The organism is Arthrobacter sp. Y3221114 (assembly GCF_059092625.1).
In genome coordinates this window covers 112630-166337 of record NZ_JBNHHW010000005.1, presented here as the reverse complement: position 1 = coordinate 166337, position 53708 = coordinate 112630, and the positions used below count along the sequence as shown (strand labels likewise).

Below are 53708 nucleotides of genomic sequence, written 5' to 3'. Positions count from 1 at the left end.
TAGTTACCCGAATCCCCCGAGCTTGTCCTTCATGCCGCCCAGCTTCTCGCCCAATCCTCCGGGGAGCTTGCCGAGCAGCGCGTCGACGTCGATGCCCAGCCTGGACAACAGCCCCGAGTCGCGCTCGGTGTCCACCTTCTCCGGCAGTTCTGCATCTGCCGCAACTGCCTGGTCCTCTTTGCCCTGCTGCTTGAGGAAATCGATGATCTGCTGCTTGTCGATCTGCATGGGTTTTTCCCTTCGCTAGCGTGTCAGCGTACTGTCCACTTTCCTCGCGGCGGGCACCTGTGGCAAGGGCTCAAGACGGCGGCAAAGGCCGGATGCCATACTGTTTGGACTCCACAGCGCCGTGGAAACCTCGTGGACAGGAACGCATGACATGGCTGGGCATTTCGAAGTGATCAAGGCGCCCGACGGCGGCTACCGGGTCAGGATGCTGGACGGTAAGGGAAATCTCATGGCCGAGTCGGTGACGTATCCGTCCCTCCAGGAGGCCAAGGACGGCATCGAACTCGCACGTGAAATCGCCGGTACCGGCCGCGTTATCGACCGGACGGACGACACAGCAAATACCTAGCCGGGGCAGCTGACTGCTTCGTTGCTCACCGTGCCACCGCCCTGCCTGCCGCGTAAACGTCCGCCGGCATCGGCCTCTGCAGCTTCCAAGTGATCGCGATCGGCTTCTCCCCCGAGTGCTGCACGTAATCGACCTGGCCCAGACATGTGTAGGGCATGGTCATTCCGACATCATCTTTTGCATGCTCTCGTGTAAACAGAACAATCTGTGACCCGTGCGCTTTGCGGTCGAGGTACCGCCGCCCGACCGGGCTCGTGGTGGACGCCGAGTTCTGTGATTCCCAGTGGAACAAGTCCTCACTCAGCGCATAGTCCTTGTACATGGTGGTGGCCGAGTGATTCTTTTCGTCCTTGTTCAAGGTGACAAAAAGGCGTCGGTAGCTATTTCCGGGCTCCAGGCAACACCCTCCCTGTGCTGCGCGTTCCGCCCGCCGAGCTTGGCGATGCCGAGGGCTGCCAGCACTTCTTCACGGCGGTATGTGGCGTGGGAGTACATGGGTAGGTGTTGTAGGCCTAGTCCGAGCCCCTTAGGCATGTGGCGGGCAGCCTTTACGCCGAGCTTCATCAATTGGCTAATCTCCGAGCAAGCGTAACGATAGGCCCGCAACTGCTCGAAGCCGTCGTCGTACTTTTCGAAGTCTCCACCATCAGGCCAGAGGGTAAAGAAAAGCATCCGGGCCAGGGTCTTCTCTCGCTCCCCCAGGTCTTCGTAAGGCACGCCGGCTGGGGAAACGAGCGCAGTGTATGTCTCAGCCCGTTCAGGATCATCGACATGCATCAGCGCGGTCATCTTTTTGAGTACAAGTTGCTCCTCGAAAAGTGACCGGCCCTCGCGGTGAACGGGCGGCTGCACGCCGGCTTCGATCAGCCCGGCCTCACGGATCAGCGACGTCCAGGAGTCACCGGTTTTCCGGTATACCTCCGACGCGTCCCTGCCGGACTCGCGCAGGTAGTCCTCCAGCAGGACCTCGGCATGTGACCGTACGTCGGCGACCAGCTGGTTGCGGTTGAACCTCAGCTGGGATCTGATGTTGTCCAGCACGCTCCGCTGCGCCACCCGATCCAAGATGATCTGGCAGCCCGAAGGCAAGAGCGGAAACTCCTCCTCGATCTGTTTCACGAGGCCTGCCCGACTGGTTCCGGTCAGCGCCCGGAACTTGGGGGCAAATCGGAATTCGCGGCGCTGCTGGCCGATGAAGTCCAGAACTGTCAGGACGGCCTTATCCTCGGCTCGCCGGAGGCCGCGGCCGAGCTGCTGGAGGAAGATGGTCGAGCTTTGCGTCGGACGCAGCAGCAGGATCGTGTCAACTTCCGGCACGTCCAGGCCTTCGTTAAAGAGGTCGACGGCGAAAATGCAGTTGATCTCCTTGCTCCGAAGATTGGAAAGGGCTGCGGCCCTGTCCTCGCTGGTCGTGTCGCCTGAGACGGCCACAGAAGTGATGCCGGCGCCGTTAAAAACCTTGGACATGTAACGTGCGTGCTGGACGGAGACGCAGAATCCTATGGCTCGCATCTCCGTGGTGCTGAGCACTTTATCGCGCAGTTCCTTAATGACCTTGGCCGCACGGGCGTCGTTGCCCGTGTACAGGACGCTCAGTGCCTGGAGATCGTAGTTGCCCCGCTTCCATTCCACCTGGCTCAGGTCGACGTCGTCCGCCAGTCCGAAATAATGGAATGGAACCAACAGGTCGGCATCCAATGCGTCCCACAGGCGAAGTTCGCTTGCTGTGCGGCCGCCAAAGAACGCCTCCGCGACGTTGACGCCGTCGCCGCGCTCCGGGGTGGCGGTCAGCCCAAGCAGTTCCTGCGGGCGAAGGTGGTCAATGATCCGCCTGTACGTCGGTGCCTCTGCGTGGTGAAACTCGTCGATGACAACGACGTCAAAATGCTGGGGGGAGATCTGTTCGACACCTTTGGATCCAAGAGACTGAACGCTGGCAAAGACGTGTTTCCATTGGGTCGGCTTATCATCCCCGACGTAGAGTTCGCCAAATGAGCCGCTCTGCGTAACGGCTCGGTACGTGCGCAGGGCTTGCTCCAAGATTTCCTTCCGATGGGCGACGAACAGCAGAGTAAGCTGGCGGCCGGCTTGGTTGCAAAGCTGCTGGTAGTCCAGGGCAGCGACAACCGTCTTGCCGGTGCCCGTAGCTGCCACTACCAGGTTTCGATGGTGGCCGTGGATTCCGCGGGACGTTTCAAGCTCCTCCAACATCTCAACCTGATGCAGATGTGGCTGGACCTCCAGCCCAGTGGCTCCCATGGGCTGCATCGCGGTGGTGCCGCCGTTCCGCAGCAGGGCGGCGTCGAGCCTTTCGGCGTCGGCATCCGGGTCATAGGGGACGAAAGCCCGCTGCTCCCAATAGCTGTCAAACGTGACTTCGAACTTGTTCAGCAGCGCAGGCGTTGTGACAGACGACAAACGGACGTTCCATTCCAGTCCGTCCAGGAGGGCCGGTCTGCTCAGATTGGAACTGCCCACGTAGGCCGTATCGAATCCAGTGTTGCGGCGGAAAAGCCATGCCTTGGCGTGGAGCCTAGTGGCTTGGGTTTCGTAGCTGATCCGCACTTCTGCCCCGTGTCTGCGGACCAGCTCATCAACCGCACGGCGTTCGGTGGCACCCATATAGGTGGTGGTGATAACGCGGAGGGGGACACCGCGTTCTACGAGCTCATCGAGTGCCGCCTCCAGAAGACGCAGCCCACTCCACTTGATGAAGGCGCTGAGCAGGTAGACGGCATTGGCCGAGGCCATTTCGGCACGGAGTTCTGCTGCCAGGTTCGGATCGTCCTTGCCATTCGTTAGAAGTGCAGAATCCGATAATGCGGTAAGTGGACGACGAAGGTTTCGACGTCGCAGTTTCTCCGGTGCATGAAGCGAAAGAAGTTGCTGCGGGCCGTCCTTGATCGAGTCTTCTGCCTGGATAACTTCTAACATCCTGTTGGCAAGTGCCAGCCGGTCCTCCGGCTTCGCCGCCGCTAATGCATTCCTGGCGGCCTCACCAATATGTCTTGAAAGGATCTCTGTGGCGTCAGCAGCGTCTACTAACTCGAAGTTCGTCTGGTAGTCCGGCAAGTGCTCTAAACGGCGGGACAGCGATTCGGTGTGGAGGACCTCATATAGACCTTCTTGTAGTGCGTCGGCTTCTCGTCCCCCAATGAATGCGTTCACCAAGCCAGGGTAGATGAGCGTAGGGACATTTTCTTGTGCGACGCCCGGCATCATTGTGTTTATTCAACAATGGCTCACGATTCTGACGGAGAAGAAGGCTTAGCAATACACGGCGACTGACCGTCGAGGGCAAGATTGCCTGTCGCGATTGACGGGACGACGTTGCCGGTTTTGCGTCCGGTGTCGGCGAAGTGGTGGGCTTGGACGATGTCGTCGAGGTCGTAAGTTCTGTCGATGACTGGGCGGTACTGACCGGATTCTGCAAGGTAAACCAAATGTTTGAGGTCGTCGGCCGAGTACTTGCTGCTGACGACGACCTGCTTGCCGCTTTTCCGCGTGCGGCTGGATGCCAGGAGCATCGCTTTGAGGTCGGCGATGACCAGCAACAGGGAGCCGCCTCGGTTTAGGGACGGTTCGACTCGCTCGAAGGGTGCGTTGCCGAGGCAGTCCATGATCACGTCGTAGGTCTTGCCCTCCTTGGTGAAGTCGGTCCGGGCGTAGTCGATGACCCGGTCGGCGCCAAGCGAGGCGACGAGCTTGGCGTTGGCGGCACTGCAGACGCCGGTGACGTGCGCGCCGAGCTGTTTCGCCAGCTGTACGGCGGCCGTTCCGACCGCTCCGGAAGCGCCATTGATCAGGACGGTATCGCCCGGCTGGAGGTCGGCTCGGTTCAGAAAGTTGCGTGCGGTGAGTCCGCCAAAGACAAGGGTCACGGCTTCGTCGAAGCCCATGTTTCGCGGCTTGGCCGTGATTGCGCCGTCCTCGGCCAGGCACACGTACTCGGCATGGCCGCCAACCTTGGCGCCGAGCATTCCCACGACTTCATCGCCGGGATGGAATTTGGTGACCTCGGTGCCCACGGACGCCACCTCACCGGAAAAGTCCATGCCGAGGACCTGGTTGCGTGGCCGGAAGAGGCCGAGGCCCTTGGCGGCCAACAACCCCAGTCCTTTAGGAACGTCGCGGCCCCTGGAACGGTAGTCGGCGGCGCTCACCGTGCTCGCGTGGACTTTGACCAGCACATCGCGTGGACCGGGCGAGGGCTGCGGCACCTCGGCCACGCTAACAACCTCCGGCGGACCAAACTTCCGGTATACCGCAGCCCTCATCGGGAAGCTCTGGCTTCGAGGGGCATTGGACTTGCCGGAAATCCGCCGTGTGTGTGCAGAGCGGTGGGCGCGGCGGCGGATGAAGTACTCGGCCACCGCAAGGTTGAGCAGCCAGGCCGCCCCCATAAGCACTGCACGGCTCAGTTCGTTGGTCGGGCCCACTAGGAGAATCCACGGGATGGTCACCAGGGCTTGCGTTCCGGCGGCGATTCCGATCGCATAGCCGCGGGCCATCCAGGCACCGTGGGCGGCGAAGTTGCGCCGCTTGATCGCAAGGATGCCCAGGATGATGCTCGCCGTCATGGCCGTGCCGAACACCAGGCGAAGGACGAGCAGGATGACGCCGTCGTCGGGCGGGAGGTCGTAGAAGACGGACATCCAGAGGCCGGAGAGGGCAGCGAACAGGCCGGACGGGATGAGGACCACCCCGGCGATGCGGTGCCAGCTGCGCCGGCCTCGCTTGCCGCGACGGAGCGAGGGCACGAACTGGAATGCCCCGACCAGGCTGTAGACGCTGGCCGCAGGGATGTGGATCAGCACGGGAACGGGCGAGTCGAAGAATCGCTCGTTGGCAGGCGTCACCGGCGCTCCCCCGGTCAGCTCGGCCACGCGTATGGATCCGAAGATGACCGGGATAAGGCTGACAAAGATCAAGCCGGCAGGTATGAGCCAGCGGCCGCGGGGCCGGCGCCCGGAGGCCTCGGTGACGGCGATGGTTTCTGCAGCCATTGTTGATTCCCCCAAGTCTTGGGTGTACGGTGTACACCTCGTGATCTAAAGCTAGGTGTACGTTGTACACTTGTCAAGAGATATCTGCCGTCAGAAAGGGTGGTCCTGATGGCTCAGCAGGTGGAGTCCGCACGCCGCACCCCGCTGAACAGGGAGCGGGTGTTGAGCGCCGCCGTCGTTCTTGCCGACGAAGCCGGCGTCGACGCCCTCAGCATGCGCAAGCTGGCCCAGGAACTGGGCGTGGTGCCGATGGCCCTCTACAAGCACGTCGCCAACAAGGAAGAACTGCTCGACGGCATGGTCGACGTCATCGTCGGCGAGATCGAGACGCGGCCCAGCGGGACGGACTGGCGGAACGGCGCCCGTGAGCGGGTGTTGTCGGCCCGGGAGGTCCTGCTGCGCCACCCGTGGGCGCGTCAGGTGCTCGAGTCGCGCACGAACAAGACGCCGGTTGTCCTTGAATACATGGACTCGGTGATCGGCATGTTCCGCGCCGGCGGATTCTCGGTCGACCTCACCCACCACGTGATGCATGCCCTGGGCAGCCGCATGTGGGGGTTCACCCAGGAGCTGTTCGACGACTCGCAAAGCGCGCCCGCAGACGTTCCGCCGGAGATGCTGCGCGCGATGGCCGAGCGGTATCCGCATATCGCCGAAATCGCCATGGCGGGCGCCCACGACGAGGGGTCCGTGGTGGGCCAGGGCTGCGACGACCAGTTCGAGTTCGAGTTCGCGCTGGACCTCCTCCTCGACGGATTCGAGAGGCTCCACCAGCAGGGATGGACGTCGGCCCGGCGGTCCTGAGTCCCGGGGTCTGAGCGCGTGACTCCTCAAGCCCGGCCTAGTGCGAGCCGCGGAGTCTTGTCGGTCCATTGTGCTCGACATGCGCCAGCCTCTACGGTGAATGAACCGCAATCCGAACCGCAGGAGCGGGCATGGGCAACACCCGCGAACGGATGGGGCGGACGCCGTTGCAGTTTCGGACCGCCTTCACACTCGCCTGCGCGGCCGCTTGCCTCCTCGGCGTCGGAACCTGCTCGGCGGCCTTAGGAACCTGGCCTGCGGCGTCTGCGGACGGCGGCGCGACAGCCACCGCGACAGCGGCACCGGCGCCCCGGCTTCCGGGCCGCGGTGCGCCCGACCCGGCCTATGCGGCAGTTGACGCCTACTTGCAAGACCAGATTGACGCCCTCGGGATTCCAGGAGTCTCCCTCGCCATCATCAGAGACGGCGGACTGGTGCACCAGGCGGCGTTCGGCAGCGCCGATGACTCGGGGCGCCCCATGACCGCCCAGACGCCGGTTCTTCTGGCGTCGACCAGCAAATCCCTGACCGCCATTGCCGTGATGCAGCAGGTGGAGGCCGGCCTGCTGGAGCTGGACGAACCCGTGCGGACCTACCTGCCGTGGTTCAGCATGCGTGACCACCGCGCGGCGGCCATCACGGTCCGCCACCTGCTCCATCAGACCAGCGGGCTGTCCACGACAGACGGCTCGGCTTACGCAGCATCGGATACCCAGGATCCTGCAGCGCTGGAACAGGGCGTGCGGGATCTGTCCGACGCCAGCCTGGCCAACCCGCCGGGGGCAACGTTCGCCTACTCCGATGCGAACTACAACGTCCTCGGCCTCTTGGTGCAGACCGTTTCCGGCCAGCCCTTCGGGGACTACATGCAGGACCACGTGTTCACGCCGCTCGAGATGGCCAACACCCACACCACGCGGGCAGCTGCGCGCGCGGATAACCTGGCGTCGGGCTACTCGCTGTGGTTCGGCACCTGGTGGCGACAGACGGACGTGCCGGCCGCGGTAACAGGGATGCCCTCGACCGTGATGTACTCTTCGGCCCAGGATCTCGGCCACGAGTTGATCGCCCTGCTGCACGGCGGCGCCTACCTGGACCGCCGCATCCTCCGGCCGGAAAGCGTGGAGACGCTGCTGACGCCCCGGGTCCGTGTGGACGAGTCCAAAAGGTATGCCATGGCATGGTTTGCGCGCCCCCTGCTGGAATCCACCCACCCGGACGCCTCGCCCGCAGCGGACGGCGACCTGCCGTTGCTGCTGGAGCATCAAGGCGAATGGGGCAACACGCACACCTATCAGGCCATGGTTCCGTCCTCCGGGCTGGGCCTTGCCCTGCTGATCAACGGGAACGACACGTCCGCGCCGTCCCGGCTGCAGGCGCTGGACAGCAATGTCCTGCGGATTCTCCACGGACAGCCTCCCGAACCCCTAGCCGCGGACGAGGACTGGCTGCAGCAGTACGGCTGGGCCGTCGCCCTGGCGCTGCTGCTCGCCGAGCTGGCGAGCCTGGCGCTGGCGCTCCACGTCCTGGCGCGGAAACGCATCGGCCCGCGCCGCGGCGGCCCTGCCACCACGGCCGGAGCCAGCTCCGCAGGCACGCGCGGAAACGACCCGGTCGGCAGGGCCCGGTACCGTGGAGTGATTGTGCTCTGGGCCGCCGGGGCCCTGGCCCTCGACGCGTTCCTCGTCTGGTTGGGATTCGTTTACGCACCCGCCCGGTTCGAAACCTACCTGGCCGTCATCATCCGCCAGATTCCCGACGTCGGTGCCGCCCTTGTACCGGCACTGACGCTGGCCATCGTCTGCTCCCTCCCCCGGACGGTTTGGCTGCTGTCCCGGCTCCGGACGCCCCGGCACGCCTCTTGACTAAGCCAAGACGCCCGGGCGACACCGGGCTGCGGCCCGGCGCAGTGTTTAGCACGTAGGGTGTGTGGGACAAGCGCCGGAAACGACCCTAGGAGGAGAATGCGCGCCTACTTCCTCCTCCTACTGGTGGTCATCTTCTATGCCGGCAATATCCTGACCGGCAAAGCGCTCAGCGACCTGCCGCCTTTGACCATCGCGTTCTTCCGGGTCTTCATTGCCTTCCTGGTGCTGCTCCCGCTGGGATACCGCAGCGCCTGGCAGTCCCGTCGACTGTTCCTCCAGCATCGCAAACCGCTGCTGCTGCTGACGCTCACGGGAGTCGCCCTCTTTAATACGCTGATCTACAGCGCCCTCCAATTCACCTCGGCCACCAACGTTTCCGTGCTGGAGGCATCGGTTCCGGCGGCAACGGTGGCCCTGAGCTTCTGGCTGCTGCGCGAACGGCTCAGGGCGATCCAGTGGTTCGGCGTCGTGCTCTCCATGTGCGGGGCCCTGTGGGTGGTGACCAACGGGCAGCTGATGAGCCTCGCGGACCTGTCCTGGAACATCGGCGATGCCATCATGGCAGCGGCCGCGGTGTCCTGGGCGGTGTATTCGATCGCGGTGAAGAAGTATCTGCATCTGTTCCCGTCCTACGGGGCGGTCCTGGTCATGACCGGACTGTCGGTCATGATCCTGCTGCCCGTCATGGCGGCGGAGTGGCTGATCGTGGGAGTCCCGCAGATCGGCGGAGGCCACTGGTCCGGCCTTGTGTACCTCGGCGTCTTCCCGTCGGTGATTGCCCTGATGCTGTACAACCGGGCCGTTGCATCCCTCGGGGCGTCCCAGACGTCCGTGTTCCTGAACTTTGTGCCGGTCTTCACCATGCTCGGTGCGTATCTGCTACTGGACGAGAGCATCAGCGGCATGCAGCTGCTCGGCGCGGCCCTGGTGATGTGCGGCGTGTTCTTCACCACCCGGGACAAGACAACCGCCGGGCGCAAAGACTCGCGGCCCACCCTCGAACCTCGCAGAAACTCCGCCGCTGAGGAGATTCCCTGAGCCCACATTCCGGCGGAAACGCTCGACGCCCATCGGCGTAGGGTGGTTTTAGGCGGCATGATGCGCTGTAAGGCGGCGCGTGTGCGCATGAGCCTTCACGGTTAACCGAGGGAAGGATGGATATGGAACCCGAGGATTTCGACCTGCTGGTGATCGGCGGCGGGAAGGCCGGCAAGTCGCTGGCGATGGACTTGGCCAAGTCCGGCCAGAAGGTGGCGATGGTGGAGCGGGCGATGGTCGGCGGCACCTGCATCAACGTGGCGTGCATTCCCACCAAGACCCTCATCCAGTCCGGCCGGGTGCTGGACACCGTGCGCCGGGCGGCCGAGTTCGGCGTGGCAGGCGCGGAGCAGCCGCGGATGGACCTTGAACTGCTGCGCCGCCGCAAGGAGGACGTGGTGGACACCATGGTCGCCGGGCAGCGGAAGCTGTTCACGGGGTCGGGCATGGACTTTATCCTGGGCGAGGCCAAATTCGTGGCGGAGAAAACCGTGGAAGTCGCGCTGAACGACGGCGGCACCCGCCTCCTGCGCGGCGCCGACGTCGTTCTCAATCTGGGCACCGAACCGGCCCTGCCCAACATCGACGGCCTGGCTGAATCCAGGGTGCAGACCAGCAACACCCTGTTGCACCTGAAGCAGCTGCCGGCGAGCATGGTGATCCTGGGCGGCGGCTACATCGGCTGCGAGTTCGCCGACCTGCTGAACACCATCGGCGTGCAGGTCACGGTCATCCAGCGCGCCGGGCAGCTGCTGCCGCGGGAGGACGCCGACGTGGCCGAGCTGGTGGCCCGGAAGTTCACCGCCGCCGGGATCACGCTGAAGCTCGAGGCGTCCGCGGAGAAGATCGAGCGCGCCGCCGACGGGAGCGTGACCGTGACACTGTCCACCGGGGAGACCGTCACCGCGGACGACGTGCTGGTGGCGCTGGGACGCCGGCCGATGACGGACGGGATGGGGCTGGAGAAGGTTGGGGTGGAGCTGACGGACAAGGGCTTCGTCCAGGTGGACGAGCAGCTGCGCACCACGTCCGACGGCGTCTGGGCCGCCGGCGACGCGGCCGGCTCGGCGCAGTTCACCCACGCTTCCTATGACGACTATCGGATCCTGAAAACCAACCTCGCTGCCGCGCGGGGCGAGGGCGAGCCGCGGTCTACTCAGGGACGACTGATCCCCTACACCGTCTTTACGACGCCGGAGCTCGCCAGGGTGGGGATGACGGAGGCACAGGCCCGGGATGCCGGCCACGAGGTGCGGATCGCCAGGATGCCGGTGAACGCGATCCCCCGCGCCCGGACCCTCGGTCAGCTGGACGGCGAATGGAAGGCCGTGCTGGACCGGAAGACCGGCAAGATCCTGGGTGCCGCGTTGCTGGGGACAGGGGCCAGCGAGGCGATCGCGGTGCTGCAGATGGCGATGATCGGCGGGATGGATTTCACCGCGGTGCGCGATGCCATCATCACGCACCCCACCGTCTCCGAGGGGTTGAACCTGCTGTTCACGCCTGCGTGGCTGGAGAACTAGGCGCCGGAGCACCCGACGTAAGACGCCAAACGCCCGTCCCCCTAAAGGGAGATCCGGCGTTTGGCTTAGTCAACGGAGTAGTTATCGAACTGCCCAGTAGACGCGCGAGTCATTGTTGAATGACATTGTCGGTTCCACGAACAACTTGGCATCCGCGATTGCTGCGGCCGGCACGTCGAGGCAAATCTGATAATCGCCTTGGCCCCCGTTCTCAAGGGTGGGCACGTCCATAGCACCCTTTTCGACGACAGCGGTGCAGGTGGACGAATCGTACTGGCGGGCGTCGCTACCAACCAGTTTGACCGTTAGATCGATCCAAGGATCGCCTTCCTCAGAGCCGACGTACTCAGCGGTCAGGTCGACGAGGACATATTGACCGGACGGCTTCCCGTTGAATTCATTCATCGCCATGACGTCTTTAGTCGCGTCTAAGTTCACTCCGTTTACAGTCACGGTGTATTCGTCACCGACAGCAGAGCCTTCGCCGAGTGCCAAAGTAGTGGCCTCAGCATTCTCCGCCTGATCTTCTTCTTCGACGGCGACGACGCCGTCAGCACTGTCTTCGACGGCTGTGGCAACATCGTTCAGAACCGAGACGTAGAACATCTGCGAAACAATCACGCCGATGATAGAAACTACTGAAATTATCAGTGCCGCGATCGACATGCCCTTGGACTTCGACTTCTGCTTGACCGTGATGATCGTTGCCGCAATGGCGAAGCCCAGCGCAACGACTCCCAGTACGAAGACGAGGTTGTTGACGATCGGAACCCAGCAGAGCAGCAGCGACACACTCGCCAGCACCAGTGCTGTGATTGCAAGGCCCTTACCCGCGTTGCGGTTTTCCTGCGGCGCCGGCGCTCCCGACATGGGCGGCATTGTGGACGTGTTTGGATCCATCGTCATGGTTCTCCCCAAAGGTGATAGCTGTCATTCGAATCAGCCCGGCTGTGCGACCTTGTCCGGGCGTACGACCCAAACTATCGGCCGGCTCGGACAATTTGTTCGAAACGCAAACAACCGAATTGTTGGAATCTCGCCATCACGCACCCCACCGTCTCCGAGGGGCTGAACCTGCTGTTCACATCTGCGTGGCTGGAGGACTAAGCGCCAAGGCGGCTTCGCTTGTCACCGTCGTCCACGGCCGCGTCCCGGACTTCAAGTTCCGCGGTGAGTACGTAGTACTGGACGAACGCATCCCGCGTCGGGTGTTCGCAGTCCAGTTGCTCGAAGCATTGGTTGCTGAGCGTCAGCAGCTGGTCCGTGGAAAGGACCGACAGGTCACGGGGAAACGGCGAGGGCCCCGGACGCTGGCGTCATGCTGTTCATGCCGCCCCCTGGAACCGGGCCCGGTCAAGGGGCAAGGCGGGGCACTCCGGCAGATCCGCGGGAGCGGCAATCGCCAGCGTGCCGGTGAAGGGCGCAGCCTGCGTCGCACTAATTGCTTCTCCGGCGCTGAAGCGTTCGAGCTTTTCCAAGCCGCGGCGCTCAATGTGCTGCGCGTCGGACAGGTCGACCGTGACCACCATTCCGTGGGCCAGGCGATCCATGCGTTGGACAAGGGGTAAAAGGGCTGTGCAGCTGTCGGCGGTCAGGCATCCGCCCACCTCGATGACCGCTGAGACACGGTCGATATCAAGCCTGACAAGTACGCGCAGTTTGTGATCCATGATCGACGCTCCATATGAGTGGATCGATGGCCAACTGCTTAACCGGACCCAACGGTACAAGAACATCACCCGCTGCTCAATGGCTTGGGTGATGCGGGTGCCGACTATTTGTCGAAGTGGGTTTCGGCGGAGGGTGCTCCGGTAGAGGCTACGATGTCGGACGCCAGATCACGGAGCTTGATGTTGCGGGTATTGGAGGCAGACTTCAGCATCGCGAAGGCCTCGTCCTGGCTGCAGCGGCTTTGGCCCATGATGATGCCGACGGCCACGGCAATGGTCGTTCGGGATTCCAACGCCGCCTTTAGATCCGCTTCGGTCTCCCGGTGGCGGGCCAGCCGGACGGCCAGGGACAGGGCCTGGGAGGCCTGGTGCGCGTACTGCTCGGCGGCCTTGAGGGCGTCCGCATCGAATCTCCGCGGCAGGTCGGAGTAGAGGTTCAACCCCGCGCTGTCCCCAGTTTCCAGTGGAATCGGGACGGCCAGGATGGACCGGATGCCCTCGGCCAGGACGTCCTTGGCGTACGCGGGCCAACTCGTCTCCATCTCCAGGTCGGCGATGTGCACGATCGTTTGCTCGCGGGCTGCGCGCAGGCAGGGTCCGTCTGCGTACTCGTACTGAATTTCGTCCATCTTCTGCGCACGATCGCTGCTGCTGGCGACCGTGCCGGCCTTCTTATGGCGCAGCAGCGTGATACCGACCAGGAGTTCCTCCCCGGGCCGCGACAGATTGTGCACAGCCAAACGGGCAACCGCGTTGAGGAACGCCTCGATGTCCGCGCTGTCGGCAGCCAGTCCGTGCAGAAAATCCCTGACCGTCGTGTCGGATGCATCATAAATCTCGCTTGCCATGATGTCCTCCAGTGGTGCTCTGGCGTAGGCTCCACGCTACACCTTGTGAGGTGGCTCACACGGGTCCGTCACCGGCAGCGAAATACAAAACCGACCTCCGGTCGCCGCCTGCTGATAACGATTCGGAATACTCATCGCTTGAGGCAACTACTTTGCGACCCGACATCGTACGATACTAAGGGTGCTGACAAAATGGTCAGTCGGAAAGCAGGAGACGTTGACGAATACGCCTCATTCCCATCCCTTGGACACGCTTCTGGGCGGACGGTACCGGCTGAAGGAACTGCTGGGCACGGGCGCGAGCGCCCGGGTGTATCGTGCGGACGATGAAGTCCTGGGCCGAGAGGTGGCCGTCAAGGTCATCCAGCGGCCGTCGATGAACGAGGACGAGTTCCGCCGCGACGACGCGGAAATCAAGCTCCTGGCCCGGCTGAGCCACCCCAATCTCGTGATCTTGCTGGACGCGGGCATCGACCGGGTGGAAGCAGGACATCCGCAGATCTACCTCGTCATGGAGCTGATCGAGGGCGCGGACCTGCGGACACGCCTGACAGAAGGGGCCCTGCCGCCGCGCGACGTGGCCCAGCTGGGTCACGGGTTGGCCGAGGGAATCGCCTACATCCACCACAACTCCGTGGTCCACCGGGACATCAAGCCCGGCAACATCATGCTGTTCAATTACGATGACGACGCCTCGCGCATCCGGGCCAAACTCACGGACTTCGGCATCGCCGTCGTGATCTCCGAAGATGCCCACGAGGACGGCGTTTACGGAACCGCCGCTTACTTAAGCCCGGAGCAGGCGAAGGGTGAACCGATAGGCCCGGCCAGCGACATCTATTCGCTGGGCCTGGTGCTGCTGGAGTGCCTGACCGGCAAGCCGGCTTTTCCCGGCCCGCCGCTGGAGGCAGCCCTTGCCCGGCTGCTGCGCGATCCGGAGATCCCGGCCAGCCTCGGGCCCGACTGGGTGCTACTGCTGGGCGCCATGACGGCTGCCGACCCGGCAGACCGTCCCACCGGGCGGGAGGTGGCGCAGGCGCTGGAGGAGATGGAGCTTTCGCTCCGAAGCAGGCGCCGGCTGTGGGGCAGGCGCAGGCTGGACGCCCCCCTTCGTTCCAAACCACGAACCTCAGCGCCAGGAAGCTGTCGCGCGCTAGGGTTCACGGCGCCGTTTTGGCCGGCCCGGAGCCCGTCGCCGGAAGCCCGGCCAAGCGTTCCATAACGCGAAGCCCTGCCGGGGTTCCGGGCCAGTGCCGGCGCAGCGAGTTCAGCCAGTCCATTTCTGCCCCGTTCCCGGCACGGCCGCGCCGTCGTACTTTGCCTTGGCCGCGCTACGGCAACTGTAGGGCAGACAGGGACGTCGATGTGCGGTAGCGTCCAACCATCACAGCGGTCCGGGCGTCTGGGGCGGCTTCGGCAATCCTTCGGAGGGAGACTCATGCTGCGGGGAATGAGTACGGTCAGCTACTACACCCCCGACCTGCCGGCGGCGGTCGAGTGGTACTCCGACCTGCTGGGCAAGAAGCCCTACTTTGAGCAGCCGGGTTATGCGGAGTTCCGGGTCGGCGACTACGAGCATGAGCTGGGGCTGATCGACACCATGCACGCTCCGCCGGGACATGCCATCGACCCGGGCGGCGCGATCCTCTACTGGCATGTGGACGATGTGAGGACCGTGCGGCAACGCCTGCTGGAGAAGGGCGCGAAGGAGTTGGAGCCCGTGACGGAACGCGGCCACGGATTTGTCACGGCCTCGGTCGTGGATCCGTTCGGCAACGTGCTCGGCATCATGCAGAACCCGCACTATCTGGAGATGCTGCACTCCTCCGCTCCGGAGGCCTGAAGCGTAGGCGCTGCAGCCACCGCTGCCCGGGTGGCTGGACCGCCCAGTTCACCGTCAGGGTGGTGCAAGCCCACCGGAAGCGCTTGGTAAACGCGGCCCTGCCCGCGAAGATCCGCCCGGCGGCGCCGACGCTCAGCCGCCGGTCGAACCTGATCCGCGCCCACGGAGCCAGCTGGAAGCTGAGGTCCAGGTCGTCGTGGATATCCGGCCGGTCGCGGTGGATGCCTGCCTTGGCCCGTTCCCAGGCAGTCCGTCGCATGGCGAAGTTCGATCCCCATACCGGCATGGCCGCCATCGCGAAGCCGGCGCCGAACCGATAGCCGGAGCCGTAGGCGGCGGAGGCGAGCCGGGCCACCGGCCGCGGCAGGTCGTAGAACACGCCCGGCCCGGTCAGCGCGTCGAGGCCGGGATCGGCGTCGAAGGCGGTACCGATCCGTGCCAGCCAGTCGGCGGGAGGACGGGTGTCGGCGTCGCAGCGGACGATGACACCGGCGGTGGCGGCCTCGAAGCCGGTGGCTGCGTCGAAGCCCGCGGTAGCGGCGTCGTAGCCCGCAGCCGATGCGGCCGGGATGCCGGGACGTGGTTCGACGACGACGCGCGCCCCGGCGGCCCGTGCCACGTGGGCCGAGGAATCGGTGCAGTTGTTGTCCACGACGATGACCTCGAAGGCCGGACGGGTTTGCCGCCCCAGCAGCGCGAGGCACTCGGCGAGCGCCGTGGCGTCGTCGAGCACCGGGATCACCACGATCATGATGGTTCGATGGCGGTCCTCCGCGCGGACCGCCGCGGCGCCGTCGTCATCCCGCGGTCTCACCGGACTCCCGCGTACCAGATCAGCAGCATGGTGACCAGGAAACCGACCACATAGTTCAGCCACAGGAACCGTCTCCACCCCGCGTTCGCGGCGGCCGAGCCGGCGTCGTCGATCCCGGCGAAGCGCAGCACGTTGGCCAGGTACGGCAGGGCCAGCAGCCCGGCCAGCGGGCCCGGCCAATCGGTGGCCAGCATCAGCAGTCCGGCCGCGGCATAGGCGGCGGCGGAGACCAGCACGGTACGGCGGGCACCCAGCACCGTGCCGATCGACCCGAGGCCGGCCTCGCGGTCCGGGACCACGTCCTGCACCGCGCCGAGGGCATGGCTGGCCACGCCCCAGAGGAAGTACGCGGCCAACAGCGCCCACAGCCCCGGGGTGAAGCCGGCGCCGGCCAGGACCAGCCCGTAGACCGCGGGCGAGACGAAGTGCGTGCTGGAGGTCAGCGAGTCCAAAAACGGCCGTTCCTTGAACCGCAGCCCCGGCGCACTGTACGCGTAGACCGCGGCCAGCGAGACCAGCAGCACCAGGTTGGACGCCACGCTGCCGGCTACCGCCAGGACCGCGATGAACGGCACCGTGGCCACGGCACTGGCCTGGAGGATCGCGCGGTGACGCGCCTTGTCCACCACCGCGCCCTCGGCCCCGCCCTTGCGCGGGTTGAGCAGGTCCGATTCGTAGTCGAAGACGTCGTTGATGCCGTACATGGCGAGGTTGTACGGGACCAGGAAGAAGATGGTGCCCACCAGCAGCAGCCAGTCGATGCCGCCGGAAGCCAGCAGGTAGCCGGCGGCGAAAGGGTAGGCGGTGTTGATCCAGGACACCGGCCGGGAGGTGATGACCAGTTCGCGGATCACGGCGACTCCCCTCCCCCGTCGGCTCGGCCCGACCTTTCATCGGCACGACGGCGACGCGGGCCGGTGAGCATCAGCCACACCGCGGGCAGCAGCAGCGCCGCGCCCAGCGGATAGGCAAAGTCCTCGATCGGCGCCAGGCCGATCCGAAGTCCGGCCAGCGCGTGTCCGCCGTAGTCGAACAACCCGGAGGCGATCATGACGTTGTCGAACACGGCGGTAAGCACCCACAGCGCCGCGACGGACAGACCGGCCGCCGCCGCGGCCCCGCGGGGCACCCGTCTGGCCAGGACCACGGCCAGGGCCGCCGCACCTGCGACACCGAGGAAAACCCCATTCAGCTCCAAAAAACTCACGCCGGACCACCGCCCGCCGATGGGCCGTCGTCGTGGCTGACCAACTGCGCTCCGGCCGGGCGGGCACCCCGGCGATGCCGGCCCCAGGCCAGCAGCCCGGTGAACAGGATCATGGTCTGGTAGCAGAGGAAGGCCAGGAAGAAGGCCTCCTCCAGCGGCAACTCCGGACCCAGCATGATGCCGGTCATCAGCGGCGAGTCGCGGTGCACAAAGATTCCCAGCGCGATTGCCGAGACGTCCCAGGCCAGAAAGTAGGCCAGCCCGGTGGGCAGGGTGACGGCGGCCGCGACCGGCCGGGCGAAGAAGAACAGCCTGTAGCGCGCGTCCAGCAGGGCCATGCAGCCCAGCAGCGCCACCAGCACGGCTAGGTAGATCATGCGCTCCTCCCCGCACCATCCGGCGACGGCGCTTGGCCGGGTGCCGCCAGGTCCGGTTCCGGCAGGGCCCCGGGCGTCCCGATCCCCTGCACGGCCTTGAGCACCAGCTCGGCACTGATCAGGCACATGGGCACGCCGATGCCCGGCCGGACCGAACTGCCGGCGTAGTGCAGCCCGTCCACCCGACGGCTTCGGTTGCCCGGGCGCAGGAAGGCGCTTTGCCGCAGGGTATGCGCCGGCCCGAGCGCACTGCCGCACCAGGCGTTGAAGCTGTCCGCGAAGTCCGCCGGGCCGTAGGTGCGGCGGACGGCGATCCGGCCGCGGAGGTCCGCCGTGCCAGTCCAGGCGGCCAGCTGGTCGATGGCAGCATCCGCGACCGCTTCCACGGCGGCCGCCCCGGAACCGTCGTCACCGCCCGAGCCCCAGGCCGGCGCCGCAGGTGCGGGAACCAGGATGAACAGGTTCTCGTCCCCGGCCGGCGCCACTCCGGCGTCGGTGGCGCTGGGTTTGCAGACGTAGATAGAGGTCTCCCGTGCCAACGCCCGCCCGGAGCGGATTCGGCTGAAGTTCTCCCTCCAGTCCCGGGTAAAGAGCAGATTGTGATGCGCGAGCTGCGGGAGCGCCCCGCGCACGCCGAGGCAGACCAGCACGGCGCTGGGTCCTGGGTCGCGGCGGCGCCACACCGGTTCCGGGTGGCTGCGCACGCGCGCCGGCAGCAGCGCGGTCTCCACGTGGTGCAGGTCCGCCGCGGCGACGACGACGCCCGCCGTCGTGCGGTGTTCGGCCCCGTCGGCATCCGACCAGAGCACCGCCTCGCAGCGGGCCTTCGCGCCGGACTGCCCGGTGACGATCCGCCGGGCGGTGGCCCGGGTTTCGATCCGGACGCCGGCCTCCCGCGCCAGCCGCTCCATCACATCGACCAAGGCGGCGAACCCGCCCATCGGGTAGTACACGCCGTCGTCCAGGTCCAGGTGGCTCATCAGGTGGTACATCGCCGGCGCACGGTACGGGCTGGTTCCCAGGAATACCGCCGGGTACCCCAGCACCTGGTGCAGCCGCGGGTCCGTGAACCGTTCCCGGACGTAGCGGTCCAGGCTCCAGCCCAGCAGCTTGGCCAGCCGGGGTGCCCGGCGCAGCACCTGCGGGTGGGCCAGGTTGCGCAGGCTGGCGAAGTCGTCGTACAGGAAGTGCTCCTTGGCCAGCCGGTACGTTTCCGCCGCCTCGTCGAGGTAGCGGTGCAAGGCCGGCCCGGACCCCGGCTGCAGGCCTTCGAAGAGTCCCGCCACGTTTTCGCGGCCCGAGCGCACTTCGGTGGCCGCCGGATATCCCTCGAACCAGATGCGGTAGCCGGGGTCCAGCCTCACCAGCTCCAGCTGGTCCGCGGCGCTCGTGCCCATCAGCTTGAACCAGTGGTCGATCACCTCCGGCATCAGGTACCAGGACGGGCCGGTGTCGAAGCGGAAGCCGTCGCGCTCGTGCCGTCCCGCCCGGCCGCCCAGCCCGGAGCGTTGCTCCAGCAGGGTGACGCGGTGCCCGGCCCGGGCCAGCAGCCCGGCCGTTGCCAGCCCCGAGACCCCGCCACCGATCACCACCACCGGTTGGCCTGCGGAGCCGCCGGCCTGCGGAGCCGTTCCCGCTGCACGTCGGCGAGGGGACAGCCCGTGCTTGAACGACGCCAGGCCCATCAGGCGGCGCTCCTTCCGCGCAGCCGCTGGCGGGCAAGGATCCGCAGGGCGATCGCCGCCTTCTGCGGCGTGCCAACCCGCACCCGGCGGGAGAGCATCTCGTCCGCCGGTATCCGCTCCAGCCGGTCCACCAGCGCGCTGAACAAGGCATGGGCCAGTGCGACGGCGGTGCAGGCGCCGGGCGGGAGCAGTCCGATGCCCCGCTGTGCGGCAGCAAGATCCGCGCGGATGTCGGCCACCAGGGCGCGCTTCCGTTCCTCGTCCAAGTCCTCGGCGCCCGACTGCGGGAAGTAACTGCGGCCCAGTTCGACCCGGTCGGCGGCGAGGTCGCGCAGGAAGTTGACCTTCTGGAAGGCGGAGCCGAGCCTGCGGGCGGCGGCGGCGAGCTCGTCGTCCCGGCCGGGCATCGCGCCGGGCATCGTTTGGAACACCCGCAGGCACATCAACCCCACCACTTCGGCGGAGCCGTAGATGTAGTCCACCAGCGAATCGGCGGTGTGTTCGGCCACCGTAATGTCCGCGCGCATCGAGGCGAAAAACGGCCGGGTCAGATCGACGCCGATGCCGCACGCGCGGGCCGTCCCCGCGAACGCGTGCACCACCATGTTGGTGCTGTAACCGGTCAGCAGCGCGGTTTCGGTCTCGTGTTCCAGCCGGTCCAGCTGGTCGCGCACGGCCACGGCGTCGAGCCCCGCCGCCGCAGCCGCACCGTCCACCGCTTCGTCGGCCACCCGGACCAGCGCGTAGATGTTGGCGATGTGCCGGCGCTCCTCCGGCCCGAGCAGCCGGCACGCCAGGCCGAAGGACGTGGAATAGCGGGCAATCACGACGCCGGCACTCCGGCCGGCGGCGTCGGTATAGCGGAGCAGCGGGTTCGGTTCCATGGCCGCTAGTTCCCCCTCGTCAACACGTGGTTGCAGACCCGTGCCAGTTCGCTCCACGCCCCGGCGTCCAGCGGCAGGCTGCGGGACTCCTCGAGCGCTTCGTCAACCAGGCTGCGAGCCAGCCCCATTGCCTGCGTGTCGGCCCCGCAGTCCTTGAGCGCCGCGCGGACCTCGCCGACCCCCGCCGCGCCGCGCCGAAACGCAGCCAGCAGGCTGTCGAACCCATCCGCCTCTGCCGCATACGCGGTCAGCACGGTGCGTTTACCCTCGCGCAGGTCGGATTCGGCAGACTTGCCCGTGGCACCGGGCTCCCCGAAGGTCCCCAGAACGTCGTCCACGATCTGGTAGGCCAGGCCGATGCGGCGACCCACCGCGGCGAGCGCTTCGGCCGGCTGCCGGTCGGCGCCGGCCAACAACGCCCCCGCTTTCAGCGGCGCCTCGAACGAGTAGGCCGCCGTCTTCAAACTTTCCATGCCGAGGACATCGCCCAGGAGCGGGCTCTCCGTCGAGGCGGACAGCAGGACATCGTCGAGTTCGCCCGCCGCCGAGGCAAAGACGGCGTCGTGGACCGTATCCATCAGAACGTCGGCGCACGGCAGCCCCGCGCCGGAGCTGCCGGCCATCCGCAGGGCGCCGGCCAGCAGGAGGTCGCCGGCAATGATCGACGCCGAGTGGCCCAGATGTTCGGCCTCGCGACGGGACAACCCCAGACCCACGGCGTCGTCCCGGTAACGAGCTCCGATGGTCGGCAAGCCGCGGCGTAGGAAGTCCCTGTCGATGACGTCGTCGTGCACTACCAGCGCCGTGTGCAGCAGCTCGAACGCCGCCGCCAGCCGGGCACAGCGGCGCGGATCCTCGCCGCCGAAGGATCTATAGGCGAGCTGCACCATCCTGGGCCGCATCCGCTTGCCGCCACCCAGCGCAGCATCAATGCGGTCCCACAGCACGGGGAAGGAACGCGAGAGCGTGCCGGCCCGGGCGCGATTCCCTGCGGCGAAACGCTGAAGTTCCGACTCGACGAGGGGACCCAGGCGTTGCCAGTCACAGGAGCCCGACGCTGCCCCGGCGCTCGCGCGGCTTTCGGCGTTCAGAGTCATGACTGACCTTCTCCCCAAGGTGGGGACGCGATGGCTGCCCCCGTCAGTTCTGCACTTCGTTGTTCCATAGTGTGCGTCACTCCGCCCCAGTACGCGACCATTGCCACCGGTTGGCGGCGCCCCGATCCCCAAGTAGCCGGTCGTTGTGGCGGGCCCCGCGCCAATGTCGGACAAAGGCTTGCCAGCGGCTGTCCCATCATGGAAAGTGGTAAGCACACTTAGCATCGTTGGGGTATATCGTCCGGACCCCGGCGCCAGGTGAGGCCGGTTAAGGCTTCCTCGCGAAAAGGAAAAAACCATGACACCGACACCGCAACAGCCTGTCACCGACGACAGCATCAAGGTCCGCCAGCTCAGCCACTACCAGTTCACCTGGGTGGCCGGCGAGCCAGGCGCCCCGGGCACCTGGACCCTGCAACTGGTCCTGGACCAGGGCGCCTGGGAAGAGGTGCTGACGCTGGATGCCGACGACGCCGACAACCTCCAGGACCTCCTCTCAACCGCGGAGACCGTGTACTACGACATCAGCCGCCGCACGCTGATGTTCGGCACCACCAGGGCCGGCCACCACTAGCCGGCGCTGGAGTGGAACCAACCGGGCGCTAAGCCGTCAACGGTTTCCGCGCAGGCGGCTGTGCTGCCATGCTGGTTGCGTGACAACAATCTCGACCGAACCACCCCGGACCGCGCTGAGCTGGAAACTGGTGCCGGCGGTGTTCCTCTCGGCGTCAGGTGTGCTGCTGTTTGCCGTCGAGAATGGCCCCCTCGGCTACAGCCTGCTCGCGCTGAGCGTGGCCACGGCGGCGCTGGTTGATCTGGAGTTTGTGCGGCATCTCGGGCTGATCGCCGCGGGGATGCTGATCATCAGCCTGGTTCCCCTGAACGCAGACCTGAGCATCGGGCACATGGCCCTGATGGGTGGCGCCCTCGCGTTGGCCGTCCTGGTGCCGTGGCTGGTGTCCAGGTTTGTTTACCGCGAGAAGATCATCAGATTCCCGATCAACACCGGCCGTAAATGGCCGTTGTCTGCCAAGCTGTACCTCATCGGCGTCGTGGCGCTCGGATATTTCATCCTGCCGGTGTACCTGGTCAGCACGGGCGTCTACCAAAACTGGCCGGACGCCTCCGACCCCACGATCTTCTGGCGGCTCTTTCTCGGCGTGAACGCCGTGGGCATCTGGGACGAACTGTTCTTCATCTGCACCACCTTCACGCTGCTGCGCCGGCACTTTCCCGACTGGCTGGCCAACATCCTGCAGGCCGTCGTGTTCTCGTCCTTCCTGTGGGAAATCGGATACCAGGCCTGGGGGCCGCTGCTGACCTTCCCGTTCGCGCTGCTGCAGGGCTACACCTTCAAGCTGACAAAGTCGTTCACCTACGTCGTATCCGTGCACCTGATCTTCGACTTCGTACTGTTCCTGGCGCTGGTCCACGCGCACAACCGCGACTGGCTGCCGATCTTCTTGTACTAACCCCTCTGCTCCCGCCCGCGCCCAGGATGCAAAAGGCCCGGCGACACTCCCTACAGCGGAGTGTCGCCGGGCCCTGCGTGCGCTTGGCGTGCGTGAAGGCTACCGGGGCTACTTCGTCTTCTTGGCCGCACCCTTTTCGGTCCTGGCGCCTGCGGTAGTCAGTTCACCGGCGCTGTTTTCCAGGTGTGCGCGCATGAACCACTGGAAAAGCTCCAGCTCGGCGGTCTGGCCGATCAGCATGTCCTCCGTGACCGGATCGATCTCGCCGACGGTTTCGATGGCCTCGCGGTGGTCGGAAATCACGCCGTTGTACACGACGTCCAGGGCGGCCAGATGCTCGGCGGTCCCGGCACGGTGGATGTCGTAATCATCCCAGCTGCGTTCCTTGACCAGGGCGCCGGGCAAACCGTTCGGCGAGACGCCCAACGTGGCGATGCGCTCGGCTGTCTCGTCGATCATGGCGCGGACCTTTTCGATCTGCGGGTCCAGCATTTCGTGGACACCGATGAAGTCGCGGCCCACCACGTTCCAATGTGCGTGCTTGAGCGTCAGCTGCAGGTCATTGAGGGCGTGAAGCCGCATCTGCAAGAGGTCCGCGACCTTGACACCCTCTTCAATTTCGAGCCCCGGTACGGTGTAGCTTGCCTTCGATCGGTTCGTTTCCGCCATGAGAAACCTCCTTGTGTAGGTGCTGCCGCTTGTCGGCGTGCTGCTATTTCCAACCTAGCCATGGCCGGCGGTTTCGTCCCGTCGGCGCCGCTTCCGTCAGCCAAGGGCGAAATTCAGCACCCTTACTAATCTCCCGGGGCTCCCCTGGCAATGAACCGAATGACGACGGCGGAGACCAGCACCACCGCCGCGCAGATGCCGGCAGCAATCGCGGTGCCCTCGTCGACCAGCCCGCCATCCAGTCGTCCGACGGCGATCCACGCCAGCCCCCAGGTGGTGGCCAGGGCCGGCGCCATCCGGCCGCGGCTGTACAGGGCGGTCCCGACGCCGATCGCCGCCGCGACGGCGAGCACGATGGAAGACAGCAAGGTCACCGGGAGTCCAATGCCGTCCAGCCCGGACGCGGCGAGGACGGCGGAGGTGTTGGCGACCGTGGCCACCGTGACCCAGCCCAGGTACAGCCCGAAGGTGCCGTCGGTGATCAGGGTGTCCTGCCACGCGCCGGAAGTCGACCAGACCAGCAGCACGAGGATGCGCGCCAGCACCGCCAGCAGGACAACAATCACCGTCAGGCTGAACACCAACAGGCCCGCCTGCACCACCCAGATCCAGGACGCGTTCAGGAGCATGGCCGCCACGGCCCAGGGCCGCAAGGCCGCGTGCCGTTCCGACTGCCGCTGCGCCGGCAGCAGTTGCCACACCGCGTAGGCCAGCAGGCCCAGGTAAATGACCGACCAGATACGGAAGGCCGCCGAGGCAGGGGCCAGCGGCGTCGAGTCTTCGTTCAACCAACCCCCTGCCGCCTCCTGAATCGGCGTCCCCAGGAGCACCCCGCTGCCCAGGAAGGCGGCGGCTATGGCCACCAGGGAACTGACCAACACCAGGATCGGCACGGCCGGTCCGGTCCTCGTCTCCGTTTGCTGCTGCATGATTCCTCCGGCTGTCGACGGATGTTAGGTGCGCTGCGAGACTTTCCTGTCTTGACCGGAGGGACAGCTAGGTGTCGAGGGTGCCGCGGACGATGCTGACGCTGGAGTGCTCGGGGTTACCGTCCAACGGTTCGTCCGAAACATCGACGATGGGGAACTGCGACAGGTCCAGCCCTTCCGGGATGGCGAACCTACCGGTGTCCGACTCCATCACGCCGAGGCTGACCAGGGCGGACAAATCCGGCGCTATGAGCCACACCTCCTGATATCCCTGCGCCTCGTTCTCACTCAGCCGGATCTCAAGTTCCCTGGTGCCGTCGGCTTCCACCACCCGGGCCGTTCCGGTGGCCGCGTATTGCTCCAGCGGCTCCAGCGCCGCCTGCGCCAGGGTGGCGGCGTCGCGGGTGACGCCCCAGGAGATGCCGATGGCGGCAATGATCGCCACCGCCGCCGCGGCGGCCAGCCAGGCGGGCAGGTGCCGGGAGGGCAGGCGCCGGGAGGAGGGAGGTCCGGCCGGGAGGCGTCGGGCAGCCTGGGGCTTGGCAGGCACCCCCCGGGATGACGGGGTCCGGGAGGGCCGGCGCCCCGCCGGGGCGGTCTCTGCACGGCCCTGCAAAGGGTCCGCGGCCAGTTCGGGGGAAAGCGCCAGCTCCCGGTGAATGGTTTCCCAGACCGCCGGGCCGGGTGAGTCCAGGGTCGGTTCGGGGTCGGCCCTCACTGCCTCCACCGCCCGGCGGAGCGCCTGGTACTCGTCCGAGCACTGGCTGCAGTGGCGCAGATGGTCCCTGTCGGACTGGTTGCCGACGGCGTCGTCCAGCGCCAGCAGGCTGATCAGTTCCGGATCAAGATGCTGCATGGCCGACCTCCAAACGGCTCCTCAGGTGGTGCAAACTGCGATGAATATGGCTCTTGACGGTACCAACGGGAAGGTCCAGCCGGTGGGAGATCTGCTCGTGGGTCAGATCCTCGTAGAACGCCAAGCGCATGATGGAGCCCTTGGGTTCGCCCAGCCGCTCCAGCTCGTCGTCCAGCAGCAGGCGGTCTGCGAGGACTTCCGGCGACTGTGCGTCCCGGGCGAATTCGGGGTCGGGCATTACCGCCGAAACGGCCCGGAGTTTGTGCTGCTCCCGGGCGGCGGAGGAATACGCATCAGCGATGGCGCGGCGGGTGATTCCCACGATCCACGCCGGCAACCGGCCGAGCGCGGGATCAAATCCTTCCCGGGCTCGCCAGGCCCGGATAAATACTTCCTGCGTGATGTCGTCCGCCGCGGACTTGTCCCGCAGTGCCCTGGCGGCCAGCGTGTGGACGAGCGGGGCCAGGTGCCGGTAAGCATCGGCGATGGCAGACTCCTCGCCGGCAGCAAAGGCCGCATCGATGTCCGTGTCCCACGCATCGAAAGGATGAGGTACCAAGCCTGCGTCCTTCCGGTTGGTGGGAGGAAACGCCACGCTAACAGGTGTTGAAGGACCGGAGAAGTCAGTCAGGAACTGCCGTGACAACCACATTGTGGCTGTAATCCTCTCGTGCGTCCAGCCATTGGCCACCGCAGGTGACCAGCTTGAGCAGCGGTTTTCCATCACGGCGAAAGATCCCCTGTCCGTCGAAATCGTCCTTGTCCATCAGCGCCACCTCGGTGACACGGTAGGTGACGGGCTCGGCCGCCTCCCGTTCGACCGTGATGAGGGTGCCCGGCTCGAGCTGCCTCAGTTCGGAGAAGGGAGCCATGCCCGTCAGGGTGTCGACGTGGGCCGCCAGCACCGCGGTCCCCGTCCGGTCACCCGGCGCGGCACCGTAGCGGTACCAACCCGCCCGCTTAACCGACTTGGGGATTTCCATGGCGTTGTCGGTGTTGACGCCGACGTCGACGACGCTCACATCGATTGACGTACCGGCCACGAGCAGCCGGGTGGGCGGTGTCTCGTCGCTGGCGGTGGTCGGTGGTGCGGCGGGCTGCACCGGGATATCCGCAGGATCCGGGATCTTGTCGACCATCGATACCGCGGTATCCACGGGCCCGGCTGGGGTTTTTTCAGCTGCCGGGGAAGCGGCCGGTACCACCTGCCGGCTCGCGGCCGGCTGCATCGGTGCGGCACAGCCGGTAGCGGCGATCAAGACACCGCAGCACAGGAGCCCTGCGCGGGTGCCCATCGTCGTCGTCAGTACGGTCATGATTCTTTCCTCAAGGGGTGGTTGCCGGTGCCGGAGCGATGGAAGCCGGCGGCGCCCCGGGCTGGCGCCGCCGGCTTCTTCAGACCCGTCGCAGTTAGTCGGTGGTGCGAACCGCTTGCCTGCGACGGGCGACTGCGCCGGTGCCGAGGAGCAGCAGCACTGCTCCGCCGGCAACCGCGGCGATGGTGTAGTCCGGGCCGGACTCCGCGGCCGCGCCCGACATGCCGCCCGGCACTGCACCGGGTGCGGAATGCAGTCCTTCAATGTTCTGCACCGCCAGAGCCAGGTTGCCGTCCTCCAGGCTGCCCCAGGCGTAGACGACCGTGTGGGTGCCCTCCGCCACCGGCACGTCGGCCGGCCCGATCACCGGCTCGGTGGTGCCCGCCGCAGCCACAGCCGCGGAGATCGTGCTCGGGTCCAGGGTGAGGGTCTGTTCGTTCGGGTTGGACAGGCCTTCGATCACCGGTGATCCGCCCGCCAGCACATCGACGGCGGGGGCGGCGGCCGTGTGACGCACAGTCAGCTTGCCCTTGCCGGCGTCGATGGCCGAGACGTCGTTGGCGAACAGGTTGGCGGTGGGATTGCCCTCGGCGTCCAGGTTGGCCACGGCCGTGTAGTTGCCGCCGCCCTCCAGTTGGACATCCACCGGGCCGATGGCGGGGCTGTCGGCGTTCTCGGCGTCCGAGGCGGTGATGGCCAGCGAGTACGCGCCGGCAGGCAGGGCCAGCGGGCCGGCCAGGTCACCGGGAGCGAAATCATCCAGCGTCCGCTCGCCGTTGACCCACACGTCCACGGTCAAATCCGGGACGCCGTGCAGGACCGAAAGCTGGGCTTCCTGTTCCGTTGCTTGGGCGGGACTTGCCGCGCCGAGTGCCAGAAGCCCCAAGGCTGAAACGGTAACGATGCTCTTGCGCATTTCCTTCTCCTTCAACGGCCCGGATGCTCCGGGCTGATCGGTGCTTACATCCCTACTACTGTCCGGGCAGGGTATTTGGATGCACTTTCATGAAAGTTTTTTTCAGCCATCGCCAGCGGTGGCGAGCACCGCCGTCGTCGTCCGTTCCATGCAGAGCCGCGGAAGACGCTAAGTTTTTCCTATGGCTACGGAAGATCGCGTTAACGAACACTCAAAAGGCCGGACCGAGACCTTCGAGGAGAAGCTGGACCGGAACTGGAACGAACTGCTGCAGGAACTGCGGGTGATGCAGACCGGCGCGCAGATCATCACGGCGTTCCTGATGACGCTTCCGTTCCAGAGCCGCTTCAGCGATCTGGCCCCGTACCAGGTGGGTCTGTACATTGCGCTGCTGGTGCTCGCGGCGCTCATGACCGGGGTGATCCTGACGCCGGTGGCGATCCACCGCAAGCTGTTCGGGCTGCACCTCAAAGACGCGACCGTGGCGCACGGGCACCGGATCGTGAAGGTCGCGGTGCTGGGCATCGGGCTGCTGGCCACCGGCTGCGTGGCGTTCATCGTGGACGTGATCGCCGGGGACGTCCCTGCCCTGGCGGTGGGCGGCAGCGTCCTGGTGGCGATGTTCTTCCTGCTGTGGATCCTGCCGTACCTGCTGCAGCGCGGGCTGCGCGGTTCAGAGGCGCGCTCCAGCGACTGACGTGTTGCGGCGCTTTCCGGGCCATTGACCCCGTGACAGGGTCCGGCGCGAGTGGAAGCATGGCGGCATGGCCACTGAACCGGAACCGACGCCGCAGCTGGTGCTGGTCACCGGTGCCACCGGCTACATTGGCGGGCGGCTGGTTCCGCGGCTGCTGGCCCGCGGCTACGCCGTCCGCGTCCTGGTCCGCTCACCGGGCAAGCTCGCGGCGGTTCCGTGGCACGACGACGTGGACATCGTTGCGGGCGACCTCGCCGACGCCGACGATGCCAAGCGGGCCTGCTCCGGCGTGCAGACCGTGTTCTACCTGGTGCACTCCATGGCCTCCGGAACTGACTTCGAAGGACGCGAACTGGCCATAGCCCGCACTGTGGCCGCCGCCGCTGCGGCGGCCGCGGCGCAACGGGTCGTCTATCTGGGCGGGCTGCATCCGGAGAACGTCGAACTCTCCCGCCACATGCGCTCGCGTGCTGCCGTGGGCCGGGCCCTGCTGGAAGGCGACGTGCCGGCGGCGGTCTTCCAGGCCGGCGTCGTGATCGGCTCCGGTTCCGCCTCCTTCGAGATGATCCGGCATCTGGCGGAGAACCTTCCGGTGATGCCGGCGCCCAGCTGGGTGGAGCGCATCGTGGAGCCGATAGCCATCAGCGACGTGCTGCACTACCTGGAACGGGCGCCGGAGCTGCCGGCCGGACTGAACCGCACGTTCGACATCGGCTCCCGGGAACGGATCACCTACGCGGGACTGATGTACGGGTACGCGCGCGAGGCCGGGCTGGCGCGGCGGCTGATTTATGCCCTGCCGATTCCGGCTCCCGCGCTGGCCGGCTGGTGGGTGGCGCTGACGACCCCGATTCCGCACGCCATGGCCGTGCCGCTGGTGCAGTCCCTGCAGCACGACGCCGTCTCCGCGGAGCACGACATCGACCGCTACATCCCGCCGCCCGAGGGCGGGCTGACCGGCTATCGCCGCGCGGTGCAGCTGGCCCTGGGCAAGATGGCCAGCGGCGAGGTGGAGACCAGCTGGACCAATGCTTCCAACAGCCCGCCGTCAGACCCACTGCCCAGCGACCCGGAGTGGGCCGGCCGGACCGTGTTCGTGGACGCGCGGGAACGCGGATCCACGGTTCCGGCCGAGGACGTGTGGCGGGTGATCCAGGGGATCGGCGGGGACAGCGGCTGGTACTCGTGGCCCGCGGCCTGGGCCATCCGGGGCGTGCTGGACAAGCTGGTGGGCGGCGCCGGGCTCAACCGCGGCCGCCGGCATGCCGACCGGCTCAGCGTCGGCGACGCGGTGGACTGGTGGCGGGTGGAGGCCATCGAGGACGCACCGGAGCGCCGGCTGCTGCGGCTGCACGCGGAGATGAAGGTGCCGGGCCAGGCCTGGCTGGAGCTGTCGGTGGTTCCCGAGGACGGCGGCAGCGTGTACCGGCAGCGGGCCATCTACTTCCCTACAGGCCTTTCCGGCAAGCTCTACTGGTGGCTGGTGCTCCCCTTCCACGGACTGATCTTCCCGTCCATGGCCCGCAACATCATCCGGCGGGCCGCCGGGCTCCGGACAGCCGGTGACGCGACCGTCGGTGACGCTGCCGGGCGCGGGGCTGCCGGTGACGCGATGGCCGGCAAGGGCTAGAGTGCCCAGCATGAACGAGCGACCGGACGACGGGCCCGCGGAAAAGTATCGACGCCCCGAGGGCCTCGACGATGCCACCCTTGAGGCCCTGGGCAAGATCTCCGAGGCGCTGGAGGCGGTGGAACACGCCCGCGGCCTGCTGTACGGCTTTCACCGGCTCACCGGTACGGCCGACCTGGCGCTGGGCGAGGCGGTGGAGCTGCTGCGCAAGGCAGGACACCATCAACTGGCCGAGACGGTCGACCGGGAAATCGTGGGCCGCAACGTCATCGAGGGACATTGGACGTTCCAGATCATCGACGAGTACGACGAGATCTACTACGGCCCCTTCAAGGAGCTGGAGCGGCAAGCACGCGAGGCGCTGGCTGGCGGCCGCAAGCACCTGTTCGAGGCCGGGATGAAAGAGGACCGGCGCACTCACGGGCTCCGGAACCACGAGGCAAACGCCCCCGGCCAGCGGGACGCGGGCACGTGATCCCGGCCGGCGGGACGCCGGCGGCTGACCTTGGCCGGCGCGGTCTCGTCGCCTGATCCCGGCAAGCACGACCCCGACCCTGCCTTCCCGGAAGGTCTTCGAGCCAGGACCGCCTGCGGCGGTTCCGGGCCTAAGCCTGCGGGTAGACAACCGCCAGCGGCAGCCGGCCGCAGGCCAGCACGACGAGCTCCCGGCCGGCGTACCGGTCGCCGCGGGGCGCCACGGTCCGGGGCCGGGTCGGACGACCAGCCGGGCTTCCCGGCTCGCCGCCATCCCCTTCCTCCGGACCGGACGCTGACACGGCACCCGGTGCCAGCAGCGTGCCGGCGGCCAGCTGGGCGTCGGCGGAGACCACCACGCGGCCGGCACGGTTGACCAGGGCCGCGGCCGGGTGCAGGCTCTTCAGCGCCGGCAGCAGCAGCGGTTCCAGCGATTCGACAAAGACGTCGGCTCCCGCCACGCCGACGCGCCGCTCCCCCGCTGCGACCGGGACCGTCATGGTCATGGTGTATTCGTCGGTGCAGAGGAAGTCCACGTAGGGTCCGGTGACATGCGGCAGGCCGGTTTCCATCGGCCGGGTGAACCACTCACGCCGCATGTAGGCGTCGGACGCCGATGCCAGGGCGGGCAGAACCAGCCGCTCCATGCTTTCGCCCTGCCACCACGCCATGTGCCAGGAAGCGTCGGCCACGGCGTGGGCGGCGGCAACAAAGCCGGCGCCGACCACGGGCCATTCCGCCCTCCCCACCAGCTCAGCGGCCAGCGGCTGCATGGTCGTGGTGATCTGCCTGCCGCCCGGCGGCCTCGCCGGGTCCCTAAACAGCCCGGCCAGGGCCGGTACCCAGGCGTTGACTTCGGCCAGGATGTCTTCGAAGAATCCGGTGACCTCGGCGAGCGGATCCGCGGCACGCGCCGCTTCCGGTTCGGTCATGGAACTCATCCCGTCCTCCTTTGGGCGGTAGCGGGCGTCGGGCCGGAGGGCCGGTCGGTCAGCCGGGCATGTTCATCGATCAGCGCCGCCAATCCGGCCTGGATCTGCGCGGTCACTGTTTCACGCGCCGTCGCGGCATCGGCTGCGGCAACCGCATCGGCAATACGGTCGCACAACTGCACCATCTTGGCGTCGAACTCCGCGTCCTCGTGCAGCAGCGACATCAACGGACCAAAGTCCTTGTAGAGCCGGACGAACTCACGCGTCAGCCGCGCCGACTGGCTCAACGCTGCCAGCTCCAGCAGGAAATCACCGACGACGGCCCCGCCGGTGCCTGTCGGACGGGAGCCATGCAGGATCCGGCGCAGCATTTCGGCGTCGTCGGGGTCCGCAAAATCCGCCGCCAGTTCGGCGGCGGTCGCGGCAATGGCACGGTAATGGATGGCCAGGTCGCGCAGTTCCACCCGGCTCATCCGGCCCAAGCGGTCACGGACCAGTTCCGCACGCCGTCCGGTGGGGACGGTGACGAAGGTACCCCCTTCGCGGCCCCGCCGGGTGGCCACCAGCCCGCGGGAACGCAGGCCCACCAAGGCTTCCCGGGCCGTCACGGTAGCCACCCCCATCGAGGAAGCCAGCTCGGCCTCGCTGGGCAGCCGGTCGCCGTCGGCCAGCACACCCGCGGCAATCCCTTCCAGAATCCGGTCCTCCACGCGCTGCGCCTTGCCGCCCTCACCCAGCGGGGCGAAGACCGCGGCGAGCAAGCGCTGGCGTGGCGGGGAATCCGTGGGCATGCGTCGATCCTTCCAGACGGACCGCCCGCAGGACAGCAGGACGCGGCGGAGGGCCGCCACCGGAACAGCCCGTAACAAAAAATGTACACGATGTGACCCGCTTTACATTTAACCTCTGGTTTCATAGGTTAACGCATGACGATGTAGTCCACGCCACATCAGCCTCTTGAAAGGACCCAGCCGTGCACGCCACAGCCACCTCCGCATCCACTGCCCCGGACAGCACGGCGGCCACCGCTACGCCTGCCATCTCCCTGCAGCAGGTCGTGAAGACCTTCGGCGACTTCACCGCCGTGAAGGGTCTGGACCTGGACATCCGCCAGGGCGAGTTCTTCTCGCTGCTCGGCCCCTCCGGCTCCGGCAAGACCACCGTGCTGCGGATGATCGCGGGCTTCGAGCTGCCCAGCTCCGGCCGCATCGACCTGGCCGGCCGCGACGTCACGTCCAAGGCGCCGTTCGAACGCGACGTCAACACCGTTTTCCAGGACTACGCCCTCTTCCCGCACCTCAGCGTGGCGCAGAACGTGGAGTACGGGCTCAAGCTGCGCAAGACGCCGCGGACCGAGCGCCGCAAGCTGGTGAACGAGGCACTGGAGATGATCCGCCTGCCCCAGGTGGCCGACCGGCTGCCCTCCCAGCTCTCCGGCGGCCAGCGCCAGCGCGTTGCCCTGGCCCGGGCGCTGGTTTTGCGCCCGCAGGTGCTGCTCCTGGACGAACCCCTCGGCGCACTGGACAAGCAGCTGCGCGAACAGATGCAGGTGGAGCTGAAGCAGATCCAGCGCACCGTGGGCATCACGTTCGTCTTCGTCACCCACGACCAGGAAGAAGCGCTCACGCTCTCGGACCGCGTGGCCGTGTTCAACGAAGGAGTGGTGGAGCAGGTGGGCACGCCGGAGGATCTGTACGAACGCCCCGGCAGCCGGTTCGTTGCGTCCTTCCTCGGCAACACCAACCTGGTAAAGGGCGCATTGGCCCAACAGCTCACCGGTTCCGAGGCGCTGCTGAGCATCCGGCCGGAGCGAATCCACATCCGCCCCGTGGACGAGCCCGCGGCGGCCGATGGCCTCTCCACCGTGGAAGCGGTGATCGAGGAGGTCATCTACACAGGCCCCGCCACCCGCTTCGTGGCGCGCACCGCCGTCGGGCAGACCCTGATTGTCCAGGAGCCGAACGATTCCCGTGCCTCCGGTGCCCGGCGCGGTGACCGGGTCCGGCTGCAGTGGTCCTCGCGCTTCAACTACACCGTCTAGTCCCGCACCAACTACATCACTACGCACCGAAGGAAAGGCACCCCATGAAGATCACCAAGGCACTGCCGCTGGCGGCACTCGCCTCGCTCTCGCTGGTCCTGGCCGGCTGCGGCGGCTCCGCTCCCGCTTCGTCCGCCGGCGGCATCCAGGTCCCGGACTTACCGGCGGCCACCGAGGTGGGCGAGTCCGAGGGCGAAGTCAACATCATCGCCTGGGCCGGCTTCGTCGAGGACGGCTCCACCAATCCCGACGCCGACTGGGTCACCGAGTTTGAAAAAGAGACCCAGTGCAAGGTCAACCGCAAGGTCGGCGCCACCAGCGACGAGATGGTCCAGCTGATGCGCACCGGCGAGTACGACCTGGTCTCGGCCTCCGGCGACGCCTCGCTGCGCCTTATTGCCGGCGGTGACGTGGCCCCGATCAACACCGACCTGATCCCGAACTTCGGCCACATCGTGGACGGCCTGAAGGGCCAGATCTACGACACGCTTAACGGCAAGACCTACGGCGTTCCCATCGGCCGCGGCGCCAACGTCCTGATGTACAACACCGAGGCGGTGCCCGAAGCCCCGGACTCGTGGGAAGCCACTTGGGACCCGAACAGCGAATACGCCGGCGAGATCATGGCCTACGATTCGCCGATCTTCATTGCCGACGCGGCCCTCTACCTGATGGCCACGCAGCCGGACCTGGGGATCACCAACCCTTACGCGCTGGATAAGGAGCAGCTTGCCGCAGCGGTGGAACTGCTCAAGGCCCAGAACGACATCGCCGGCGAGTACTGGAACGATGCGCTGAAGGCCGTCTCCTCCATCTCCTCCGGGACCGCGTCCCTGGGCACCGGCTGGCAGGTCATCGTGAACATCGCCCAGGCCGACGGCGGAAAGGTCGAGTCCGTGCTGCCGAAGGAAGGCGCCACAGGCTGGTCCGACACGTGGATGCTCTCCGCGCAGTCCAAGAACCCCAACTGCGCCTACCAGTGGATGGACTGGGCCTCCTCCGCCGAGGTGAACGCCAAGATGGCCCAGAACTTCGGCATGGCCCCAGCCAACGCGCTGGCGTGCGAAGGCTCCAAGAAGAACGAGGAGCACTGCGCCACCTACCACGCCACGGACGAGGACTACTACAAGCAGGTGTGGATGTGGACCACCCCGGTGGAGCAGTGCATTGACGGCCGCACCGATGCCACCTGCACCAACTACCAGGAGTGGACCAAGGCCTGGACCGAGGTCAAGGGCTAACCCCTCCCTCCAGCACCCCTCCCCGGGCAGGGGTGCGGCGCGCGGTGAGCACCGTCGTCGTACCCCTGCCGTGGAGGCACTCCCCCAGCACGACGCCGGTGCCCCGCCGGCCGTGCGCACCGCATCTTGATCAGCACCGCATCTGAAGGAGGAACGGCGGGCAAGCCCGCCGGAAACCACCATGGCAGCACCAACGATTGAACCGGAGGCCGCGGCCGGCACCGCCCCGGCGCCGGGCAGCCAGCGCGGCGGACTGGGCGACCGGATCTCCCGACTGCTGTACGCGCGCCCGAAACTGCGCTTGGCCGCACTCCTGACCCTGCCGCTGGCGTGGCTGGGCGTGCTGTACATCGGATCGCTGATCCTGTTGTTCATCACCGCGTTCTGGACCACCGACACCTTCACCTCCAAAGTGATCCCGGCGTTCACCGTGGAGAACTTCGTGGAGATCCTCACCGTGCCGGCCTACCAGCTGACCGCGTTGCGGACCATCGGCATCGCGCTGTCCGTGACGGTGCTGTGCGCCGTGCTGGCGCTGCCGCTGGGCCTCTACATGGCCAAGGTCGCCTCGCCGCGGATGCGGGCCGTGCTGGCCATCGGCATCACCTTGCCGCTGTGGGCCGGCTACCTGGTGAAGGTGTTCTCCTGGCGCATCACGTTCATGAGCGGCGGGCCGCTGGACTGGCTGTTGGCGCCGCTGGGCATGACGGGGCCGGGCTACGGCACCGCGGCACTGATCATCACCCTGGCCTACCTGTGGTTCCCCTACATGGCCGTGCCGGTGTACTCGGCCTTCCGCCAAATCCCGGACAACCTGTTCGATGCCTCCTCGGACCTGGGCGCGAAGGCGTGGTCCACCGTGCGCACCGTGGCCGTCCCGCTGCTGAAGCCGGCGTTCATTGCCGGGTCCATCTTCACGTTCTCGCTGAGCCTGGGCGACTACATCGCCGCGCAGTTCGTGGGCGGCAAGACGCAGGTGATCGGCACCGTGATCGCCTCCAACATCAACCTCAATCCGCCGCTGGCCGCCGCATTCGGCACCGTGCCCATCGTGGTGGTTGTCCTGTATCTCTTCCTGGCCCGCAAGTCCGGCGCCCTCAAGCAGCTTTAGGAACAGACCGATGAGACTTTCCTCCTCCGCCAAGTTCACGCTGCGGCTTTTCGCCGGGCTGGTGATGGCCGCGATCTACCTGCCGTTGCTGCTGGTGATCCTCAACTCGTTCAACGCCACCACCTCCGGCGCCTTCCCCATCACGGAATTCACCACCCGCTGGTGGGAAGCCGCCTTCCACAATGAAGGCGTCCGCGAGGCCCTCTGGACGTCGCTTCGCGTGGCCGCGGTAGCCACGGTGACTGCGCTGCTGCTGGGCACGATGATCGCGTTCGCGCTTTCCCGGTACGACTTCTTCGGCAAGAACACCGTCAACCTGCTGGTGGTGCTGCCCATCGCCCTGCCCGGCATCGTCACCGGCGTGGCACTGAACAACACGTTCAAGACAGTGTTGGAGCCGCTCGGCATCGGCCTCGGGCTGTTCTCCGTGATCGTGGGTCACGCAACGTTCTGCATCGTCATGGTGTTCAACAACGTGCAGGCCAGGCTGGGCCGGATGAATAAGGGCCTGGAAGAGGCCGCCATGGACATGGGCGCCAACGTGGTCAAGACCTTCTTCCAGGTCACGTTCCCGGGTTTCCGCTCGGCGTTCGTGGCCGGCGGCCTCCTGGCCTTCGCGTTGAGCTTCGACGAGATTGTGGTGACCACGTTCACGGCACCGCCCGGAACGGAGACCCTGCCCATCTGGATCTTCAACAACATGGCCCGGCCCAACCAGGCACCGGTGGTAAACGTGATCGCCGCCGTGCTGATCATCGTGTCGATGATCCCGGTCTACCTCAGCCAGCGGATGACCGGAGACGACAAGAAATAGGCAACAGCAGGAACGGCGCGGGTTCCCGGTTTCCGGGGTCCGCGCCGTTCGTCTAGCTTCCCGCGGCGGGTTGTGCTTCCACGGATGCGGCCAGGCCCAGTTCGTCCTCGCCGAGGTCCGCGAAGTAGGCCTCGACGGAGGCACGGTCCACCTCCGCGAGCGTGGCCGGGTTCCAGCGCGGATTGCGGTCCTTGTCGATCACCTGGGCGCGCACGCCCTCGGCGAAGTCCGGAGCGGCGACCAGCCGGATGCCCAGACGGTAGTCCTGGTCGAGCACCTCCTCCAGCGTCTCCATCTTGCCCGCCCGGCGGAGGGCCTCGAGCGTAAGCTTCACGGCCGTGGGCGACTTCATGGCAATCTCCTCGGCGGCGGCCTGCGCGGCCGGGACCGGGGAGTTCCGCAGGGCGGCGAGGATCTGCTCCGCGTCGTCGTGCGCGTAGCACTCATCGATCCAGTGGCGTTCCTTTTCCAGGTCCGACGCCGGGATGTCCGTGTGGGAGAAGGCCGCCATGGCTTCGATGGCCGGGGCTTCGGCGAGCGCGGCCGCCAGGGCCGGAAGCTCCGCGCTGTCCACGAAATAGTCGGCCAGGCCCATCGCGATGGCGTCGGCTCCGGTCCCGGTGCCTGCGGTCAGCGCGAGGTGGGTGCCCAGCTCCCCCGGTGCCCTCGAGTACAGGAAGCAGCCCCCGACGTCGGGGATGAACCCGATCCGGGTCTCCGGCATGCCGATCTTGGTCCGTTCGGTCACTACCCGGTAGGAGGCGTGTGCCGACACTCCGACGCCCCCGCCGAGCACCACGCCGTCCATGAACGCCACGATCGGCTTGGGATAGCGGGAGATCAGCGAGTTCATCCGGTACTCGTCTTCCCAGAAGACCTGGTCGCCGCCGTCCTTCATGTGCCGGTAGATGGCCACGATGTCGCCGCCGGCGCACAGTCCCCGTTCCCCGGCGCCGGAAATCAGGACGGTCTCCACGGCGTCGTCCTCGGCCCACTCGCGGAGGGCCGCCGTGATCGCCGTGATCATCGAGTCGTTGAGGGCGTTGATGGCCTTGGGTCGGTTCAGGACAATGTGGCCCAGGCGGCCGGTACGCTGCAGCAGTATCTCGTTGGTATTCATCGCAGGCCAGCCTACCCGGCGGTGGCCGCCGCGTCAGCGGGCCTGCGGCCGTTCGCCGGCGACGGGCCCCGCGTCAGGGGCTTAGGGGCCGTTCGTCGGGCGACAACCGGCCGGAGGTAGCAACGGCTGAAGGGCGGCCGCCGACGTGCAGCCTCTCGACGCCGCGAGGTGGGCGGCCTATCCTGCACGAATGACCCATCCCGACGCGGAACCGGGCACGCAGCCGGCATCCGGACCTCCGGAACCGGGCACGCAGCCAGCATCCGGACCTCCGGAACCGCCGCTGCGCCGGCTGCCCGTCTGGGCCGTTGCGGCCTCCTGTCTGCTGCTGGGGGCCGGGCTGTTGGCCGTCGGGCTTGCCGCGGGAGGTGCGGCGGCGCCGCCCTTGCCGGGTCTGCCCACGGCGGGAGCGGTGACAGCCTGGGGGCTGCCGGCTGCCACGCTGCTGGCCACCGTCAGCCTGGTCCTGGGCGCCGGCTTCGCCTGCGTCGCGCTGCTTGCCCTGCCCGCGGGGAGTCAGGAGCTGTCGGGTGCGGGCCGGGGGCTGGTCGTCGTGGCGGCCGTCCTGGGAGCCGCCGCCGTGCCGGCCGTGTTGTTCCGCCTCTGGTTGACCGGGAGCGAACTGCTCGGCGTTCCCGTCAGCCAGCTGGACACCGCTGAGCTGATACGGGTGGTGCTGGAGGTCAGGCCCGGCAGGGTCCTGCTCTTTCAGGCTGTACTGACGGTCGTGGCGGCGGTGACCGCATGGTTCTCGCGCACGGCCACGGGCGCGGGCCTGGCGCTGATCCTCCTGGTGGCGGCCCTCGCCATGCCGCCGCTGACGGGCCATGCCTCCAGCCACGACGAACACTTTCTGGCGGTTGCCAGCCTGGGCATCCATGTGTCGGCCGCGGGCCTCTGGGCGGGCGGGTTGGCGGGTGTGGCGTATCTGGCACGGCAGGCACCCGACCACTTCCTGCGGACCATGCGGCGCTACAGCACGCTGGCGCTGGCCTGCGCCACAGCGGTGGCTGCCAGCGGCCTGGTCAATGCCCTGCTCCAGGTGCAGGCCCCGGCCGCGCTGGTGTCCGGCTACGGGCTCCTCGTGTTGGGGAAAACGGCGGCGTTTGCGCTGTTGATCATGTGTGGCTGGCTGCATCGCCGCACGACGCTGCGCGGGCTGGCGGTGCACGGGCGCACTCGCGCCGGCCTCCAGACCGCGGCGGATGCCCGGCTGCCGGCCGAACCCGCACCCCTGCGGCCGTTCCTCCGGCTGGCCGCCGCCGAGCTCATGGTGATGGCGGCGGCCTATGGCCTGGCGATAGCGCTGGCGCGGACACCTCTGCCCTAGCTTGTTCCGCCGAGCGGACACTCGATGTGCGGGTGAGGGCTGGGCGCAGACCCTTGGCTTAGGTCGTCCCGGGCGGACGGGTCCATGGCTCGGGTCCCCCGTTGCCCGGCGGCGGTGTTCCCGGTGTCCCGGGTTCTTCCGGCCGGGCCGGCCGCGCCGGCGGGTTGACGGGCCCTTGCCCCGGGGGCGCGGCCTCCGGGTTGCCGGGCCCATGCGTTGCGGCCGGGGCGGGCGGGTCGACCGGCCCTTGGTCCAGGCGGAAGGGCGGGTACTCGTCGCGCATCAGCAAAACGTAGGCCGCCACCCGGTAGGCCCAGCGGTTGATGCCGACGATCAGGGCGAACAGCTCCTGCCGGTATCGGCCGCTGAACAGCAGGATCACCGCGGTGATCAGCACGAGCAGGCCCAGCAGCGAGGGGCCCCACGTGGCGGGGGACGCATAGGCGTCCTCGCCCCAGCCTCTGCCCCAACCGCGGTCCCAGGCTGCACCGGTGCCGCTGGTGAAGATGCCGACGATGAGCAGGTGCGGGATGGCCAGCAGCCACCATTTCACCAGCACGAGCCAATGCGAGAGGCGCTGCGGGTAAGCCACGTCCAGGTCGGCCGGGTAGTCGGCGGCGGCCAGTGTGAACGGCGGATACCGGTCGGTGCCCAGCGCGGAGTACCCGTAGAAACCCACGCGCCAGGACCAGCGCAGTACACCGACGTTGTAGCGGAACCAGGACCTCGGATAGCGCCCGGTGAACAGGATCACGATCCCGGCCGCGATAGTGGTTATCAACACGGCGAACCACAGCACGGCCAGGACGATGTAGTGCGGAATAGCCAACAACCACTTGACGAGCCACAGCCACCGGGACAGCCGGCCGTCCAGGAAGCCCGTCACCAGCACCGGGTATACCTGCGTCGTCCTTCCCCACCCGGCATTCCCGGCCGGCGCGGCTCCCGAGCCCTGGCCTGGGCGCCGGTACGGCTCCAGGCCGTCCGGACCCGGACCCTGACCCTGGCCCGGACGGGAACGATCCTGATCGATGTCGCGGCCCAGGCCTGCGGAACCGAGCAGCAGGAGGGGAATACCGACGACCAGGCCGATCAGCCCGGCGATCAAGAGGCCGTTCCCGGTCGGTCCCAGCACATCGGATCGTGCCCCTGCCTGCACCTCCACCCACACCGGGCGGGAAGCGTCCGCGTTCATCACGACCAGTGACCACCGGCCGGGTTGCAACTCCCAGGCAATCTGCTGCGGGCCGCTGCCGGAGGTCGATTCGGTCCAGAAGTCCTGCTCGCCGGGCGGGGCCGGAACGCGGTCCCCTTCCGAGGTCACCTCGTCGTCGTCATCGAACCACGACGAGCGACCCGGCCGGTCCCCGGCGTCGGACCGTAAGGCGTCACCGAGCGAGGTGTAGGAAACGCCCTCCAGGTAGGCCGCGGCGTCGGAGGCCTCGGCGATGCCCACGAAGACCTCTTGGTCCGGAACCACGGGGGTGACGCGCACCTGGAAACTGGCCAGGTCTCCGAGCGGCGGAATATCGGGCATTCCGGCAGCCCCGGGGTCGACGTCCACGGAAGGGCCTACGAGGGCATACCCCGTGCTCTGGTACTGCTCCGTCGGTCCGGTCAGGTAGCGGCCGTCGCCTTGCACGGCGCTGGCACCAAGAATGACGGCGGCGCTGATGGTCAAGGCGAGCCCGGCGACGGTCAGCAGCACGCCGAGGACCAGCAGCACCCAGTGCCCGGGCTTCATGCGGGCCGCTGGAGGCGCCGGACCGGGCGCAGGAGGCGGGGCAGGTTGGGCGGTCATGACGGTCCTTTCGCAGCGCGTGCCGGAACCGTTACCCGGGGGCTAAGCGCCCACAACAGGCAACATGGTACTCAGCCGTCGCGACCGGAGATAGAGCCGGCGCTCATCTGCCGGCCAAGGCCCGGCCGACCAGGCTGGGTTCCGGGTTCGTCAGGACCTCGCCGCCCAGCAGCACAGTGGGGACGGTTTCGTTTCCGTGGTTGTGCTGCCGGACGTACGCGGCGCCTTCCGGGTCCTGCCAGATGTTCACCCAGTGCGCGGCCCGGCCGTTGCGGCCCAGGCTCGCCTTAAGCCGCAGGCAGTAGACGCAGCCGGGCCGCCAGAAGATGACCACCCGGCCAGGGTCGTCGCCCTGGTCCCTCAGCTCTGTCCACGGGGTGGCCCGCCGGCTGCCAAAGAAAGGACTTACCGCCCACGCGCCGGCCAGCAGCAACGCGGCGTAGATGCCGCCGGGCAGCCAATCGCCGTCCTGCCCCTTAAAGACCAGGGCAGCCACGGCCAGAGCGGCCAAAGCTGCCGCGGGAAACCAGCGCTCAAAGCGTTTCATGGACACAGCGTACGCGCGCCGTCCACGCCGTCGCGGGCGCCCTCGCTCCGGTTTTGCCTAGGTTTCTCCCAGCTTTCGCCACGGCAACACACATGGTTGACCAGTAGTGTCGCTGACTTGTGCACCGAGATGGGAGAACAGTGTGACTAAGAAGTGGTTATTGAGCCTGGCCGTTGCTGGCTCCATCGCCGTCCTCACCGCCTGCGGGGCGCCTGCGGAGAGCGGTTCGAGTCCGGCGGCTTCGGCGGAATCCAGCGCGGGCGCCGAAGAGCAGGCCCAGCCGCCGGAGCCGGATCTTGAAGGCATCCCCGATGTGGTGGCCGAGGTCAACGGGACGGAGATCCCCAAGGACAAGTTCACCGCAGCGTACGAAGGGCAGTTCCAGCAGATGGCCATGCAGTCCCAGATGACGGGGCAGGAAGTGGACCAGGACGCGCTGAAGAAGCAGACGGCCGAGGCCATGGTGGGCACGCAGCTGCTGATCCAGGAAGCGGACAACCGCGGGATCAAGGCGTCCGGGAAGGACGTGCAGGCCTCACTGGAGGAGATGGCCAAGGCCAACCAGTTCAAGACCGTGGATGAGCTCATGGCCGCCATCAAGGAACAGGGCATGACCGAGGACGAGGTCAACGCCGAAATGGAGACCCAGGTCCGGGTGGACAAGCTGATTGCCGAGGAGACCGGCGACGCCAAGCCCACCGAGAACGAGCTGAAGGCCGCTTACGAGCAGGCCAAGAAGCAGCAAGAGCAGATGGGCGAGCAGACCGGCCAGAAGGCCGAGGTTCCCTCCATGGAGGAGATGCGGCCGAACCTGGAGCAGCAGATCCAGGCGCAGAAGGAATCAGAAGCCACGCAGGCCCTGGTCACGGACCTCCGCGAGAAGGCGGACGTCAAGATCCACCTCTGATTTTCCCTGCCTCGAAACTACGACGACGGTGCCCACCACAGCGGGCACCGTCGTCGTTGTTGTCCGGGGCGGCTTGAGCAACGGGCGCCTACCCGCGGGTGACCTGTATTTTCTGCCGCGGCGTTTCCGTCCCTGACTGCGGAACCGGGGCCTTGATCTCGAGCACTCCGTCCCTGTAGGTGGCGGTGATGTCCTCGTCCTTGACGCCATGGGGCAGCGGCACGCTGCGGGAGAAGGATCCGTAGCGGAACTCCGAGCGGTAGGTGCCCTTCTCCTTCTCCTCCTTCCGCTCGTGCCGCTCGGCGCGGATATGCAACTGTCCCTCCGAGACGGAAATCTCCGCATCGTTTTCCGGGTCGATGCCGGGCAGCTCGGCCCTGATTGTCAGGACGTTGTCCTTGATCTCCTCCTCCACCCGGATCATGGATTTTTCCTGTTCACCTTCGAAGAAGCGGCGGAAGGGCTCCGCCAGCTCGAAGGGCGAGCGGCGCTCGAACGGCGGCCACTTCAGCGAATCACTCATGGCTCACACTCCTGTGACAGAAACGGCAGGCCGGGGGCCGAGGGCCCCCGACCCCTAATACCCTTCAGTTTTCGCAGGTGCAGGTTCTGGCATACGCACCCGGTGCTTCCGGCACGGCAACATGGTATAGCCGCCCGGTATAAACAGGAATGGGTTAGGTCCGCGGGCGGATCGCCGCATAGAGCAGCATGTCCCGGCGCACGCCGCCGATGGTCTGGTAGCTGCGCAGCAGGCCCTCGCGGCTGAAGCCTGCGGACTCGGCAGTCCGGATCGAGGCGTTGTTCCAGGGCTCGATGTAAAGCTCCAGCCGGTGCAATTCCGGGATGGTCCAGGCGAAAGCTGCTAGCGCCGCGAGCGCATCCGCTGCCCGGCCCTGCCCCCGGTGTGCCGGGGACATCAGGTAGCCGGCGGTGGCCCGGCCTTCCGGCAGGTAGGTCAGCCAGAGCCCGATCTGGCCGACCGCCCGGTCCGACTCGGCGTCTGCCACCGCGAAGGAGTAACCCGCGCCGGAGGTGAACCGCCCGTTCTGGCGCAGGATCCACTCCACCGCATCGTCCTCCCGGCACGGCGAGGGAATGGAACTGATCAGCGGGATGTACGGATCCTGGGCCAGCTCGAGGGCCAGATGGGCGTCCTCGCTGCGGAATTGGCGCAGCACCACGCTGCCCTGCGCCGGCGTGACCTCCGGCCAAGCCAGCGGCAGGCGCGCATCCATGTCTGCGATTGTGCCAGTTGTCGTCCGCGTGGCAAGAACGGGCGGCGCCGAAGGGGGCTGCACGTTCGGGCTCAAGTGGTTTCGGCCAAGACGTCCATGATGCCGGTGACGAACTGGTCCAGATCGCCCGGGTTGCGGGAAGTGACCAGGGTCCAGCCGTGTTGGCGGTCGATCACCACGGGCTCGTCGTCCCACTGGCCGCCGGAATTCATGATGTCCGCCTTGAGCGAGATGTAGGAGGTGAGCGTCTTGCCGCGGGTGCGCCCGGTTTCCACCAGGAGCCAAGGGCCGTGGCAGATGGCGGCGATCGGCCGGCCGGACTCCGAGAAGGACCGCACTATGCCCTGGGCGTCCGGGTCCAGTCGCAACTGGTCTGCGTTCAGCGTCCCGCCCGGCAGGACCAGCAGGTCATAGTCGCCGTCGGAAACATCGGGGAGAGATTTGTCCACCGGAATCTTCTCGCCTCGGTCCCAGTCCCCGACCATGGTTTCCACGTCGCCGGCTTCGGGCGCCGCGATCGTGACGTCGACGCCAGCCGCGCGCAGTTTTTCGACCGGGACTTTCAGTTCGTCCTGTTCAACACCGCGGTTGCTCACCGCTACCAAGACCTTTTTGCCTGCAATTTCGGGCATGCTTTTTCCGTCCTTCCAGTGGAGATGTTCGGACAACTTCCACCTTGCCACTGCTGGGAAGCGAAGCCAAGGCGCCACCGCGCGGGGGGCCCCGCCGTCAGGCGCCTTGCGCTGCACCGACTCTTGACGTGTCCCGGGGGCCGGGGTCAACTGGAGATCACGAACCGGCGCGCCGTGCGCCGACCCAGTAAGGAGACGCCGTGAAGCTCCCCCACCCCCGGGGCCTTGTCAGCGAGACGTTGTTGGCCGCCCTGCACAGCAGCCAGATTCCCGACGCGCTGCCGGAGCTGCAGGCCGCGGCCGAGAACAGGCTGGCAGTCACCGAGGACGTCCTGTTCGACGACGATCTGCAGCTTGCGCTGTTTGCCTTGTACGAACTTCACTACGGCGGGCTGGACGGCGTAGACGACCAGTGGGAGTGGAACCTGCCCCTTCTTCGGGTCCGCGCCCTGATCGAGCAGCGGATGGAGGCCAGGCTGCGGGAGTCCGTCTCCGTTCCGGCCCCGCAACAGCTTTCGCAGCAGGCGGTGGCGGACCGGCTCTTCGAGCTGGCGGCTGACGACGACGGGCCCAGCCTCTCCGCGTTCATGGCCCGCGAGGCCTCGCTGGAACAGGCCAAGGAATTTCTGGTCCTTCGCTCGGTGTACCAGCTGAAGGAAGCGGATCCACACACCTGGGCCATCCCCCGGCTGGACGGGCGGGCCAAGTCGGCCATGGTCGAGATCCAGGCCGACGAATACGGCGGAGGAAAGCCCGGCCGGATGCACTCGGAGCTCTTCGCCCGCACCATGCGCGGACTGGGGCTGGACCCCTCGTTCGGAGCCTATGTGGACTCCGTCCCGGCCATCACGCTGGCGTCGGTCAACAGCATGTCGCTGTTTGGGCTGCAGCGCCGGCTGCGCGGAGCGATCTGCGGGCACCTGGCCATCTACGAGATGACCTCTTCGATTCCCAACGGCAAATACGCACGCGGTTTCCGCCGGCTGGGGTTCGCCGGCGAGGTGACGGAGTACTTCGAGGAACATGTGGAGGCCGATGCTGTCCACGAACAGATCGCCGGACGGGACCTGGCCGGCGGACTGATCGCCGGGGACCCGACCTTGGCCGCCGATGTGTTCTTCGGTGCCGGCAGCGCGCTCTACCTGGACGGACTGGCAGGGGGCTGGCAGCTGGACGCCTGGACTTCCGGCCGTTCGGCGCTCCGCCAACCGCTGGATTCGGGCCGGCAGGCACCGGTTGCCGCCGGCGCCTCGGTGTGAGGATCGAGTACGTCCTGCCGCTGAAGTGGCAGGACAACGGCGGCGACGCCGAACTCACTCGCTATCTGCTGTCCCTGCCGGAGTGGGTGGACGTGACGGTGGTGGACGGCTCCGCGGAGACTGTTTTCGCCGAGCATCACCGGCTCTGGCAGCGGCGCGTGCAGCATCTGCGCCCGGACGGACCGCCCACGCCCAATGGGAAGGTGCAGGGGGTGCTGACAGGATTGCGGCACGCGCGGCATGACCGGGTCATCATTGCCGACGACGACGTCCGTTACACCCCGGAGAACCTGTCCGCCGTGGCGGAATTGCTGGGGCATGCCGAACTGGTGCGCCCGCAGAACTACTTCGACCCGTTGCCGTGGCATGCCCGCTGGGACACCGCGCGGTCCCTGCTGAACCGGGCGTTCGCGTCCGACTACCCCGGCACGCTCGGCGTCCGCCGCTCGCTGCTGCTGAGAACCGGCGGTTACCGCGGCGACGTGTTGTTCGAGAACCTGGAACTAATCCGCACGGTCCAGGCCGCGGGCGGCCGCCAGGTCCGGGCCGACGGCATCTACGTCCGGCGGCTGCCGCCGACCTTCCGGCATTTCCTGGGCCAGCGGATTCGGCAGGCTTACGATTCCCAAACCCAGCCCGCGCGCTTGGCCGTGGAACTGCTGCTGGTCCCGCTCCTGCTGCTGCAGGCGCGCCGGCCCGCAGGCTATGGCGCGTGGGCCGCCGCCGCCGTCGTCCTTGCGGAAGCGGGGCGGCGGCGTGCCGGCGGCGCCCGGGTGTTCGGTGCGCGCGCCGCGCTGTGGGCACCGCTGTGGGTGCTGGAGCGGGCCGTGACCTCATGGCTCGCCGTGGGCTGGCGCTGTACGGGCGGCATGCCGTATTCCGGCCGTCGGCTGCGGAGCGCGGCCAGCCGTCCGGCACCACTGCGGCGGCGGTTCAGTCACCTTAACGTCACGATAGGAGAAATTAATGACGAGCCAGGAACCGACCGAAATCGTCGTCTGCCCCGACGGGCCGCTGCTGGTACGCGGTGACTTTGACCTCGTGGACGGCGACGGAAAGGCGGTGCCCCGGACCCGGGAGACCGTTGCCCTGTGCCGCTGCGGCGGATCGGGCATCAAACCGTACTGCGACGGAACGCACAAGCTGCTCGCGGCGAGGCGGAAGGCGGCGCAGTAGCGCGGCCTTGCGGCGCTGATGTTGAGGGGGCGCGGTGCCTGATGAATTGAACGACGACGCCGCGCCGGTCCGGCCAGGCGGTGGGACGGGTGAAGAGCGATTCCTGGGCGGGCGGGACCTGACCAGGTGGAACACGCCACCGGGCAAATTCCTGGCGCGGTGCATGCACCGCCTCAGCAGCATCCTGGGTCCACACGCCGCGTTGATCCTCACCCTGGCCGCCGGAGCGCTGGTCGCGGTGTTGCTCACCGTGGCGTCGGCGGAGATCTATGAGGCGGTGACCGACGAAGACGGCGTCGCCGAATTCGACCAGCCGGTCCTGGACGCGGCGCAAACCGTCCGGTCCCCCTGGCTCGATACGGCGGTTACCGCGTTTACGAACCTCGGCGGGCCCATCGGCATGCCGATCCTCGCGTTGCTCGTCATGGGTATCCTGACCTTTCGCCGGCGGTCCTGGACCCCGGCCATTCTCATCACCACCGCGGCTGCCGGGTCGCTGTTAATGACGGTTGCGGCCAAGCAGTTCATTGGACGGGCCCGCCCTGCGCTGCGGGAGGCAGTGCCGCCCTTCGAATATTCGGCGTCTTTTCCCAGCGGGCATTCCCTCAACGCGGTCGTGATCGCCGGCGTGGTGGCCTACCTGCTCATCCTGCGCCAAGCCAGGCGGCGGTCCAAGATCCTCACGGTCGGCGCCGCCGCCCTGTTTGCCGTGGCCATGGGGTTAAGCAGGGTTTTCCTGGGCCACCACTGGTTCACGGATGTCCTGGTCGCGTGGACCCTCGGGGTCGCGTGGCTGGCGCTGGTCATCACCGCCCACCGCCTCTACCTGACCGTCTGGCACCGCGGGGCCGGCCGGGTTCCCACCGAAAGGAGATCCCCGCCGGCGGCACCCTAGCCAGATGCTCTCAGGCGGGCTCGACCAGGACGCCGGCCAGGTTGTCGAGCGCCCCGGGGACCAAGGAAAAGTACGCCCACACGCCGCGCTTTTCCCGGTGCAGGATCCCGGCGTCGACCAGGACCTTCAGGTGGTGCGAGACGGTCGGCTGCCCCAACCCCAGCGGCTCGGTCAGATCGCAGACGCAGGCCTCGGATCCTTCGCTCGCGGAAATCATGGAGACCAGGCGCAGCCGGTTCGGGTCCGCCAGGGCCTTGAACTGGCCGGCCAGCGCGGCGGCACGGTCGGCGCCCATCGGCGGCGCACCGCTGGGAGTGCAGCACGAAACGAGATCGCCGTCGAGGTCGGTCGGCGCGAGGTCGGTAACGGACGTCATGTCATCCATTATGCCCAGAGATTGACAGTTGTCGATGTGTCCACCCATACTCGGTATCGACGAACATCGATACGACTTCCGGCGGTGACACCACGCGCCAACGTCCCGTCACGAGGAGCCACGTGAGCACGCCCGTTGCAACACCCGACACCAGCCCGGTAGCCGCCCAGATGTCCACCCTCGACCGTTTCCTCCCGGTGTGGATCATCGCTGCCATGGCCGCCGGGCTGCTGCTCGGGCGGTTCGTCCCGGGCATCGGGCCGGCGCTGGATTCTGTGCAGGTAGCCGACGTCTCGCTGCCCATCGCCGTCGGGCTCTTGGTGATGATGTACCCGGTGCTGGCCAAGGTCCGCTACGACGAGACCCACCGGGTGGTGGCGGACAAGAAGCTCATGGTCAGCTCGCTGGTGATCAACTGGCTGGCGGCGCCGGCGTTCATGTTCGCGCTGGCGTGGATCTTCCTGCCCGACCTGCCCGAATACCGGACGGGCCTGATCATCGTGGGGCTTGCCCGCTGCATCGCCATGGTGATGATCTGGAACGACCTGGCCTGCGGCGACCGCGAGGCGGCCGCGGTGCTGGTGGCCATCAACTCCGTGTTCCAGGTGATCGCGTTCGGCGCGCTGGGCTGGTTCTACCTGCAGCTGCTGCCGTCCATGCTCGGCCTGCCGACCACCAGCGCCGAGTTCTCCTTCTGGGCGATCACGGTCTCCGTGCTGGTGTTCCTCGGCATCCCGCTGCTGGCCGGATTCCTCACCCGCACCCTCGGCGAAAAGGCCAAGGGACGCGCCTGGTACGAGGGCAAGTTCCTGCCGAAGCTGGGGCCGTGGGCACTGTACGGCCTGCTGTTCACCATCGTGCTGTTGTTCGCGCTGCAGGGCGACGAAATCACCTCCAATCCGCTGGACGTGGCCCGCATTGCGCTGCCGCTGCTGATCTACTTCGTGGTGGTATTCGCTGCCGGCATGGTGGTCGGCAAGCTGCTGAAGCTGGGCTACGAGCGCACCACCACGCTGGCGTTCACCGCCGCAGGCAACAACTTTGAACTGGCCATCGCCGTGGCGATCGGCACGTACGGCGTGACGTCGGGGCAGGCGCTGGCCGGCGTTGTGGGGCCTCTGATCGAGGTTCCGGTGCTGGTGGCCCTGGTTTACGTGGCCCTGTGGGCACGGCGGCGGTTTTTCACCGAGCCCGCGGAGGCGTCGCCGTCCGTCGTCTTCCGCTGATCCGACCGCGTCGGGACACCGGCCCGACCCCACGGACAGGCAGACCCGACACGTAACCGCCCGAGCCGCACACCTAACAGACCCGGCCGCACACCGACTTTCCCACCCAGCACAGGAGCATTCAGCGCATGAGTACCGAAACCGCCAAGAAGCCCTCCGTCCTGTTCGTCTGCGTCCACAACGCCGGGCGCTCACAGATGGCCGCCGCCTTCCTCTCGCACCTGGCGAAGGGCGCCATCGAGGTCCGCTCCGCCGGGTCCCAGCCCGCCGATCAGGTCAACCCGGCAGCCGTGGAGGCGATGCGTGAAGAGGGCATCGACATCTCCGCCGAAATGCCCAAGATCCTCACCACCGAAGCCGTCAAGGATTCGGACGTGGTGGTGACCATGGGCTGCGGCGACGAGTGCCCGTTCTTCCCCGGCAAGCGCTACGAGGACTGGGTGCTGGAGGACCCGGCCGGCAAGGGCGTGGAGTCGGTCCGGCCGATCCGCGATGAGATCAAGGGGCGCATCGAGCAGTTGATCGCTGAGTTGCTGCCCGCGCAGCCCGGCGCGAACTGACCCGCCCTACTACTACTGCGAGGAAGCCGAACATGAGCCAGGACAGGAACAGTGCGGAACTCCCCGTCGTCGTCATCGGTGCAGGGCCGGTCGGGTTGGCCGCGGCGGCCCACTTGCTGGAGCGCGGACTGACCCCGCTGGTCTTCGAAGCCGGAGAGGCTGCCGGTGCCGCGGTCGCCGACTGGGGCCACATCCGGCTGTTCTCCCCCTGGCGCTATAACATCGACGCCGCGTCCCGCCGGCTGCTGGAGGCTGCCAGCTGGGAAGAGCCGCGGCCGAGCGCACTCCCCTACGGCTCCGAACTGGTGGAGCGCTACATCCAGCCGCTGGCCGCCGTGCCGGCCCTGCGCAATATCCTGCGCACTTCTTCACGGGTAGTGGCGGTCAGCCGCGCCGGGATGGACAAGACCCATTCGCTGGGCCGGGCCGAGACGCCGTTCCTGGTCCGGGTCCAGGACGATTCGGGGACGGTCACCGACCACCTCGCGCGCGCCGTGATCGATGCTTCCGGTACGTGGAGCCGGCCGAACCCGTTGGGCCAGGCCGGGCTGCCCGCTCCCGGTGAAGCCGAGGCCCTGGCCGCCGGCTTCATCACCGGGCCGCTGCCCGACGTCGTCGGCAGCGCCCGCGCGCGCTTTGCCGGCAAGCACATCCTGGTGGTCGGCGCCGGCCACTCGGCCGCCAATACCTTGCTGAACCTTGGCCAGCTGGCTAAGAACGAACCGGGCACGCGGGTCAGCTGGGCGGTCCGCGGTTCCAGTGTCGCGCGGCTCTATGGCGGCGGGGAGCTGGATGGGCTGCCGGCGCGCGGCCAGCTGGGGACGCGGCTGCGCCGCCTGGTCGAGGACGGCCACGTGGACCTGCACACCTCGTTCACCATCACCGGCTTCACGTGCGCGGACAGCCTCGCCGTCAGCGGCAGTACTCCCGACGGCGACGTGCAGCTCGACGTGGACCTGCTGGTTCCGGCCACCGGCTTCCGGCCCGACCTGGACATGCTGCGCGAGGTCCGGCTCGAGCTTGATTCGGCCGTGGAAGCGCCCCGCGCGCTTGGCCCGCTGATCGATCCGGAGTTCCATAGTTGCGGCACCGTTCCCCCGCACGGCGCCAGGCTGCTGGCTCACCCGGACCGCGACTTCTACCTGGCCGGCATGAAATCCTACGGCCGGGCGCCGACCTTCCTGTTGGCCACCGGCTACGAGCAGGTCCGCTCGATCGCCGCCGCGTTGGCCGGGGATGCAGCGGCCGCCGACAACGTGGAACTGAACCTGCCGGAGACAGGCGTCTGCTCCACCGACCTCGGCGCCAGCTGCGACGTCCCCGCAACGGGAACTGCGGGTCGGGTGGCGGTCGGCGAGGAAACCGCCGGTGGGGAAACGTCCGCCGGTCGGGAAACGCCTGCCTGCGAAGAGGCAGCCGAGCCGGAGCCAGCAGCCGCGAGCTGCTGTTCCGCGCCAGAGCCGGTCCAGCTGGGATTCCCCACCGGGTTCCGGCACGGCCGCTCGGGCGAGCCCTTGGCGACGGGGCGGGGATAGTCTGGGAGTCCCGACGTCCAAGGAGATGCCCATGAGTTCCGTCCTCCCCACCCTGCTCACCAGCACCGGCCTGCTGGGCGGTTTCAAGACCGGCCAAGCGACCAAGAACCGCCCCCTGGCCGGAGCCGTGCTGGCCGCCGCGGGAGCAGGAGCCTTCTCGATGTGGCAGCGCAACGCCGGCACCGGCCGGGCGGCAGCGCTGACCGGTGGGTATCTGGCGGCCTTCGGCGTGTCCCATCCGCTGGCCAAGAAGATCGGCGCCTGGCCGGCCGTCTATACGGTGACGGCCGCGACGGCGCTGGCTTCGCTGGTTTTCGGCCGCAAGCGCTGACCGCTCACTGGGCGGCCGTGCCGCGCGGGCTTGTTGCCGGGCGCCGCGGCGCGGTTCCCCCGGCGCCGCGGTTTATTCCCCAGCGACCCGCCGCGGCTCGGTTTCCCGAGGCCGTGGCTTCTGCCCTGGCGTCATGCTGCCGGCAGGTCCCAGTACAACCGGCCGGCTTCGGTTCTGGCACCTGCCGACGGCTCGTGCAATGATTTCTTGCCGCCGGGCAGCAGGTGCACCACCTCATAGGCGTGCAGTAACACCAGGACGTCCGAGATAAGCCGGCGGTGGCAGCGCCACCACACGCTCTCGCTGCACATGATCGCCACGTCGGCGGCCTCGGCGTCGGTCAGCAGGCGTCCCAGCCCGTTGGCGAATTCCGGGGTGCGCGTGTAGGCGGCATAGGCCCGGAACGCAGCGACTTGCCACCAGCCGTCGGGCTCGGGCTCGCCGGCGGGAATCCGCCGTCGTCCGCCCAGGTCTTCTTCCCAGCGGTAGCCGAGGCCGGCGGCGGGAAGCCATTCCGTGAGCGCCTCGCGGCCCATGTCCGGATGCTTGCGGCTGCCCGGGAAGCGGCGGACATCGACGACCTTCTGCACGCCGGCGCCGTTGAGCAGTTCGGTCAACTCTTCGGGCGTGCTGGTGCCGTGGCCGACGGTGAACAGCCGCGGGTGTTCGTCCTGTGCCATCTGCGAACCCGAACTAACGCGGCGTCGAACCGTTCTTGCGGCTTACCCGTCCGCGGTAGCGCAGCTGGATGATGCGGGCGGCCCCTGCGGCGGCGACGAAGATGCCGCCGGCGACCGACGCCACGAACAGCGCCAGCCCCAGTGCGACCTGCCCCTCGAAACCGAAATAGCGCAGCAGCACCTGGTCCTGGTTCTGCGCGATGAACACAATCAGCAGCACCAACAGGAGCAGCGCAACGACCACCGACGTCCAGATCATCCCCAGTCGGGTGCCTTGTTGCCTCGCGTCGTGCCCTTCTTGCGGGCCTGCCCCACCGGTTTTGGGTCCAAGGTCGTCGGATGCGCCCTGACCGGACTTACCGGACGGCCCGGCTCCCGATCGGCCGGTGTTCGTGCCCCCGGTCTCGGCTCCGTCCCGTCCCGTGCCCTGCGGATTGGAAGTCATTGTTGTCCTGCCTTTCGCCGCTGCGCCGTTTCCCTCAGCGTAGACGATGCATCAGCGCAGGCATACCGATGCGCGAGCGGTCTGGTCGACGTCGTGCGCTACGACGTCATGCTCGAGGGGCCCTGAATCAGTCCGCGAGGTTGCTGCGCAGCAGCTTGAAAAAGCGCTTCTGGTAATCCGGCCATTCGTCGCTCGCCAGGACCCGCTCGGTCCCCTGCCGGACCCATTCGGCGTCCCAGTAGCCCAGCTTGACCAGTTGGGGCAGCAGAACCGCCAGCTTGCGGTTCTCCCGGGGATTGCCCTCGTCGAACTGCATGGCGCTGGCGCCCTTGATCCCGGGTACATGGAACAGTTCTTTCAGCGTCACGTCGATCAATCCCGGCCGCTCCCGCACGAACTTCAGGAAGTCGATGCTTCCGACCTGCGTCTGGCTCAGCAACAGGAGCATGGCGCCGCGATGCGCCGGGGCGGGCACCAGGCCGTCGCGGACCCAATCAAACATCGCGTCTGTGCCCCGGTTCCGGTCCCAGCCCTTGGGATTGCGCAGATAGCGGTCCGACCAGGACTCGACGAACAGCTCCAAGTGGCCGGGAAACAACACCGGCGGCACGTCGCGCGCTACCTTGAAATCGGTGTAGGACAGGGCGGCGGACCGTTCCGCGCCGATGCAGGCCATGTGGGCGATGTCCGCGGCGGCCCAGTGGTCGGGCTGCAACGGGCCCCGCCACCACCCCTCCGGCGAGCGCATGCAGGTCGGCTCTGCCGAAACCACCATCCGGAACCGTCGGACCAGCGACTTCTGGCGCCGCTTTTCGCTGTCCGGCATGGCTGCCGCATAGGCAAGAACGCCGGCGCGATCGCCGGCCGCCAGCAACGCGAACAGCGGATTGTCGGAGGCAGGCACCGGCCCAGGATCGGTCATACCGCCAATCTAACCCGCCGGGCGCCATCAGCCCGGCTTTCCGGCATGATCGGCACCTCGGCGGCCCGATCGCCGGGCTGCTCCCCTGGGCCCCGGTGGTTGTACGTTCCAGCCACCCCATAGGCTGGCATCATGGACTCCCCTATCCAAACCTATCTGCGCACCTTGCACGCCGAGCTCGCCGGCCTCAAGGACGGCAAGCCGTACGGCGGGATTCCCGCGATGGCCGGCGCGGACCCTGACAAGTTCGCCATCTGCCTGGCCACCGTGGACGGCTACGTGTACGAGGTCGGCGACTCGAGCGAAGAATTCACCATCCAGTCCATTTCCAAGCCCTTCACCTACGGGCTCGCGCTCTCCGACCTGGGCCTGGACGCCGTGGACCAAAA

The 53708-nt window shown here is 67.3% G+C and carries 59 protein-coding genes (1 of these 59 running past the window's edge); 27 read left to right on the top strand and 32 right to left on the bottom strand.

Going from position 1 to position 53708, the window contains the following annotated elements; genetic code table 11:
• Positions 1-3: 3 nt before the first annotated feature.
• The gene (locus AC5RV3_RS12960) at positions 4-228 is read right to left on the bottom strand and encodes a hypothetical protein (RefSeq protein WP_493978740.1); all 225 of its coding nucleotides are present in this window, start codon (positions 226-228) and stop codon (positions 4-6) included.
• A gap of 151 nt (positions 229-379) precedes the next feature.
• Between AC5RV3_RS12960 and AC5RV3_RS12955 the strand changes: the two genes are divergently transcribed.
• A complete protein-coding gene (locus AC5RV3_RS12955) occupies positions 380-577 on the top strand; it encodes a YegP family protein (RefSeq protein WP_494122481.1) in 198 nt (65 codons plus the stop codon).
• Between the two features lie 25 nt (positions 578-602).
• Here AC5RV3_RS12955 and AC5RV3_RS12950 read toward each other — a convergent pair whose 3' ends face one another.
• The 3 genes from AC5RV3_RS12950 to AC5RV3_RS12940 all read right to left on the bottom strand — a co-directional run bounded on the left by AC5RV3_RS12950 (position 603) and on the right by AC5RV3_RS12940 (position 5583).
• Positions 603-935 carry a DUF3427 domain-containing protein gene (locus AC5RV3_RS12950; RefSeq protein ID WP_494122480.1) on the bottom strand — a complete coding sequence of 111 codons (333 nt, stop codon included), beginning with the start codon at positions 933-935 and terminating at the stop codon, positions 603-605.
• Positions 932-3745, bottom strand: a complete 2814-nt coding sequence (locus AC5RV3_RS12945; protein WP_494122479.1) for a DEAD/DEAH box helicase — start codon at positions 3743-3745, stop codon at positions 932-934. Before AC5RV3_RS12945 ends, AC5RV3_RS12950 begins: the two co-directional genes overlap by 4 nt.
• A 74-nt stretch (positions 3746-3819) precedes the next feature.
• Positions 3820-5583 carry a DUF2306 domain-containing protein gene (locus AC5RV3_RS12940; protein WP_494122478.1) on the bottom strand — a complete coding sequence of 588 codons (1764 nt, stop codon included), beginning with the start codon at positions 5581-5583 and terminating at the stop codon, positions 3820-3822.
• A 108-nt stretch (positions 5584-5691) separates the two neighbouring features.
• Between AC5RV3_RS12940 and AC5RV3_RS12935 the strand changes: the two genes are divergently transcribed.
• The 4 genes from AC5RV3_RS12935 to AC5RV3_RS12920 all read left to right on the top strand — a co-directional run bounded on the left by AC5RV3_RS12935 (position 5692) and on the right by AC5RV3_RS12920 (position 10816).
• The gene (locus AC5RV3_RS12935; protein WP_494122477.1) at positions 5692-6387 is read left to right on the top strand and encodes a TetR/AcrR family transcriptional regulator; all 696 of its coding nucleotides are present in this window, start codon (positions 5692-5694) and stop codon (positions 6385-6387) included.
• A 131-nt stretch (positions 6388-6518) separates the two neighbouring features.
• A complete protein-coding gene (locus AC5RV3_RS12930; protein WP_494122476.1) occupies positions 6519-8252 on the top strand; it encodes a serine hydrolase domain-containing protein in 1734 nt (577 codons plus the stop codon).
• 99 nt (positions 8253-8351) lie between these two features.
• Positions 8352-9293, top strand: coding sequence for a DMT family transporter (locus tag AC5RV3_RS12925; protein WP_494122475.1), 942 nt, complete (start codon positions 8352-8354; stop codon positions 9291-9293).
• Between the two features lie 122 nt (positions 9294-9415).
• Positions 9416-10816, top strand: coding sequence for a dihydrolipoyl dehydrogenase family protein (locus AC5RV3_RS12920; RefSeq protein ID WP_494122474.1), 1401 nt, complete (start codon positions 9416-9418; stop codon positions 10814-10816).
• 81 nt (positions 10817-10897) lie between these two features.
• Here the strand turns inward: AC5RV3_RS12920 and AC5RV3_RS12915 are convergent, their stop codons facing one another.
• From AC5RV3_RS12915 to AC5RV3_RS12905, 3 genes are all read right to left on the bottom strand, one after another.
• Positions 10898-11722 carry a hypothetical protein gene (locus AC5RV3_RS12915; RefSeq protein WP_494122473.1) on the bottom strand — a complete coding sequence of 275 codons (825 nt, stop codon included), beginning with the start codon at positions 11720-11722 and terminating at the stop codon, positions 10898-10900.
• Between the two features lie 419 nt (positions 11723-12141).
• Positions 12142-12486: a hypothetical protein gene (locus tag AC5RV3_RS12910; RefSeq protein ID WP_494122472.1), complete on the bottom strand. Its 345-nt coding sequence runs from the start codon at positions 12484-12486 to the stop codon at positions 12142-12144.
• A gap of 104 nt (positions 12487-12590) precedes the next feature.
• Positions 12591-13334, bottom strand: coding sequence for an ANTAR domain-containing protein (locus tag AC5RV3_RS12905; RefSeq protein WP_494122471.1), 744 nt, complete (start codon positions 13332-13334; stop codon positions 12591-12593).
• 217 nt (positions 13335-13551) lie between these two features.
• Between AC5RV3_RS12905 and AC5RV3_RS12900 the strand changes: the two genes are divergently transcribed.
• Complete coding sequence (locus AC5RV3_RS12900; protein WP_494122470.1) at positions 13552-14556, top strand: serine/threonine-protein kinase; 1005 nt, start codon at positions 13552-13554, stop codon at positions 14554-14556.
• A 228-nt stretch (positions 14557-14784) separates the two neighbouring features.
• The gene (locus AC5RV3_RS12895) at positions 14785-15177 is read left to right on the top strand and encodes a VOC family protein (RefSeq protein ID WP_494122469.1); all 393 of its coding nucleotides are present in this window, start codon (positions 14785-14787) and stop codon (positions 15175-15177) included.
• On the opposite strand, the gene AC5RV3_RS12890 is transcribed toward AC5RV3_RS12895, so the two are convergent.
• Genes AC5RV3_RS12890 through AC5RV3_RS12860 form a run of 7 tightly spaced genes read right to left on the bottom strand, consistent with a single transcriptional unit; the run spans position 15122 to position 21241 of the window.
• On the bottom strand, positions 15122-15991 hold the full coding sequence (locus tag AC5RV3_RS12890) for a glycosyltransferase family 2 protein (RefSeq protein ID WP_494122468.1): 870 nt from the start codon (positions 15989-15991) through the stop codon (positions 15122-15124). The genes AC5RV3_RS12895 and AC5RV3_RS12890 overlap by 56 nt on opposite strands.
• Positions 15988-16845 carry a prenyltransferase gene (locus AC5RV3_RS12885; protein ID WP_494122467.1) on the bottom strand — a complete coding sequence of 286 codons (858 nt, stop codon included), beginning with the start codon at positions 16843-16845 and terminating at the stop codon, positions 15988-15990. Before AC5RV3_RS12885 ends, AC5RV3_RS12890 begins: the two co-directional genes overlap by 4 nt.
• Positions 16842-17198: a lycopene cyclase domain-containing protein gene (locus AC5RV3_RS12880; RefSeq protein WP_494122466.1), complete on the bottom strand. Its 357-nt coding sequence runs from the start codon at positions 17196-17198 to the stop codon at positions 16842-16844. The genes AC5RV3_RS12885 and AC5RV3_RS12880 overlap by 4 nt, the downstream gene beginning before the upstream one ends.
• The gene (locus tag AC5RV3_RS12875) at positions 17195-17575 is read right to left on the bottom strand and encodes a lycopene cyclase domain-containing protein (protein WP_494122465.1); all 381 of its coding nucleotides are present in this window, start codon (positions 17573-17575) and stop codon (positions 17195-17197) included. Before AC5RV3_RS12875 ends, AC5RV3_RS12880 begins: the two co-directional genes overlap by 4 nt.
• The gene (crtI, locus tag AC5RV3_RS12870; protein ID WP_494122464.1) at positions 17572-19260 is read right to left on the bottom strand and encodes a phytoene desaturase family protein; all 1689 of its coding nucleotides are present in this window, start codon (positions 19258-19260) and stop codon (positions 17572-17574) included. The genes AC5RV3_RS12875 and crtI overlap by 4 nt, the downstream gene beginning before the upstream one ends.
• Positions 19260-20144: a phytoene/squalene synthase family protein gene (locus AC5RV3_RS12865; RefSeq protein WP_494122463.1), complete on the bottom strand. Its 885-nt coding sequence runs from the start codon at positions 20142-20144 to the stop codon at positions 19260-19262. The genes crtI and AC5RV3_RS12865 overlap by 1 nt, the downstream gene beginning before the upstream one ends.
• A gap of 5 nt (positions 20145-20149) precedes the next feature.
• The gene (locus AC5RV3_RS12860) at positions 20150-21241 is read right to left on the bottom strand and encodes a polyprenyl synthetase family protein (RefSeq protein WP_494122462.1); all 1092 of its coding nucleotides are present in this window, start codon (positions 21239-21241) and stop codon (positions 20150-20152) included.
• Between the two features lie 298 nt (positions 21242-21539).
• On the opposite strand from AC5RV3_RS12860, the gene AC5RV3_RS12855 reads away from it, so the two are divergent.
• Both AC5RV3_RS12855 and AC5RV3_RS12850 read left to right on the top strand, forming a co-directional pair.
• Positions 21540-21815: a hypothetical protein gene (locus tag AC5RV3_RS12855; protein ID WP_494122461.1), complete on the top strand. Its 276-nt coding sequence runs from the start codon at positions 21540-21542 to the stop codon at positions 21813-21815.
• 79 nt (positions 21816-21894) lie between these two features.
• Positions 21895-22713: a CPBP family intramembrane glutamic endopeptidase gene (locus AC5RV3_RS12850; RefSeq protein WP_494069260.1), complete on the top strand. Its 819-nt coding sequence runs from the start codon at positions 21895-21897 to the stop codon at positions 22711-22713.
• 108 nt (positions 22714-22821) lie between these two features.
• On the opposite strand, the gene AC5RV3_RS12845 is transcribed toward AC5RV3_RS12850, so the two are convergent.
• The 6 genes from AC5RV3_RS12845 to AC5RV3_RS12820 all read right to left on the bottom strand — a co-directional run bounded on the left by AC5RV3_RS12845 (position 22822) and on the right by AC5RV3_RS12820 (position 27399).
• Positions 22822-23382 (bottom strand): Dps family protein, encoded by a 561-nt coding sequence (locus AC5RV3_RS12845; protein WP_494122460.1) that lies wholly within the window; start codon positions 23380-23382, stop codon positions 22822-22824.
• Between the two features lie 125 nt (positions 23383-23507).
• Positions 23508-24311 carry a TspO-related membrane protein gene (locus AC5RV3_RS12840; protein ID WP_494122459.1) on the bottom strand — a complete coding sequence of 268 codons (804 nt, stop codon included), beginning with the start codon at positions 24309-24311 and terminating at the stop codon, positions 23508-23510.
• Positions 24312-24378: 67 nt separating this feature from the next.
• Positions 24379-25167 (bottom strand): anti-sigma factor, encoded by a 789-nt coding sequence (locus AC5RV3_RS12835; RefSeq protein WP_494122458.1) that lies wholly within the window; start codon positions 25165-25167, stop codon positions 24379-24381.
• On the bottom strand, positions 25154-25726 hold the full coding sequence (locus AC5RV3_RS12830) for an RNA polymerase sigma factor (protein WP_494108247.1): 573 nt from the start codon (positions 25724-25726) through the stop codon (positions 25154-25156). The genes AC5RV3_RS12835 and AC5RV3_RS12830 overlap by 14 nt, the downstream gene beginning before the upstream one ends.
• A gap of 64 nt (positions 25727-25790) precedes the next feature.
• Positions 25791-26483 (bottom strand): class F sortase, encoded by a 693-nt coding sequence (locus tag AC5RV3_RS12825; protein ID WP_494108248.1) that lies wholly within the window; start codon positions 26481-26483, stop codon positions 25791-25793.
• Between the two features lie 94 nt (positions 26484-26577).
• The gene (locus AC5RV3_RS12820; protein WP_494122457.1) at positions 26578-27399 is read right to left on the bottom strand and encodes a DUF4397 domain-containing protein; all 822 of its coding nucleotides are present in this window, start codon (positions 27397-27399) and stop codon (positions 26578-26580) included.
• Between the two features lie 181 nt (positions 27400-27580).
• Here AC5RV3_RS12820 and AC5RV3_RS12815 point away from each other — a divergent pair, with 181 nt between their 5' ends.
• The 3 genes from AC5RV3_RS12815 (at position 27581) to AC5RV3_RS12805 (ending at position 30201) form a co-directional block, all read left to right on the top strand.
• Positions 27581-28096, top strand: a complete 516-nt coding sequence (locus tag AC5RV3_RS12815) for a DUF6328 family protein (protein WP_494111640.1) — start codon at positions 27581-27583, stop codon at positions 28094-28096.
• 67 nt (positions 28097-28163) lie between these two features.
• Complete coding sequence (locus AC5RV3_RS12810; protein ID WP_494122456.1) at positions 28164-29726, top strand: SDR family oxidoreductase; 1563 nt, start codon at positions 28164-28166, stop codon at positions 29724-29726.
• A gap of 10 nt (positions 29727-29736) precedes the next feature.
• Positions 29737-30201 (top strand): hypothetical protein, encoded by a 465-nt coding sequence (locus AC5RV3_RS12805; protein ID WP_494122455.1) that lies wholly within the window; start codon positions 29737-29739, stop codon positions 30199-30201.
• A gap of 130 nt (positions 30202-30331) precedes the next feature.
• Here the strand turns inward: AC5RV3_RS12805 and AC5RV3_RS12800 are convergent, their stop codons facing one another.
• Together AC5RV3_RS12800 and AC5RV3_RS12795 are read right to left on the bottom strand one after the other, a co-directional pair.
• A complete protein-coding gene (locus AC5RV3_RS12800; protein WP_494122454.1) occupies positions 30332-31141 on the bottom strand; it encodes a cache domain-containing protein in 810 nt (269 codons plus the stop codon).
• A complete protein-coding gene (locus AC5RV3_RS12795; protein ID WP_494122453.1) occupies positions 31138-31923 on the bottom strand; it encodes a winged helix-turn-helix domain-containing protein in 786 nt (261 codons plus the stop codon). Before AC5RV3_RS12795 ends, AC5RV3_RS12800 begins: the two co-directional genes overlap by 4 nt.
• Before the next feature lie 182 nt (positions 31924-32105).
• Between AC5RV3_RS12795 and AC5RV3_RS12790 the strand changes: the two genes are divergently transcribed.
• From AC5RV3_RS12790 to AC5RV3_RS12775, 4 genes are all read left to right on the top strand, one after another.
• Positions 32106-33173, top strand: a complete 1068-nt coding sequence (locus tag AC5RV3_RS12790) for an ABC transporter ATP-binding protein (protein WP_494122452.1) — start codon at positions 32106-32108, stop codon at positions 33171-33173.
• Positions 33174-33217: 44 nt separating this feature from the next.
• Entirely contained in the window at positions 33218-34414 is a 1197-nt protein-coding gene (locus AC5RV3_RS12785) for an ABC transporter substrate-binding protein (protein ID WP_494122451.1), read from the top strand.
• Between the two features lie 181 nt (positions 34415-34595).
• On the top strand, positions 34596-35525 hold the full coding sequence (locus AC5RV3_RS12780) for an ABC transporter permease (protein ID WP_493987726.1): 930 nt from the start codon (positions 34596-34598) through the stop codon (positions 35523-35525).
• 10 nt (positions 35526-35535) lie between these two features.
• Positions 35536-36339 carry an ABC transporter permease gene (locus AC5RV3_RS12775; protein WP_494122450.1) on the top strand — a complete coding sequence of 268 codons (804 nt, stop codon included), beginning with the start codon at positions 35536-35538 and terminating at the stop codon, positions 36337-36339.
• Positions 36340-36391: 52 nt separating this feature from the next.
• Here the strand turns inward: AC5RV3_RS12775 and AC5RV3_RS12770 are convergent, their stop codons facing one another.
• Positions 36392-37459: an enoyl-CoA hydratase/isomerase family protein gene (locus tag AC5RV3_RS12770; RefSeq protein ID WP_494122449.1), complete on the bottom strand. Its 1068-nt coding sequence runs from the start codon at positions 37457-37459 to the stop codon at positions 36392-36394.
• A 190-nt stretch (positions 37460-37649) separates the two neighbouring features.
• On the opposite strand from AC5RV3_RS12770, the gene AC5RV3_RS12765 reads away from it, so the two are divergent.
• Positions 37650-38789 (top strand): copper resistance D family protein, encoded by a 1140-nt coding sequence (locus AC5RV3_RS12765; protein WP_494122448.1) that lies wholly within the window; start codon positions 37650-37652, stop codon positions 38787-38789.
• Between the two features lie 58 nt (positions 38790-38847).
• Here AC5RV3_RS12765 and AC5RV3_RS12760 read toward each other — a convergent pair whose 3' ends face one another.
• Positions 38848-40590 (bottom strand): DUF4389 domain-containing protein, encoded by a 1743-nt coding sequence (locus AC5RV3_RS12760; protein WP_494122447.1) that lies wholly within the window; start codon positions 40588-40590, stop codon positions 38848-38850.
• A gap of 103 nt (positions 40591-40693) precedes the next feature.
• Positions 40694-41137 (bottom strand): glutaredoxin family protein, encoded by a 444-nt coding sequence (locus tag AC5RV3_RS12755; RefSeq protein WP_494122446.1) that lies wholly within the window; start codon positions 41135-41137, stop codon positions 40694-40696.
• Between the two features lie 142 nt (positions 41138-41279).
• Here AC5RV3_RS12755 and AC5RV3_RS12750 point away from each other — a divergent pair, with 142 nt between their 5' ends.
• On the top strand, positions 41280-42044 hold the full coding sequence (locus AC5RV3_RS12750) for a SurA N-terminal domain-containing protein (protein WP_494122445.1): 765 nt from the start codon (positions 41280-41282) through the stop codon (positions 42042-42044).
• An 88-nt stretch (positions 42045-42132) separates the two neighbouring features.
• Here the strand turns inward: AC5RV3_RS12750 and AC5RV3_RS12745 are convergent, their stop codons facing one another.
• The 3 genes from AC5RV3_RS12745 to AC5RV3_RS12735 all read right to left on the bottom strand — a co-directional run bounded on the left by AC5RV3_RS12745 (position 42133) and on the right by AC5RV3_RS12735 (position 43914).
• The gene (locus AC5RV3_RS12745; protein ID WP_494122444.1) at positions 42133-42567 is read right to left on the bottom strand and encodes an Hsp20/alpha crystallin family protein; all 435 of its coding nucleotides are present in this window, start codon (positions 42565-42567) and stop codon (positions 42133-42135) included.
• A 154-nt stretch (positions 42568-42721) separates the two neighbouring features.
• A complete protein-coding gene (locus AC5RV3_RS12740; RefSeq protein WP_494122443.1) occupies positions 42722-43282 on the bottom strand; it encodes a GNAT family N-acetyltransferase in 561 nt (186 codons plus the stop codon).
• 71 nt (positions 43283-43353) lie between these two features.
• On the bottom strand, positions 43354-43914 hold the full coding sequence (locus AC5RV3_RS12735; protein ID WP_494122442.1) for a type 1 glutamine amidotransferase domain-containing protein: 561 nt from the start codon (positions 43912-43914) through the stop codon (positions 43354-43356).
• Positions 43915-44114: 200 nt separating this feature from the next.
• On the opposite strand from AC5RV3_RS12735, the gene AC5RV3_RS12730 reads away from it, so the two are divergent.
• Genes AC5RV3_RS12730 through AC5RV3_RS12715 form a run of 4 tightly spaced genes read left to right on the top strand, consistent with a single transcriptional unit; the run spans position 44115 to position 47244 of the window.
• Positions 44115-45173 carry an iron-containing redox enzyme family protein gene (locus tag AC5RV3_RS12730; protein ID WP_494122441.1) on the top strand — a complete coding sequence of 353 codons (1059 nt, stop codon included), beginning with the start codon at positions 44115-44117 and terminating at the stop codon, positions 45171-45173.
• A complete protein-coding gene (locus tag AC5RV3_RS12725; RefSeq protein ID WP_494122440.1) occupies positions 45170-46204 on the top strand; it encodes a glycosyltransferase family 2 protein in 1035 nt (344 codons plus the stop codon). The genes AC5RV3_RS12730 and AC5RV3_RS12725 overlap by 4 nt, the downstream gene beginning before the upstream one ends.
• Positions 46140-46349: a CDGSH iron-sulfur domain-containing protein gene (locus tag AC5RV3_RS12720; RefSeq protein ID WP_494122439.1), complete on the top strand. Its 210-nt coding sequence runs from the start codon at positions 46140-46142 to the stop codon at positions 46347-46349. The genes AC5RV3_RS12725 and AC5RV3_RS12720 overlap by 65 nt, the downstream gene beginning before the upstream one ends.
• A 34-nt stretch (positions 46350-46383) precedes the next feature.
• The gene (locus AC5RV3_RS12715; protein WP_494122438.1) at positions 46384-47244 is read left to right on the top strand and encodes a phosphatase PAP2 family protein; all 861 of its coding nucleotides are present in this window, start codon (positions 46384-46386) and stop codon (positions 47242-47244) included.
• 10 nt (positions 47245-47254) lie between these two features.
• Here AC5RV3_RS12715 and AC5RV3_RS12710 read toward each other — a convergent pair whose 3' ends face one another.
• Positions 47255-47620, bottom strand: coding sequence for an ArsR/SmtB family transcription factor (locus AC5RV3_RS12710; protein ID WP_494122437.1), 366 nt, complete (start codon positions 47618-47620; stop codon positions 47255-47257).
• Positions 47621-47742: 122 nt separating this feature from the next.
• On the opposite strand from AC5RV3_RS12710, the gene arsB reads away from it, so the two are divergent.
• The 4 genes from arsB to AC5RV3_RS12690 all read left to right on the top strand — a co-directional run bounded on the left by arsB (position 47743) and on the right by AC5RV3_RS12690 (position 51272).
• Positions 47743-48846 carry an ACR3 family arsenite efflux transporter gene (gene arsB / locus AC5RV3_RS12705; protein WP_494122436.1) on the top strand — a complete coding sequence of 368 codons (1104 nt, stop codon included), beginning with the start codon at positions 47743-47745 and terminating at the stop codon, positions 48844-48846.
• A 128-nt stretch (positions 48847-48974) separates the two neighbouring features.
• Positions 48975-49406: an arsenate reductase ArsC gene (locus tag AC5RV3_RS12700; protein WP_494122435.1), complete on the top strand. Its 432-nt coding sequence runs from the start codon at positions 48975-48977 to the stop codon at positions 49404-49406.
• Positions 49407-49438: 32 nt separating this feature from the next.
• Positions 49439-50941: an FAD-dependent oxidoreductase gene (locus AC5RV3_RS12695; RefSeq protein WP_494122434.1), complete on the top strand. Its 1503-nt coding sequence runs from the start codon at positions 49439-49441 to the stop codon at positions 50939-50941.
• Between the two features lie 31 nt (positions 50942-50972).
• Positions 50973-51272 carry a hypothetical protein gene (locus AC5RV3_RS12690; RefSeq protein WP_494122433.1) on the top strand — a complete coding sequence of 100 codons (300 nt, stop codon included), beginning with the start codon at positions 50973-50975 and terminating at the stop codon, positions 51270-51272.
• Between the two features lie 131 nt (positions 51273-51403).
• On the opposite strand, the gene AC5RV3_RS12685 is transcribed toward AC5RV3_RS12690, so the two are convergent.
• From AC5RV3_RS12685 to AC5RV3_RS12675, 3 genes are all read right to left on the bottom strand, one after another.
• Complete coding sequence (locus AC5RV3_RS12685; protein ID WP_494122432.1) at positions 51404-51952, bottom strand: DUF488 domain-containing protein; 549 nt, start codon at positions 51950-51952, stop codon at positions 51404-51406.
• Between the two features lie 13 nt (positions 51953-51965).
• Positions 51966-52211, bottom strand: a complete 246-nt coding sequence (locus AC5RV3_RS12680; RefSeq protein WP_493987706.1) for a LapA family protein — start codon at positions 52209-52211, stop codon at positions 51966-51968.
• 313 nt (positions 52212-52524) lie between these two features.
• Positions 52525-53319 (bottom strand): hypothetical protein, encoded by a 795-nt coding sequence (locus AC5RV3_RS12675; protein ID WP_494122431.1) that lies wholly within the window; start codon positions 53317-53319, stop codon positions 52525-52527.
• Between the two features lie 132 nt (positions 53320-53451).
• Between AC5RV3_RS12675 and glsA the strand changes: the two genes are divergently transcribed.
• A protein-coding gene (glsA, locus tag AC5RV3_RS12670) for a glutaminase A (RefSeq protein WP_494122430.1) crosses the window boundary here: on the top strand, positions 53452-53708 show its start. It continues 1558 nt past the right edge of the window; 257 of the gene's 1815 nt are visible here — the first part of the coding sequence; its start codon is at positions 53452-53454; the stop codon falls past the right edge of the window.

Coding starts and splice junctions, on each gene's coding strand:
- AC5RV3_RS12960 (WP_493978740.1), bottom strand. CDS start 228: ATGCAGATCGACAAGCAGCAGATCATCGATTTCCTCAAGCAGCAGGGC.
- AC5RV3_RS12955 (WP_494122481.1), top strand. CDS start 380: ATGGCTGGGCATTTCGAAGTGATCAAGGCGCCCGACGGCGGCTACCGG.
- AC5RV3_RS12940 (WP_494122478.1), bottom strand. CDS start 5,583: ATGGCTGCAGAAACCATCGCCGTCACCGAGGCCTCCGGGCGCCGGCCC.
- AC5RV3_RS12935 (WP_494122477.1), top strand. CDS start 5,692: ATGGCTCAGCAGGTGGAGTCCGCACGCCGCACCCCGCTGAACAGGGAG.
- AC5RV3_RS12930 (WP_494122476.1), top strand. CDS start 6,519: ATGGGCAACACCCGCGAACGGATGGGGCGGACGCCGTTGCAGTTTCGG.
- AC5RV3_RS12925 (WP_494122475.1), top strand. CDS start 8,352: ATGCGCGCCTACTTCCTCCTCCTACTGGTGGTCATCTTCTATGCCGGC.
- AC5RV3_RS12920 (WP_494122474.1), top strand. CDS start 9,416: ATGGAACCCGAGGATTTCGACCTGCTGGTGATCGGCGGCGGGAAGGCC.
- AC5RV3_RS12915 (WP_494122473.1), bottom strand. CDS start 11,722: ATGACGATGGATCCAAACACGTCCACAATGCCGCCCATGTCGGGAGCG.
- AC5RV3_RS12910 (WP_494122472.1), bottom strand. CDS start 12,486: ATGGATCACAAACTGCGCGTACTTGTCAGGCTTGATATCGACCGTGTC.
- AC5RV3_RS12905 (WP_494122471.1), bottom strand. CDS start 13,334: ATGGCAAGCGAGATTTATGATGCATCCGACACGACGGTCAGGGATTTT.
- AC5RV3_RS12895 (WP_494122469.1), top strand. CDS start 14,785: ATGAGTACGGTCAGCTACTACACCCCCGACCTGCCGGCGGCGGTCGAG.
- AC5RV3_RS12875 (WP_494122465.1), bottom strand. CDS start 17,575: ATGATCTACCTAGCCGTGCTGGTGGCGCTGCTGGGCTGCATGGCCCTG.
- crtI (WP_494122464.1), bottom strand. CDS start 19,260: ATGGGCCTGGCGTCGTTCAAGCACGGGCTGTCCCCTCGCCGACGTGCA.
- AC5RV3_RS12865 (WP_494122463.1), bottom strand. CDS start 20,144: ATGGAACCGAACCCGCTGCTCCGCTATACCGACGCCGCCGGCCGGAGT.
- AC5RV3_RS12860 (WP_494122462.1), bottom strand. CDS start 21,241: ATGACTCTGAACGCCGAAAGCCGCGCGAGCGCCGGGGCAGCGTCGGGC.
- AC5RV3_RS12855 (WP_494122461.1), top strand. CDS start 21,540: ATGACACCGACACCGCAACAGCCTGTCACCGACGACAGCATCAAGGTC.
- AC5RV3_RS12845 (WP_494122460.1), bottom strand. CDS start 23,382: ATGGCGGAAACGAACCGATCGAAGGCAAGCTACACCGTACCGGGGCTC.
- AC5RV3_RS12840 (WP_494122459.1), bottom strand. CDS start 24,311: ATGCAGCAGCAAACGGAGACGAGGACCGGACCGGCCGTGCCGATCCTG.
- AC5RV3_RS12835 (WP_494122458.1), bottom strand. CDS start 25,167: ATGCAGCATCTTGATCCGGAACTGATCAGCCTGCTGGCGCTGGACGAC.
- AC5RV3_RS12825 (WP_494108248.1), bottom strand. CDS start 26,483: ATGACCGTACTGACGACGACGATGGGCACCCGCGCAGGGCTCCTGTGC.
- AC5RV3_RS12820 (WP_494122457.1), bottom strand. CDS start 27,399: ATGCGCAAGAGCATCGTTACCGTTTCAGCCTTGGGGCTTCTGGCACTC.
- AC5RV3_RS12815 (WP_494111640.1), top strand. CDS start 27,581: ATGGCTACGGAAGATCGCGTTAACGAACACTCAAAAGGCCGGACCGAG.
- AC5RV3_RS12810 (WP_494122456.1), top strand. CDS start 28,164: ATGGCCACTGAACCGGAACCGACGCCGCAGCTGGTGCTGGTCACCGGT.
- AC5RV3_RS12805 (WP_494122455.1), top strand. CDS start 29,737: ATGAACGAGCGACCGGACGACGGGCCCGCGGAAAAGTATCGACGCCCC.
- AC5RV3_RS12800 (WP_494122454.1), bottom strand. CDS start 31,141: ATGAGTTCCATGACCGAACCGGAAGCGGCGCGTGCCGCGGATCCGCTC.
- AC5RV3_RS12795 (WP_494122453.1), bottom strand. CDS start 31,923: ATGCCCACGGATTCCCCGCCACGCCAGCGCTTGCTCGCCGCGGTCTTC.
- AC5RV3_RS12785 (WP_494122451.1), top strand. CDS start 33,218: ATGAAGATCACCAAGGCACTGCCGCTGGCGGCACTCGCCTCGCTCTCG.
- AC5RV3_RS12780 (WP_493987726.1), top strand. CDS start 34,596: ATGGCAGCACCAACGATTGAACCGGAGGCCGCGGCCGGCACCGCCCCG.
- AC5RV3_RS12775 (WP_494122450.1), top strand. CDS start 35,536: ATGAGACTTTCCTCCTCCGCCAAGTTCACGCTGCGGCTTTTCGCCGGG.
- AC5RV3_RS12770 (WP_494122449.1), bottom strand. CDS start 37,459: ATGAATACCAACGAGATACTGCTGCAGCGTACCGGCCGCCTGGGCCAC.
- AC5RV3_RS12765 (WP_494122448.1), top strand. CDS start 37,650: ATGACCCATCCCGACGCGGAACCGGGCACGCAGCCGGCATCCGGACCT.
- AC5RV3_RS12760 (WP_494122447.1), bottom strand. CDS start 40,590: ATGACCGCCCAACCTGCCCCGCCTCCTGCGCCCGGTCCGGCGCCTCCA.
- AC5RV3_RS12755 (WP_494122446.1), bottom strand. CDS start 41,137: ATGAAACGCTTTGAGCGCTGGTTTCCCGCGGCAGCTTTGGCCGCTCTG.
- AC5RV3_RS12745 (WP_494122444.1), bottom strand. CDS start 42,567: ATGAGTGATTCGCTGAAGTGGCCGCCGTTCGAGCGCCGCTCGCCCTTC.
- AC5RV3_RS12740 (WP_494122443.1), bottom strand. CDS start 43,282: ATGGATGCGCGCCTGCCGCTGGCTTGGCCGGAGGTCACGCCGGCGCAG.
- AC5RV3_RS12735 (WP_494122442.1), bottom strand. CDS start 43,914: ATGCCCGAAATTGCAGGCAAAAAGGTCTTGGTAGCGGTGAGCAACCGC.
- AC5RV3_RS12720 (WP_494122439.1), top strand. CDS start 46,140: ATGACGAGCCAGGAACCGACCGAAATCGTCGTCTGCCCCGACGGGCCG.
- AC5RV3_RS12710 (WP_494122437.1), bottom strand. CDS start 47,620: ATGACGTCCGTTACCGACCTCGCGCCGACCGACCTCGACGGCGATCTC.
- AC5RV3_RS12700 (WP_494122435.1), top strand. CDS start 48,975: ATGAGTACCGAAACCGCCAAGAAGCCCTCCGTCCTGTTCGTCTGCGTC.
- AC5RV3_RS12695 (WP_494122434.1), top strand. CDS start 49,439: ATGAGCCAGGACAGGAACAGTGCGGAACTCCCCGTCGTCGTCATCGGT.
- AC5RV3_RS12690 (WP_494122433.1), top strand. CDS start 50,973: ATGAGTTCCGTCCTCCCCACCCTGCTCACCAGCACCGGCCTGCTGGGC.
- AC5RV3_RS12685 (WP_494122432.1), bottom strand. CDS start 51,952: ATGGCACAGGACGAACACCCGCGGCTGTTCACCGTCGGCCACGGCACC.
- AC5RV3_RS12680 (WP_493987706.1), bottom strand. CDS start 52,211: ATGATCTGGACGTCGGTGGTCGTTGCGCTGCTCCTGTTGGTGCTGCTG.
- AC5RV3_RS12675 (WP_494122431.1), bottom strand. CDS start 53,319: ATGACCGATCCTGGGCCGGTGCCTGCCTCCGACAATCCGCTGTTCGCG.